The organism is Trinickia dabaoshanensis (assembly GCF_002879885.1).
In the GTDB taxonomy this organism is placed as follows: Bacteria; Pseudomonadota; Gammaproteobacteria; order Burkholderiales; family Burkholderiaceae; genus Trinickia; species Trinickia dabaoshanensis.
Window position 1 is genome coordinate 1 of record NZ_PNYA01000039.1, and the last position, 56,711, is coordinate 56,711.

General features: G+C 65.8%; 51 protein-coding genes, 1 other RNA gene and 1 riboswitch (1 of these 53 running past the window's edge). Of the genes, 26 read left to right on the top strand and 26 right to left on the bottom strand.

Annotation, left to right across the window (positions count from 1 at the left end):
- Both C0Z18_RS29680 and cobA read left to right on the top strand, forming a co-directional pair.
- Positions 1–343, top strand: a 343-nt coding sequence (locus tag C0Z18_RS29680) for an elongation factor 1-alpha C-terminal domain-related protein (protein ID WP_408647160.1), incomplete at its 5' end; no start/stop codon positions are given.
- A gap of 57 nt (positions 344–400) precedes the next feature.
- Positions 401–1,189 (top strand): uroporphyrinogen-III C-methyltransferase, encoded by a 789-nt coding sequence (gene cobA, locus C0Z18_RS29685; protein ID WP_102649080.1) that lies wholly within the window; start codon positions 401–403, stop codon positions 1,187–1,189.
- A 48-nt stretch (positions 1,190–1,237) separates the two neighbouring features.
- Here cobA and C0Z18_RS29690 read toward each other — a convergent pair whose 3' ends face one another.
- Genes C0Z18_RS29690 through lptF form a run of 3 tightly spaced genes read right to left on the bottom strand, consistent with a single transcriptional unit; the run spans position 1,238 to position 3,901 of the window.
- Positions 1,238–1,627 carry a sirohydrochlorin chelatase gene (locus C0Z18_RS29690; RefSeq protein WP_102649025.1) on the bottom strand — a complete coding sequence of 130 codons (390 nt, stop codon included), beginning with the start codon at positions 1,625–1,627 and terminating at the stop codon, positions 1,238–1,240.
- Positions 1,628–1,647: 20 nt separating this feature from the next.
- Entirely contained in the window at positions 1,648–2,799 is a 1,152-nt protein-coding gene (lptG, locus tag C0Z18_RS29695; protein ID WP_102649026.1) for an LPS export ABC transporter permease LptG, read from the bottom strand.
- Between the two features lie 4 nt (positions 2,800–2,803).
- Complete coding sequence (gene lptF / locus C0Z18_RS29700) at positions 2,804–3,901, bottom strand: LPS export ABC transporter permease LptF (protein ID WP_102649027.1); 1,098 nt, start codon at positions 3,899–3,901, stop codon at positions 2,804–2,806.
- Positions 3,902–4,028: 127 nt separating this feature from the next.
- On the opposite strand from lptF, the gene C0Z18_RS29705 reads away from it, so the two are divergent.
- Genes C0Z18_RS29705 through C0Z18_RS29715 form a run of 3 tightly spaced genes read left to right on the top strand, consistent with a single transcriptional unit; the run spans position 4,029 to position 6,484 of the window.
- Positions 4,029–5,540, top strand: coding sequence for a leucyl aminopeptidase (locus C0Z18_RS29705; protein WP_102649028.1), 1,512 nt, complete (start codon positions 4,029–4,031; stop codon positions 5,538–5,540).
- A gap of 34 nt (positions 5,541–5,574) precedes the next feature.
- Positions 5,575–6,003, top strand: a complete 429-nt coding sequence (locus C0Z18_RS29710; protein ID WP_102649029.1) for a DNA polymerase III subunit chi — start codon at positions 5,575–5,577, stop codon at positions 6,001–6,003.
- A 40-nt stretch (positions 6,004–6,043) separates the two neighbouring features.
- Positions 6,044–6,484 (top strand): DUF2486 family protein, encoded by a 441-nt coding sequence (locus C0Z18_RS29715; protein WP_102649030.1) that lies wholly within the window; start codon positions 6,044–6,046, stop codon positions 6,482–6,484.
- A 5-nt stretch (positions 6,485–6,489) separates the two neighbouring features.
- Here C0Z18_RS29715 and ilvD read toward each other — a convergent pair whose 3' ends face one another.
- On the bottom strand, positions 6,490–8,163 hold the full coding sequence (gene ilvD / locus C0Z18_RS29720; protein ID WP_102649031.1) for a dihydroxy-acid dehydratase: 1,674 nt from the start codon (positions 8,161–8,163) through the stop codon (positions 6,490–6,492).
- Positions 8,164–8,355: 192 nt separating this feature from the next.
- Here ilvD and C0Z18_RS29725 point away from each other — a divergent pair, with 192 nt between their 5' ends.
- Positions 8,356–9,321, top strand: coding sequence for a LysR substrate-binding domain-containing protein (locus C0Z18_RS29725; RefSeq protein ID WP_102649032.1), 966 nt, complete (start codon positions 8,356–8,358; stop codon positions 9,319–9,321).
- A 2-nt stretch (positions 9,322–9,323) separates the two neighbouring features.
- A complete protein-coding gene (gene lgt / locus C0Z18_RS29730) occupies positions 9,324–10,226 on the top strand; it encodes a prolipoprotein diacylglyceryl transferase (protein ID WP_102649033.1) in 903 nt (300 codons plus the stop codon).
- 88 nt (positions 10,227–10,314) lie between these two features.
- On the opposite strand, the gene C0Z18_RS29735 is transcribed toward lgt, so the two are convergent.
- The 5 genes from C0Z18_RS29735 to C0Z18_RS29755 form a co-directional block, all read right to left on the bottom strand.
- Positions 10,315–11,034 (bottom strand): SIMPL domain-containing protein, encoded by a 720-nt coding sequence (locus C0Z18_RS29735; protein WP_102649034.1) that lies wholly within the window; start codon positions 11,032–11,034, stop codon positions 10,315–10,317.
- 79 nt (positions 11,035–11,113) lie between these two features.
- Entirely contained in the window at positions 11,114–11,572 is a 459-nt protein-coding gene (locus C0Z18_RS29740) for an EVE domain-containing protein (RefSeq protein ID WP_102649035.1), read from the bottom strand.
- Positions 11,573–11,714: 142 nt separating this feature from the next.
- Positions 11,715–11,896: non-coding RNA, 6S RNA (gene ssrS / locus C0Z18_RS33990), on the bottom strand.
- A gap of 47 nt (positions 11,897–11,943) precedes the next feature.
- Positions 11,944–12,258, bottom strand: a complete 315-nt coding sequence (locus C0Z18_RS29750; protein WP_102649037.1) for a cell division protein ZapA — start codon at positions 12,256–12,258, stop codon at positions 11,944–11,946.
- Positions 12,255–12,617 carry an ATPase gene (locus tag C0Z18_RS29755; protein ID WP_102649038.1) on the bottom strand — a complete coding sequence of 121 codons (363 nt, stop codon included), beginning with the start codon at positions 12,615–12,617 and terminating at the stop codon, positions 12,255–12,257. The genes C0Z18_RS29750 and C0Z18_RS29755 overlap by 4 nt, the downstream gene beginning before the upstream one ends.
- A 187-nt stretch (positions 12,618–12,804) precedes the next feature.
- Positions 12,805–13,045: riboswitch (cobalamin riboswitch) on the top strand.
- 66 nt (positions 13,046–13,111) lie between these two features.
- On the opposite strand from C0Z18_RS29755, the gene C0Z18_RS29760 reads away from it, so the two are divergent.
- From C0Z18_RS29760 to cobC, 6 genes are all read left to right on the top strand, one after another.
- Positions 13,112–15,061, top strand: a complete 1,950-nt coding sequence (locus C0Z18_RS29760) for a TonB-dependent receptor plug domain-containing protein (protein ID WP_102649039.1) — start codon at positions 13,112–13,114, stop codon at positions 15,059–15,061.
- A 42-nt stretch (positions 15,062–15,103) separates the two neighbouring features.
- Entirely contained in the window at positions 15,104–16,147 is a 1,044-nt protein-coding gene (locus tag C0Z18_RS29765; protein WP_233217546.1) for a FecCD family ABC transporter permease, read from the top strand.
- A complete protein-coding gene (locus tag C0Z18_RS29770; protein ID WP_102649040.1) occupies positions 16,144–16,971 on the top strand; it encodes an ABC transporter ATP-binding protein in 828 nt (275 codons plus the stop codon). Before C0Z18_RS29765 ends, C0Z18_RS29770 begins: the two co-directional genes overlap by 4 nt.
- A 169-nt stretch (positions 16,972–17,140) precedes the next feature.
- Positions 17,141–18,196, top strand: a complete 1,056-nt coding sequence (gene cobT / locus C0Z18_RS29775) for a nicotinate-nucleotide--dimethylbenzimidazole phosphoribosyltransferase (RefSeq protein WP_102649041.1) — start codon at positions 17,141–17,143, stop codon at positions 18,194–18,196.
- Positions 18,193–19,023 (top strand): adenosylcobinamide-GDP ribazoletransferase, encoded by an 831-nt coding sequence (locus C0Z18_RS29780; protein ID WP_102649042.1) that lies wholly within the window; start codon positions 18,193–18,195, stop codon positions 19,021–19,023. Before cobT ends, C0Z18_RS29780 begins: the two co-directional genes overlap by 4 nt.
- The gene (gene cobC / locus C0Z18_RS29785) at positions 19,008–19,604 is read left to right on the top strand and encodes an alpha-ribazole phosphatase (RefSeq protein ID WP_102649043.1); all 597 of its coding nucleotides are present in this window, start codon (positions 19,008–19,010) and stop codon (positions 19,602–19,604) included. Before C0Z18_RS29780 ends, cobC begins: the two co-directional genes overlap by 16 nt.
- Before the next feature lie 26 nt (positions 19,605–19,630).
- Here the strand turns inward: cobC and C0Z18_RS29790 are convergent, their stop codons facing one another.
- The 3 genes from C0Z18_RS29790 to C0Z18_RS29800 form a co-directional block, all read right to left on the bottom strand.
- Complete coding sequence (locus C0Z18_RS29790) at positions 19,631–20,584, bottom strand: cobalamin-binding protein (RefSeq protein WP_102649044.1); 954 nt, start codon at positions 20,582–20,584, stop codon at positions 19,631–19,633.
- Positions 20,581–21,153 (bottom strand): bifunctional adenosylcobinamide kinase/adenosylcobinamide-phosphate guanylyltransferase, encoded by a 573-nt coding sequence (cobU, locus tag C0Z18_RS29795; protein WP_102649045.1) that lies wholly within the window; start codon positions 21,151–21,153, stop codon positions 20,581–20,583. The genes C0Z18_RS29790 and cobU overlap by 4 nt, the downstream gene beginning before the upstream one ends.
- A 109-nt stretch (positions 21,154–21,262) precedes the next feature.
- Positions 21,263–21,682, bottom strand: coding sequence for a PaaI family thioesterase (locus C0Z18_RS29800; RefSeq protein WP_102649046.1), 420 nt, complete (start codon positions 21,680–21,682; stop codon positions 21,263–21,265).
- A gap of 157 nt (positions 21,683–21,839) precedes the next feature.
- Between C0Z18_RS29800 and C0Z18_RS29805 the strand changes: the two genes are divergently transcribed.
- Complete coding sequence (locus tag C0Z18_RS29805) at positions 21,840–22,463, top strand: ParA family protein (RefSeq protein ID WP_102649047.1); 624 nt, start codon at positions 21,840–21,842, stop codon at positions 22,461–22,463.
- 18 nt (positions 22,464–22,481) lie between these two features.
- On the opposite strand, the gene panD is transcribed toward C0Z18_RS29805, so the two are convergent.
- The 4 genes from panD to C0Z18_RS29825 all read right to left on the bottom strand — a co-directional run bounded on the left by panD (position 22,482) and on the right by C0Z18_RS29825 (position 24,917).
- On the bottom strand, positions 22,482–22,868 hold the full coding sequence (gene panD, locus C0Z18_RS29810) for an aspartate 1-decarboxylase (protein ID WP_102649082.1): 387 nt from the start codon (positions 22,866–22,868) through the stop codon (positions 22,482–22,484).
- Between the two features lie 28 nt (positions 22,869–22,896).
- Positions 22,897–23,730 carry a pantoate--beta-alanine ligase gene (panC, locus tag C0Z18_RS29815; protein WP_102649048.1) on the bottom strand — a complete coding sequence of 278 codons (834 nt, stop codon included), beginning with the start codon at positions 23,728–23,730 and terminating at the stop codon, positions 22,897–22,899.
- A gap of 126 nt (positions 23,731–23,856) precedes the next feature.
- The gene (locus C0Z18_RS29820; RefSeq protein WP_102649049.1) at positions 23,857–24,726 is read right to left on the bottom strand and encodes a segregation and condensation protein A; all 870 of its coding nucleotides are present in this window, start codon (positions 24,724–24,726) and stop codon (positions 23,857–23,859) included.
- A gap of 2 nt (positions 24,727–24,728) precedes the next feature.
- Positions 24,729–24,917: a DUF3460 family protein gene (locus C0Z18_RS29825; protein ID WP_102649083.1), complete on the bottom strand. Its 189-nt coding sequence runs from the start codon at positions 24,915–24,917 to the stop codon at positions 24,729–24,731.
- Between the two features lie 271 nt (positions 24,918–25,188).
- On the opposite strand from C0Z18_RS29825, the gene C0Z18_RS29830 reads away from it, so the two are divergent.
- From C0Z18_RS29830 to C0Z18_RS29840, 3 genes are all read left to right on the top strand, one after another.
- Positions 25,189–26,994: an autotransporter assembly complex protein TamA gene (locus tag C0Z18_RS29830; RefSeq protein WP_408647162.1), complete on the top strand. Its 1,806-nt coding sequence runs from the start codon at positions 25,189–25,191 to the stop codon at positions 26,992–26,994.
- 36 nt (positions 26,995–27,030) lie between these two features.
- Entirely contained in the window at positions 27,031–31,086 is a 4,056-nt protein-coding gene (locus C0Z18_RS29835) for a translocation/assembly module TamB domain-containing protein (RefSeq protein WP_102649051.1), read from the top strand.
- 92 nt (positions 31,087–31,178) lie between these two features.
- Positions 31,179–31,763 (top strand): hypothetical protein, encoded by a 585-nt coding sequence (locus tag C0Z18_RS29840; RefSeq protein WP_102649052.1) that lies wholly within the window; start codon positions 31,179–31,181, stop codon positions 31,761–31,763.
- Between the two features lie 49 nt (positions 31,764–31,812).
- Here the strand turns inward: C0Z18_RS29840 and metG are convergent, their stop codons facing one another.
- A complete protein-coding gene (metG, locus tag C0Z18_RS29845; RefSeq protein ID WP_102649053.1) occupies positions 31,813–33,957 on the bottom strand; it encodes a methionine--tRNA ligase in 2,145 nt (714 codons plus the stop codon).
- On the opposite strand from metG, the gene C0Z18_RS29850 reads away from it, so the two are divergent.
- Positions 33,956–34,306, top strand: coding sequence for a hypothetical protein (locus C0Z18_RS29850; protein ID WP_146014129.1), 351 nt, complete (start codon positions 33,956–33,958; stop codon positions 34,304–34,306). The genes metG and C0Z18_RS29850 overlap by 2 nt on opposite strands.
- Positions 34,307–34,394: 88 nt before the next feature.
- Here the strand turns inward: C0Z18_RS29850 and C0Z18_RS29855 are convergent, their stop codons facing one another.
- Entirely contained in the window at positions 34,395–35,042 is a 648-nt protein-coding gene (locus C0Z18_RS29855) for an OmpA family protein (RefSeq protein WP_102649055.1), read from the bottom strand.
- Between the two features lie 297 nt (positions 35,043–35,339).
- Between C0Z18_RS29855 and apbC the strand changes: the two genes are divergently transcribed.
- The 5 genes from apbC to C0Z18_RS29880 all read left to right on the top strand — a co-directional run bounded on the left by apbC (position 35,340) and on the right by C0Z18_RS29880 (position 41,003).
- The gene (gene apbC, locus C0Z18_RS29860; protein WP_102649084.1) at positions 35,340–36,428 is read left to right on the top strand and encodes an iron-sulfur cluster carrier protein ApbC; all 1,089 of its coding nucleotides are present in this window, start codon (positions 35,340–35,342) and stop codon (positions 36,426–36,428) included.
- A gap of 168 nt (positions 36,429–36,596) precedes the next feature.
- On the top strand, positions 36,597–37,139 hold the full coding sequence (locus C0Z18_RS29865; protein ID WP_102649056.1) for a superoxide dismutase family protein: 543 nt from the start codon (positions 36,597–36,599) through the stop codon (positions 37,137–37,139).
- A 23-nt stretch (positions 37,140–37,162) separates the two neighbouring features.
- Positions 37,163–37,732 (top strand): dCTP deaminase, encoded by a 570-nt coding sequence (gene dcd / locus C0Z18_RS29870; RefSeq protein WP_102649057.1) that lies wholly within the window; start codon positions 37,163–37,165, stop codon positions 37,730–37,732.
- A 143-nt stretch (positions 37,733–37,875) separates the two neighbouring features.
- On the top strand, positions 37,876–40,155 hold the full coding sequence (locus C0Z18_RS29875; protein ID WP_102649058.1) for an arginine/lysine/ornithine decarboxylase: 2,280 nt from the start codon (positions 37,876–37,878) through the stop codon (positions 40,153–40,155).
- A gap of 2 nt (positions 40,156–40,157) precedes the next feature.
- Positions 40,158–41,003 (top strand): lysozyme inhibitor LprI family protein, encoded by an 846-nt coding sequence (locus tag C0Z18_RS29880; RefSeq protein ID WP_102649059.1) that lies wholly within the window; start codon positions 40,158–40,160, stop codon positions 41,001–41,003.
- 76 nt (positions 41,004–41,079) lie between these two features.
- Here C0Z18_RS29880 and argH read toward each other — a convergent pair whose 3' ends face one another.
- The 4 genes from argH to C0Z18_RS29900 all read right to left on the bottom strand — a co-directional run bounded on the left by argH (position 41,080) and on the right by C0Z18_RS29900 (position 44,929).
- Complete coding sequence (gene argH / locus C0Z18_RS29885) at positions 41,080–42,483, bottom strand: argininosuccinate lyase (protein ID WP_102649060.1); 1,404 nt, start codon at positions 42,481–42,483, stop codon at positions 41,080–41,082.
- A gap of 99 nt (positions 42,484–42,582) precedes the next feature.
- Entirely contained in the window at positions 42,583–43,428 is an 846-nt protein-coding gene (locus C0Z18_RS29890) for an anti-sigma factor (RefSeq protein ID WP_102649061.1), read from the bottom strand.
- 1 nt (position 43,429) lies between these two features.
- Positions 43,430–44,020 carry a sigma-70 family RNA polymerase sigma factor gene (locus C0Z18_RS29895; RefSeq protein ID WP_102649062.1) on the bottom strand — a complete coding sequence of 197 codons (591 nt, stop codon included), beginning with the start codon at positions 44,018–44,020 and terminating at the stop codon, positions 43,430–43,432.
- 72 nt (positions 44,021–44,092) lie between these two features.
- A complete protein-coding gene (locus C0Z18_RS29900) occupies positions 44,093–44,929 on the bottom strand; it encodes a helix-turn-helix transcriptional regulator (protein WP_102649063.1) in 837 nt (278 codons plus the stop codon).
- Between the two features lie 230 nt (positions 44,930–45,159).
- Between C0Z18_RS29900 and C0Z18_RS29905 the strand changes: the two genes are divergently transcribed.
- The gene (locus tag C0Z18_RS29905; RefSeq protein WP_102649064.1) at positions 45,160–45,912 is read left to right on the top strand and encodes a class I SAM-dependent methyltransferase; all 753 of its coding nucleotides are present in this window, start codon (positions 45,160–45,162) and stop codon (positions 45,910–45,912) included.
- 59 nt (positions 45,913–45,971) lie between these two features.
- Here the strand turns inward: C0Z18_RS29905 and C0Z18_RS29910 are convergent, their stop codons facing one another.
- The 4 genes from C0Z18_RS29910 to ppc all read right to left on the bottom strand — a co-directional run bounded on the left by C0Z18_RS29910 (position 45,972) and on the right by ppc (position 55,250).
- On the bottom strand, positions 45,972–47,177 hold the full coding sequence (locus C0Z18_RS29910; protein WP_102649065.1) for an EAL domain-containing response regulator: 1,206 nt from the start codon (positions 47,175–47,177) through the stop codon (positions 45,972–45,974).
- Between the two features lie 49 nt (positions 47,178–47,226).
- Positions 47,227–48,216, bottom strand: a complete 990-nt coding sequence (locus C0Z18_RS29915) for a response regulator (RefSeq protein WP_102649066.1) — start codon at positions 48,214–48,216, stop codon at positions 47,227–47,229.
- A 15-nt stretch (positions 48,217–48,231) separates the two neighbouring features.
- Positions 48,232–51,960: a PAS domain S-box protein gene (locus C0Z18_RS29920; protein ID WP_158244330.1), complete on the bottom strand. Its 3,729-nt coding sequence runs from the start codon at positions 51,958–51,960 to the stop codon at positions 48,232–48,234.
- A 344-nt stretch (positions 51,961–52,304) separates the two neighbouring features.
- Positions 52,305–55,250: a phosphoenolpyruvate carboxylase gene (gene ppc, locus C0Z18_RS29925; RefSeq protein ID WP_102649068.1), complete on the bottom strand. Its 2,946-nt coding sequence runs from the start codon at positions 55,248–55,250 to the stop codon at positions 52,305–52,307.
- A gap of 248 nt (positions 55,251–55,498) precedes the next feature.
- Between ppc and hemC the strand changes: the two genes are divergently transcribed.
- Both hemC and hemDX read left to right on the top strand, forming a co-directional pair.
- The gene (gene hemC / locus C0Z18_RS29930; protein ID WP_102649069.1) at positions 55,499–56,482 is read left to right on the top strand and encodes a hydroxymethylbilane synthase; all 984 of its coding nucleotides are present in this window, start codon (positions 55,499–55,501) and stop codon (positions 56,480–56,482) included.
- A gap of 16 nt (positions 56,483–56,498) precedes the next feature.
- A protein-coding gene (gene hemDX / locus C0Z18_RS29935) for a fused uroporphyrinogen-III synthase HemD/membrane protein HemX (protein WP_102649085.1) crosses the window boundary here: on the top strand, positions 56,499–56,711 show its start. Its footprint extends 1,845 nt past the window's final position; only the first 213 of its 2,058 coding nucleotides appear in the window; it begins with the start codon at positions 56,499–56,501; its stop codon lies off the right edge, out of view.

The window sequence follows — 56,711 nt, forward strand, 5'->3', positions numbered from 1 at the left end:
GCAAGCGGCGCCGCAGCCGTCGAAAAAGCTCGAAGCCGATCTATGCTGGTTCGACGAAGAGCCGCTTTCGACCCAACGCAAATATTTGCTGAAGCAAACCACGAACACGGTATTCGCGCGTATCGGCTCGGTGAAGGAAGTGCTCGACGTTCACACGCTCTCGCATACGAGCGACGTGCGCGACCTGAAGATGAACGATATCGGACGCGTGGCCCTCACGCTGCAAAAGCCGATCGTTTGCGATGCCTATGACGCGCAGCCGGCCACGGGCGCGTTCGTGCTGATCGACGAGGCCACGCATCACACGGTCGCGGCCGGTATGATTCGTGCATATTCCGCGTGAGATAGAACGAGGCGGCGCGTGACGCGCCGCGCAGACACGCGAGAGGACGAAAGCGCAATGGGCAAAGTGTATTTGATCGGTGCAGGACCGGGTGCGGCGGATCTCATTACGGTGCGCGGCGCCCGGTTATTGGGCACGGCCGACGTCGTGCTGCACGATGCACTCGTCGAGCCCGCGATGCTCGAATACGCGCCGCACGCCCGTAAGATCGCCGTCGGCAAACGCTGCGGGCAGCGTTCGACGGCGCAGCAATTCATCAACAAGCAGATCGTCGATGCGGCGCGTTCGCACGACGTGGTCGTGCGCCTGAAGGGCGGCGATCCGATGCTGTTCGGCCGCGCGGACGAGGAAATGCGCGCGCTCGAAGAGGCCGGGATCGACTATGAAGTCGTACCCGGCATCACGGCGGCGCTGGCGGCGGCCGCGTCGGTCAAGCGCTCCCTGACGCTGCGTGGCGTATCGCGCAGCGTTGCGCTGGCGACCAAGAGCCGCGCCCCGGATACCGAAGCGATTCGCGAGGCGGTCAACGCCGATTCGCTCGTCTTTTATATGGGCCGCGACAGCGCGCCCGATATCGCACAGCAGTTGATCGACGCGGGCCGCGCGGGCACGACGCCCGTCGCCATCGTCGAGGCATGCAGCACGCCGCGCGAACGTACGCTCACGCTGACGCTCGATGCGCTCGCCATGGGCGAAGCGCAAACGTGGCTCGATGCGAGCCAGCCGAGCTTGCTGATGATCGGAGAGGCGTTTGCCGAGCGCGGATCGTCCGCGGAAAGCGCGTCCCATGCGCAATCGCGCGACGCGCGGGCCGTCGAGCGCGATCCCTACGCGCACGCCGCTTGACCGGCGCCGCGCATCGAGCCTACTACCCGCTCGGCGCTTAGCGCCCGCTCAACTCAACTGCCGCAAACAATACGCGGCCAGCGCATCGAGCACGGCATCGTCCTCGCCTACGGGCACGGTGCCGCGAATATCCACATGGGGATGCGCCGCGCGGCACGCGTCGATCGCGAGCGGCAGATCGCGCCGCACATGACCGCCTTGCCCGAAAAATACCGGCACGACGGTAATCGAGGTGCAGCCCGCGGCGACCTGCGCCGCGACGGCGCCCGCCAGATCGGGTGTCATCAATTCCAGGTATGCCAGCGACACCTGCGTGCCGGAGCCGCTCAGCGCGCGCAGTTTGGCGGCGAGCCGCTCGAAGGGCTCGGCCCACCGCGCATCGCGCGCACCATGCGCGAAAAGCACGATGCCGCGTGGAGAAAGGGCGTTTGCGTTCATCGGCTCCTACCTCCCCGGCGTTAGTGCCGATCGACCCACTTGAGCCCCGCTAGCCCGAGCGCTAGGTAGATCAGACCCGGCGTGGCCGCCGTCACGGGCGCCGGCCACGTATTGAGCATGCCGACGTGCGAGAACAGCGTGTTGATGAGCTGAAAGCTCATGCCGAGCATGATGCCGCCGAACACCTTCGCGCCGACGACGCCGGCGCGCGTGTGCAGATAACCGAACGGCAGCGCGAGCACGAACATGACGAGCACGGCGAACGGATAGAGCAGCTTCTTCCAGAGTGCGATTTCGTAGCGCTGCGTATCCTGCTGATTCTCGACCAGGTGCTCGATATAGCGGAACAGATTGAAGATCGACATGCGGTCGGGCGAGACCAGCAGAACCGACAATATCTGCGGCGTGAGTTCCGAGCGCAGCGAGTATTCGGGCAGCGTGACTTGCGCCGCGCGATACACGGGATTGAGCGCGTCGGCGGGCGTGGCGGCCGCCGCGGGCGGCAGGCTCTTCAGTTGCGTGTCGGTCACCCCTTTGAGCAACCAGTGGCCGTTGCCTTCATAGCGGCCCGTCTGCGCCGTGCGCAAGTTCGTCAGCCTGAAGCCCGGGTCGAATTCGTAGATGCGCACGTTCGCGATGCTCGCATCGGGCATCAATTCGCCGACGTTCACGAAGCGCGTGACTTGTTGGCCGTCCTCGCGCGCCGTGAGCGTGTCCTTGACCCAGACGCCCGAGGCGAAGTTGCTCGAGACGGCCGAGCCGAGCGCTTCGAGCCTCACACGTTCGGAAAGCTGATCGGAATAGGGGCCGACGACTTCGCCGACGAAGTACGTCATCGCAACGAGCGGAATGCCGATCTTGAGCAGCGAGCGCAGGGCTTGGCCCGTTGACAGGCCCGAGACGCGGAAGATCGTGTACTCGGAGTTCGCCGCCATCTGCGCGAACACGTAGATCGCGGCGATCAGCGCGGCGACGGGAATGATCTCGTAGAAGCGCGACGGCGTTTGCAGCGCCACGCGCAGCACGGCGTAGCCGAACTTGTAGTTGCCGTGGCCGACGGTGTTCAGCTCATTGATCAGATCGAAGAAGAAGAACAGGCCAGAAAACGCGAACAGGATGAAGATGAACGCGAGGTACACCTGGCGCGCGAAGTATCGTTCGTAGAGTCGCATCGTGTCAGGCTCCTCGCGAGAACGCGAACCATGCGCGCGGAATCAACGGACGATTGCGCACCCGTAGCCAGAACACGGTCACGACGACGAGGGCCGCCACGATGTGCAAGCCCACGAGCGCCACGACGAACGACATCCTGCCTTGCTCGAGCCACGACTGCACGACGTTGAGCAGATTCGAATAAGTGAGGAAGATCAGTACGGCCATCACGAGGTTGATCGCGCGCCCGCGCCGCGGGTTCTGATAGGCGAGCGGTATGCCGAGCAGCATCAGGTTGATGGCCATGAGCGGCAGCCCCGTGCGCCAGGCGAACTCCGCGAGATTGTCGCGCGAGGGATGCCGCAGCAAAGCGGGTGTGGACAGACTGGTCGTGCTCGGGGTGGTGACCACCGGCTGATGCGTGATTTTGACGCCGTAGTGCTTGAATTCCATGATGCGGAAATCGGGCTTGCCCGGTTCGCCGTCGTAGCGCCGGCCGTTTTCGAGCACGACGAAGCGCGAGCCGTCCTTCATCGTTTCCGTGTGGCCGTTTTGCGAGACGACGACGCTGACTTTGCCGTTTTCCGTGCTGGTGACGAACACGTTTTGCACATGCGCTTGGTCGGGCGTCATCTTTTCGATGAAAAAGACGCGGTGCGAGGCGGGCGATTCCCGAAATTGGCCGGGCGCGAGCATCGAGACTTCATCGCGCTGCTGGAAGCGCGCGCGAATGAGCTTGCTCTGCGCGTTGGACCAAGGCCAGCCGACATAGGCGAAAAACGCGACGAGCAAGATCATCGGGCCCGCGAATTTCGCGATCGGCTTGATGAATTGCGTGAGGCTCACGCCGGATGCGAGCCAAACGACCATCTCGGAGTCGCGGTACCAGCGCGTCAGCACGAACAAAATCGAGACGAACATCGTGACGACGAGCATCACGGCGATGTAGCCGATGACGGTTAGGCCGATGAGGACGACGACATCCTTGGGGTCGACCTCGCCGGACGCGGCGTAGCCGACGATGCGGATCATCATCGTCGTGAGAAAGATGGTGAGCAGCACCATGAATACGGCACCGGCCGTATACGCTAGCTCGCGCTGCAGGGAGCGTTCGAAGATCATCGTCGATGCGAGAGGGCGGGCGGCGTTCGCGCTTGCCAAGCGCGCAGGTTCCGACGCCGGGGAAAAAATAGCGGATAATTGCGGCTTTCTTACCAAGTTAAGCCGATTTTATCCGAGGACAAGCGCGATGGACTTTAGCATAAAAGCCTGTGACTGGACGAAGGGCACGACGGGCGGTTTTCTGACGGGGAAATCCGATTGCATCGTGATCGGTGTATTTGAGGGGCAATCGCTTTCGGGCGCGGCGCTGGAGATCGACGCTGCCACGAAGGGGCTCCTCACACGCATCGTGAAAGCGGGAGACATGCAAGGCAAGAGCGGCTCGACGCTGTTCTTGCACGAAGTGGAAGGAATCGGCGCCTCGCGCGTGCTGCTGGTCGGGCTCGGCAAGCAAGACGCGTTCGGCCAGAAGGCTTACATGGACGCCGCGCGCGCCGCCTGGCGCGCGATCCTCGGCACGAAGATCGTCCAAGTCACGTTCACGCTCGCGCAGTTGCCCGTCAAGGAGCGCACGGCCGAGTGGAACGCTCGCGCGGCGCTGCTGGCCTTGCGCGGCGAGACCTATCAGTTCGTCAAGCTCAAGAGCAAGCCGGAGCCGGCCAAATATGCGCTCAAGCGCATCGTCGTGACCGTGGACCCGGCCGACGAGAAGCTCGCCAAGCTCGCGCTCAAGCAAGCGCAGGCCGTGGCGAACGGGATGGATTTCGCACGCGATCTGGGCAATCTGCCCGGCAATATTTGCACGCCGACCTACCTCGGCGAGACCGCGAAGCAGTTCGGCAAGGATTTCAAGCTCAAGGTCGAGGTGCTCGGACAGAAGCAGCTCGAAGCGCTGAAGATGGGCTCGCTGCTGTCGGTTTCGGCCGGTTCGGTGCAACCGCCACAGTTCATCGTCATGCAATACCAGGGCGGTCCGGCCAAGGCGGCGCCGATCGTGCTGGTGGGCAAGGGCGTCACGTTCGATAGCGGCGGCATCTCGCTCAAGCCGGGCGAGGCCATGGACGAGATGAAGTACGACATGTGCGGCGCGGCTTCGGTGTTCGGCACGCTGCGCGCCGTCGCCGAGCTGGGCCTGAAGCTGAACGTCGTCGGCATCGTGCCGGCCGTCGAGAACATGCCGAGCGGTGAGGCCACTAAACCCGGCGACATCGTCACGAGCATGTCCGGGCTCACGATCGAAGTGCTCAACACCGATGCCGAAGGGCGCCTCATCTTGTGCGATGCGCTGACCTACGCGGAGCGCTTCAAGCCGGCGGCCGTCGTCGATATCGCGACGCTCACGGGCGCGGTCATCATCGCGCTCGGCCATCACAACGCGGGCCTGTATTCGAAGGACGATGCGCTCGCCGGCGAGTTGCTCGACGCGTCGCGCGAAGCGGTGGACCCGGCCTGGCGTATGCCGCTCGACGAGGAATACCACGAGCAGCTGAAGTCGAACTTCGCCGATTTGGCGAATATCGGCGGCCGTCCGGCGGGCAGCGTGACGGCGGCATGTTTTCTGTCGCGCTTCACGCAAGCCTATCCTTGGGCGCACCTGGACGTCGCGGGCGTGGCGCACAAGGGCGGCGCGGCCAAGGGAGCAACGGGCCGTCCCGTCCCGCTCCTGACGCAGTTCTTGATCGACCGCGCGGGGCAGTGATGGCGCGGGGCAGGCAAGCAGCCGGAGTGTCGCAGTGACGCGTATCGACTTTCATACGAACGTCGGCGATCCGTTGCTGTATGCCTGCCGGCTCGCTCGTAAAGCGTATCAGGCCGGCCAGCCGCTCGTCGTGCTGGCCGACCCGGGGCGCTTGCGCGCGTTCGACGAGCGGCTCTGGACGTTTTCGCCGCTCGATTTCCTGCCGCATTGCATGGCCGACAGCGCGCTCGCCGAGCGCACGCCGATCGTGCTGACCGCGGATCTCGCGCGCGTGCCGCATCACCAGATCTTGCTGAACCTCGCACCCGCGGTGCCGGCGCAGTTCGCGCGCTTCGAGCGCTTGCTGGAAATCGTCGGGACGACCGAGGACGAACTCGGCGCCGGGCGCGAACGGTATCGCTTCTATCGCGATCGCGGCTATGCGCTCAACAATCACAAGCAAGGCGAGAACCAGGGCGCATGAGCGCCGCCGCCCGCGCGTTCATTGATTTAGGGAGAGACGCATGACCGATCCCCATGACCCGAATTCGATTCCGATGCTGACCGACGTGATCGTGCCGGGCCGGCCGCCGCTCGGCCGCCCTGGCGAGACGCACGCTCAGGCCCAGGTCGAAACACCGCACGAACCGTTGCCCGCATCGCAGCCCACCGCTCAGCCAGGCGCGTACACGCCGCCCGCGGCGAGCCTGAGTGGGACGGCCCCGCTCGATGCGCGCGAGATCGAATTCATCGCCGAGCGCTTGCGCGGGCGGTTCGCGAACTACTTGCGGCAGGACGCCCGGGCGGTGATTGAAGCGCGCTGCCGCGATGCCATCGAAGAGCATACGAACTGGCTCGTGCGGCAAGTGAGCCGCGAGGTCATGAGCGCGCTCGAGCAGGAAGTCGCGGGCTGGGTGCGCGATGCCGTGAGCGAGGAACTGGCACGGCATACGTCGCGGCGCTAGCCGCCTCAGCCTGTCACGGCCCCCTTGTCGGCCGGCTGCGCGAGCGCCGCGAATTTCGCCAGCACGCCGCGCGTATAACGCGGTGCCGGCGGGGTCCACGCTGCCCGGCGCCGTTCGAGTTCCGTATCGTCGACGTTCAGTTGCAGCAGCAGCTTATGCGCGTCGATCGTGATCGAATCGCCTTCGTGCACGAGGGCGATCGTGCCGCCCACGAAGGCCTCGGGCGCCACGTGCCCCACCACCATGCCCCAAGTCCCGCCGGAGAACCGGCCGTCGGTGATGAGTCCGACCGATTCGCCGAGCCCCTTGCCGATCAGCGCGGACGTGGGCGCAAGCATTTCTGGCATGCCCGGCCCGCCTTGCGGGCCTAGGTAGCGCAGCACGAGCACGTCGCCCGCGCGGATCTTATCGTCCAGGATCGCCGCGAGCGCGCTTTGTTCGTCGTCGAATACGCGCGCGGGCCCCGTGATGACGGGATTCTTCAGGCCCGTGATTTTCGCCACCGCGCCGCTTTGCGCGAGGTTGCCCTTCAAAATGGCAAGATGGCCTTCGCTGTAGAGCGCTTTCACGATCGGAAAAATCACGTGCTGATCGGCGCGCGGCTCGCTCGGGACGTCTTTCAGTTCCTCGGCGATCGTCTTGCCCGTGATCGTCATGCAGTCTCCGTGCAGCAAGCCCGCATCGAGCAGTATCTTCAGCACCTGCGGAATGCCCCCCGCGCGGTGCAGGTCGGTTGCGACGTACTCGCCGGACGGTTTGAGGTTGCAGATGACGGGCACGCGTTTGCGGATTCGCTCGAAGTCGTCGATCGTCCACGGCACGTCGGCCGCGTGTGCGATCGCGAGATAGTGCAGGACGGCGTTGGTCGAGCCGCCCGTCGCCATGATGAGGGCCACGGCGTTTTCGATCGATTTGCGCGTGATGATGTCGCGCGGCTTCAGATCTTGCTTCACCGCTTGCACGAGCACGCGCGCCGATTCGGCGCTCGAGGCCACCTTTTCCTCGTCGGGGTTGGCCATCGTCGACGAGTAGAGCAGCGACATGCCGAGCGCTTCGAACGACGAGCTCATCGTGTTCGCGGTGTACATGCCGCCGCACGATCCCGTGCTGGGACACGCGTTGCGTTCGATCCCCTCGAAGTCCTCTTGCGACATGCGCCCGGCCGTGAACTCGCCCACGGCTTCGAACGACGAGACGATCGTGAGGTCTTTGCCTTTCCAATGCCCGGGGCGAATCGTGCCGCCGTAGACATAGATGCCGGGCACGTTCATGCGGGCCAACGCGATCATCCCGCCCGGCATGTTCTTGTCGCAGCCGCCGATCACGACCGCGCCGTCCATCCATTGACCTTGGACGCACGTCTCGATGCAATCGGCGATGACCTCGCGAGAAACGAGCGAGTATTTCATTCCCTCGGTGCCCATCGACATGCCGTCCGAAATCGTGGGTGTGCCGAACGTTTGAGCGTTCGCGCCCGACGCCTCGACGGCCGCCACGGCGGCATCGGCGAGCCGTTGCAAGCCCGCGTTGCAGGGCGTGATCGTCGAGTGGCCGTTGGCGATGCCGATCATCGGCTTGTCGAAATCGTCCTTCTCGTAGCCGAGCGCATAGAACATCGAGCGGTTCGGGGCGCGCGCGACGCCTTGCGTGATGTGCTGGGACCGACGGTTGTAAGCCATATCAGGACTCCGGTTCGTGGATCGGAAACGGGGGGGGCGGCGGGCCGTGGTGCAAGGGAGCGCCGCTCGCGCGGCAAGCACCGCGCGTCAGGCTGAAGGCAGCATGCCGCGCTCGGTGGTGCGTGTCCAATATATGATTCATGCCGAACTAGGTCGAATCGGATATCAATGACATTTGCCCGGAGCTTCGCCATGACCCCCGATCTGCGTCAATTGCGCTATTTCGTCGCCGTCGCCGAAGAGCGCCACTTCGGACGCGCGGCGCGCAAGCTGTCGATGACGCAACCGCCGCTCTCGCAGGCGATTCGCGCACTGGAGGAGGCGCTCGGCGTCGAACTGTTCGCGCGCACGAAACGCACGGTCGAACTCACCGCGGTGGGCGCCGACCTGCTGCCCGAGGTGCGCAAATTGCTTGCCGCGGCGGATGCATTGCGCCCGCTCGCGCAGAGCCTGGCGCGCGGCGAGGCCGGCGCGCTTTCGCTCGCGTTCGTCTCGACGGCCGATTACGGCTTGTTGCCTCAGCTATTGCGCGAGTTCGCCGTGCGCCATCCGCGCGTGCGTTTGAATTTGACGGAAGCGACGAGCGACGTGCAGATCGAGGAACTCGTGGCGGGCCGGATCGATGCGGGCTTGATCATTCCCCCGCTGCCGCCTCGCCATGCGGCCACGCTCACCTATCTACCCGTCATGCGCGAGCCGCTCGTGGCGGCGCTGCCCGCGTCGAGCGTGCGTCATCGCGGCCGCGGCGAGCCGCCCGACTGGGCGGACGAGCCCGTCTCGCTCGCCGAACTCGAGCAATTGCCGCTCGTCATCTTTCCGCGTCGTTTGGCACCGGGCTTTTATGACATCATTACGGGCTGCTACGGTGCGGCCGGCCTCACGCCGCGCATCGGCCAAGAAGCCATTCAGATGCAGACGATCGTAAGCTTAGTGTCGGCCGGCATGGGCGTCGCGCTGGTGCCTCGATCGTTACGTAATTTGCGGCGCACCGGCGTCGTGTACCGGCCGCTTGCCGGACGCACGCCGCTGGTCGAGACGGGGCTGGTCTGGCGCACGGCCGATGTGAGCCCCGTGCTGGCTGGTTTCATCGAGATCGTGCGTGCGTTGCATCGGTCGCTCCGTCCAATGCCTCAATTTTCAATGCCGAAGAAAGCCTGACGATGCTGATTCATCCAAATTTCGATCCCATTGCGATTCATCTAGGCCCGCTCGCGGTTCGCTGGTACGGCCTCATGTACCTCGTCGGATTCATGCTGGCGATCGTCGTCGCGCGGCTGCGGTTGCGGATGCCTCACGTGGCCGCGCAGGGCTGGACCGCGAAGGACATCGACGACATCTTGTTTTACGGCGTGATCGGCACGATTCTAGGCGGCCGGCTCGGTTACGTTTTGTTTTACAAGGCCGATTATTACTTCACACACCCGCTCGATATCTTCAAGGTTTGGCAAGGGGGCATGTCGTTTCACGGCGGCTTTCTCGGCGTCACGCTGGCGATGGTGCTGTTCGCCTATCAACGCAAGCGCACGTGGCTGCAAGTGACGGACTTCGTCGCGCCGATGGTGCCCACAGGGCTCGCCGCGGGCCGCTTGGGCAATTTCATCAACGGCGAACTGTGGGGTCGCGTGACGAGTCCCGATGCGCCGTGGGCCATGCTGTTTCAAAGCGCCTCGCCCGACGATGCGATCTGGCTGGCGAAGCATCCGCAACTCGCCGCGCAGTGGCATTTGGCCGATGTGTTCGCGAAGTACCACATGTTGCCGCGCCACCCGTCCGAACTCTACGAGATCGCGCTCGAAGGCGTGACGCTGTTTCTCGTGCTGTGGTTCTTCACGCGCAAGCCTCGTCCGGTCGGCGCGGCCTCGGCCGTGTTCCTGATCGGCTACGGGCTGGCCCGCTTCATCGTGGAATTCGCGCGCGAACCCGACGATTTTCTGGGACTGCTCGCGCTGGGATTTTCGATGGGGCAGTGGCTTTCGCTGCCGATGATCGTCGCGGGTATCGCGCTGCTCGTCTGGTCGTATCGGCGCCGGGGCACGGCGCCGGCCGGCGCCGTATCGAATTGACCTGTGCCCGAGCGCGCGGCTTTTCGGCCATGCGCTCGGCGCGCCCTTCCCGCGATCTTTGATGCGAGTCGAGCCGCGCCGGCGTCGATTACCGCGTCATCTGCACGGAGCCCGAGACGTTGACGGTCACCGTCGACGTGCCGCCTTCCACGGGCACCGGCGCGGCCGCTTTGGCTTCGGCTGCCATGGCGCGCATGGCGAACATCGGGCGCGGCTGCGAGCCGCTATTGCTGTTCACGTCCACCTCGCGAATCGTGAAGGCCGCGTAACCGAACGCCTTCGCGGCCGTCTGCGCTTGGTCCCGGAAGTTTTGAATCGCTTGACCGGCTAGGCTTTGCGCCACCGTGCGCTGCGCCTCGGGCGAGAGCGAGAACGCGACGCTGCCCACTTGCATGACGGAGGTGAGCTCGCCCGCGAGCCGCGACGCCGCGCCGAAATCGTGCGACTTCAGAACGATCTCCGTGCGGCCGCGCCATGCCGAGATTTTTCCATCGCGGTCGGTCATCGGATAGATCGAGAACGTGCCCGTGCGCGCTTGCACCTCGCTTACGCGCTTGGCTTGCGCGAGCGCCGTCTCGGCATGCTTATTGAGTGTGCTCGTGAGAGAAGAGGGATCGGACGCCTCCTGCTCGTAAAACAGCGTGATTTCGACGGTGTCTTGCGCGACTTCCCGGCTCGCTTGCGCCGACAGCGACAGCACGCCCGACGGCACCGGCTGCGTCAGCACCGTATCGGCACTCGCGGGCTGCGCGGCCAGTGCGAGCGGCAAGGCGGCCGCGAAAGAAAGCGCTGCGATTGTTTTTCTCATTCGATTGAACTCCGCTTCATAACATGGCGTTGGGACCGGGACCATGCAAAACCCGGGCAAGGGCGCCCTCGTCGCCGCGCTACGCCAACTGCTCCGTGATGAAGCGCCACTCGTCGTCGGTCACGGGCGTGATCGACAACCGGTTGCCCTTGGCCAGGACGCGCATGCCGGCAAGTTCCGGATAGGCGCGTAATTCGGTCAGCGGCACGAGCGGCGTTTTTTTCACGAAGCGTACGTCGACGAGCACCCAGCGCGGCGCTTCGCGCGTCGATTTCGCATCGTAGTACGCGCTCTTGGGGTCGAATTGCGTCGGATCGGGATAGGCGCCCGACACGACTTCGGCAATGCCCGCGATGCCAGGTTCCGCACAGCTCGAATGATAAAAGAGCACGCCGTCGCCAATTCCCATCATGTCGCGCATGAAGTTGCGCGCTTGATAGTTGCGCACGCCCGTCCAAGGCAGGGTTTGCTCCGGGGCCGCGTAAAGGTGATCGATGCTTGCTTCGTCCGGTTCGGACTTCATGAGCCAGTAGCGCATAGTCGAATCGAGTCAGTGGGGCGAGAATCGAGCGGGCGGCGCCGCGGCCACGCGCCGGATATACGCGGCGGGTCGGGCCGGGACTCGCGCGGCGCGCGCGCCCCAAATGAAAACGGCATCGGGAGCACCGATGCCGTCGAATAAAGTCCCCGCCTTAGCCGCTAGGCCGGCATCCTGAACCGGAGGTTCAGAATTGGTCGCAGTTAGCAGCACTTCGGGTACATCAGACAGAGTGACGCGCACACCCGTGCTACAAATTTCCGCAACCGTGCACATGGCATTGGTTCAAGGAATCTATGACCTTGGCGAACCAGGCAGGGAAGCCGTAAAACCTGTTGTTGAAACTTGATGAAGCTCGAAACCGCCGCTCGTTACAGCGCCTCGTGTTGATCGAGTACCGCACCGAGCTTTTGGTTCATTTGGTGCATTGTACGCCGGATTTCTTCCGCGGGAAACGCTTCTCCGTGGCGCACGCTCTGTTGCAACTTCAGCAACTCCGAGGCCAGCGAAAGCGCGGCCATCACGGCGATGCGATCGGTGCCGCGCACGTTGCTGGCGTTGCGGATCTTCGTCATTTCCGCGTCGACGCGCGCGACGGCCTCGAGCAATGCCGCTTCCGTTTCCGGCGAGCAGGCGAGGCGGTAGCTTTGTCCGAGGATCGTCGCTTCGATTTGTTTCGTCGTCATGCGTCTTCTCCGTGCTGCACGGCGCCGCCCAAGGCGTTGCGTTCGATTTGCTCTTGCTGCGTGGCGAGCAGATCGAGTTGGCTGTCGGATTCGTACGGGCCCTTGCCGCGCGGCAGCTTTTCGAGAATGGCGTTCAGGCGCACCTGCGCATCGTCGATTTTCGCGACGAGCGCATCGCGTTCCGCCTGCAACGCATTACGCGCTTCACGCAACTGTGCGAGTTCGGCCTGGGCCGTTTCGTTTTCTTGACGCAATTGCGCGAGCTGTTCCTCGAGCGCATGGCGTGCCTGCTGCTGGCGCTCGTTGATCGCGATCAGCCGGCCAATATTCTGTGAGAGGGATTCGAGTTCGTTGAGCATCTGCTGCGTCCTCTAAAGACCCCGCATTTTAGCGCTAAATAGCCGCAGTTCCGATCGTTCTCTCGTATCCAGACGTAACCGTTGTACGTTTTTCTTCGCTTTGGTGGTTTCGCGCGGCATTTGCAGGGGTATTTTTCGATCGATTGCACAGGGTCGATCGATTCTTGACGCTCTCATGACCCGCTCCTACACTGGCGGCACTTTGGTGCTCGCGCGCCTGGCTGACCTCGCGCGCGGTTAAACGGGAAACAGGGAGCGAAGTCCGCCCGGACGAGCCAACCTGTGCTGCCCCCCGCCAACGGTAAGCGACCTGCGCGGCCCGGCGAATAGCCGCCGCGCGCCCGCGCCATCGCCACTGCGTGATCGACGCGGGAAGGCGGATGCGGTGCGTCGCCAGCCCGGATACCGGCCAAAGGGGGAGTGCGATACAAGCGCTCGATGAAGCGCGGTCTGCGGGGAGCAGCTGCGTGCCGGTCCCACAGGAAAACCACACGATGTCCACGCCTACCGTGCGCGCGGCGCTTGTTGCGCTCGCGTATTCGCCGTTGGTCGCGCTCGCGCAAAACGCCCCCGCCCAGTGCGATGCCTCGCCCAACCCTTCCAGCCCTTGTGCAGCGACACCGCGCGCCAAGCCGAGTTCCGCCGATGCCGCTCTCGGCGGCCCGCCGGCCGCGAGCGGCGGCGAACTCGAGCCGATCGTCGTGACCGCGCAGCGTGGGCCGCAGCCTATCTCGGAATCGATCGCGCAGACGACGCGCTTTTCGCCTCAAGACATCGCCGATACGACGGCGACCGATCTGCCCGGCTTGCTCGCGCAGGCGCCGGGTGTGCAGGTCATCCGCAACGGGCCGCCGGGCTCGAATGTCACGATGTTTCTGCGCGGCGGTTCGGGCCCGCAGTCGCTCGTGCTGATCGACGGCATGCGAGTCGATTCGGTGAGTCTCGGCCAGAGCCAGCTTGGACAGATTCCCTTATCGCAAGTCGATCATGTCGAAGTGGTGGGCGGCGACGTCTCGGCGCTTTATGGCTCGGCTGCGATGGGGGGCGTCGTGCAAGTGTTCACGAAGCAAGGCGGCGATCATCCGCCGCGTTTCGACTTCTCGCTCGGCTACGGCAGCTATCGCACGCAGACGCAGCAAGCGGGCGTGAACGGCGCGTTCGACAAGGACGGCAAGACGACGTTCAGCTTGCACGTCGCGCGCTCGAAGGACGACGGTTTTTCGGCGATCGACCCGGCGCTTGCGCCGAATGCGAATCCGGGCGCAGACGGGTATTTGAACGAGAGCGTTTCCGCATCGGTGCGTCACACGTTCGACAGTGGCTGGGACGCGGGCGTACGGTACTTTCAATCGAACGGCAAAGCCTCGTTCGACAACGCCTACGGCGTGCCGACCGACGTCAACTTCCTCACGAGCGTGGTGCGCATGGCCTCGGTGTTCGCGAACGGCAAACTCAGCGATTGGTGGACCACGCATCTGAGCGCGGGTCTCGGCGACGATCGCGCCGTGGACACGACGAACGGCGTTTATAACAACCGTTTCGATACCGGCAATCGTCAATTCACATGGCAAAACGACTTCAAGCTGGCCGCGCAACAAAAGTTGCAACTCGGTTACGAGCGGCTCGATCAAAGCCTCGAGTCGGACATGGTCTTCGCGCCCGATCGCCATGTGGATTCCGTATTCGCCGGGTACACGGCGCGCTTCGGCGCGAACCAAATCCAAGCGAACGTGCGGCGCGATCGATATTCGGATTTCGGCGGCGCCAATACGTACTATCTCGGCTACGGGTTCGACTTCACCGATCACTGGAAGGCGAGTGCGAGCTACTCGAGCGCGTTTCGCGCCCCGAGCTTCGACGATCTTTATTTCCCCGGCAGCGGCAATCTGTCGATTCGCCCGGAGCGCAGTCACTCGGTGGAGGTGGCGCTGCAATATGCGTCGGATACGCTGGGCGTCGCGCGGCTTACCGCGTTTCAAACGCACTACATCGATTTGATCAACTATGTGCCCACTCAAGGCGGCTTGTTCTATCTCGCGGAAAACGTCGGCCGGGCCAAGGTCCAAGGGCTCGAAGGTTCGTGGCGCGGGCGTGTGGGCAAAACCGACGTGCGCGCGGCCCTGACGGTGCAAAATCCCGTCGACGAGGTGGCCGGCACGGATCTGAATCGCCGGGCCCGGCATTTCGCCTCGTTCTCGGCCAACCGCTCGTTCGGTGCGTGGCGGGCCGGAGGGGAGTGGATCGTGAGCGGGCCGCGCAGCGATAGCGGCACGCCGCTCGGCGGCTTCGGCCTCGTGAATCTGTCGGCGCGCTACGACATCACCAAAGCCTGGTATGTGAGTGCCCATATCGACAACCTGTTCGACAAGAACTATGAACTCGCTTATACCTACAACACCCCGCGCCGCAGCGCCTTCGTCACGATCGGCTGGCGGGAGCGGTGACGCGCCGGTCCACCGCTGCGCATCGTTGCGCACGCCGCCGAAATGAACCGATCCGCTACGCACGCGCATGCGCCGATGAACGCCAAGCGCGCGGCCCTCGTATGGATCCTGCTCGCGCTGGCCGCGCTCGCCGTATTCACGGCCGCCTTGATGCTCGGCAGCGTGAGCGTGGCCCCCGCTCGCGCCTTGCTCGCCTTGGCGCATTGGCGCGGGCACGAGGCCGCGGCCCCCGACCTCGCCGGCGAGATTGTGCGCACGCTGCGCCTGCCGCGCGCCCTGGCGGGGTTCGCGTGCGGGGCGTTGCTCGCGCTTGCCGGGGCATTGCTGCAAGTGCTGCTGCGTAATCCGCTCGCCGAGCCGTACGTGCTCGGCGTCTCGGGCGGCGCGGCCGCGTTCGCCGTGGCGGCGCTCTTTGCCGGGTGCGCCTGGTGGCTCGTCGATATTGCCTCGTTCGGCGGCGCGTTGCTATCGGTCGCGCTCGTGCTGGGCCTCGCACGCCGCGAGCTTTGGCGCGGCGAGCCGCAAGAGGCGTCACCGCGGTTGTTGCTGACGGGTGTCGTCGTCGCCACGGGGTGGGGCGCGATCGTGACGCTGCTCATCGCGCTCGCGCCCGACGATCGATTGCGCGGCATCGTGTTTTGGCTGACGGGCGACCTGAACGGCGCCGCCAAGCCGTGGATGGCGCTGGCCGCGCTCGCCGTCGCGCTCGGGGCAAGTTTGCCCGTCGCGCCGCAACTGAACGTGCTGTTGCGCGGCGATGCGCTCGCCGCGTCGCTCGGCGTGCCCGCCGCCCGGCTGCGGTTGCGCATTTACCTCGTTGCGTCGCTGGCCGCCGCGGCGAGCGTGACGACGGCCGGTACCATCGGCTTCGTCGGGCTCGTCGTGCCTCACGCCTTGCGGCTCGTGCTCGGCAACGACCAGCGCATGCTCGTACCGGCCAGCGCGCTCGCGGGCGGCGTGGCGGTCATGGGCGCCGATCTTCTCGCGCGCACGGCGATCGCGCCGGCGCAATTGCCCGTCGGGGTCGTGACCGCGCTCGTGGGCGTTCCCATGTTCTTGTGGATGCTGGGCTCCGTGCGCAAATGAAATCGCTCACTCGAATCGACTCCGGCCGCCGCCCCCAGTCCCTCAGCGCCCAGCATCTGACGTTGCGCGCGGGCTCGCGCACGCTGCTCGAGGATTTCACGCACACGTTTTATTCCGGCGAGATATGGTGTGTCGCCGGGCCGAACGGCGCGGGCAAGACGACCCTGATCACGACGCTCGCCGGCCTCGCGCGGCCGGCCGGCGGCTGCGTGCAAGTGGACGGAGCGGATATCGATACGTGGTCCGGCGCGATGCTTGCGCGCCGGCGCGCGTTGATGCCGCAGACCTCGCACGACGCGTTCGGCGCGAGCGTGCTCGATATCGTGCTGCTCAATCGCTTTCCGCATTTGACCGGATGGGGTTGGGAGGGGGCGGCCGATCGCGCGGCCGCGCTGGCGGCGCTCGCGCTCGTCGGGCTCGAATCGTTCGCCTCGCGCAACGTGCTGTCTCTCTCGGGCGGTGAGCGTCAGCGTGTGGCGCTGGCCGCGGCGCTATGCCAAGAGGCGCCGCTGCTGCTGCTCGACGAACCGCTCGCATTTCTCGATTGGCATCACCAGATCGAGTGCATGAACGCACTCGTGCGATGGACGAAGGCCATACCGCGCACGGTTGTGTTCTCGTGCCATGACCTGAATCTCGCGCGCCGTTTCGCGACGCATGCCTTGTTGCTGGAAGGCAACGGCGTCGCGCACACCGGGGCCGCGCGCGACGTGTTGACGCCGGCGTTGGCGAGCCGGGCGTTCGGGTATCCCCTGGTGCTCATCGAGCAGGGCGGCTATGAGGCATTGGTGCCGGCGTTATCGAGCGTTCCATGCTCCGAGTGAAACGAAGCGCCGCACGGCATGCCACATAGTGACATGCTCATTGCCCCGCGGGGCCTTGGCGGTTTTACCGAATTGAAGCGAACCCGCGCATGCGGGTATGGTGACACCTTTGCTGCTTGCGTTTGCCTCACCGGCCCGCGCATCGTCAGCCTTGAAATTTGAACCGAGTATGAACGCATCGCTCCCTTTGCCCATCGTCGAACCGCTCGATCGCTCGTTGCGCGGCACGCTCTCGCACATGATCGATAACAAGACGAAGCCGCTCGGCAGTCTCGGCATGCTCGAGACGCTCGCGCGCCAAATGGGCATGATCCAACAGAGCACGCGCCCCACCGTGGCGCGCCCGGCGATGATCGTATTCGCCGCCGACCACGGCATCGTGCAAGAGGGCGTCAGTCCCTACCCGCAAGAAGTCACGGCCCAGATGGTGGCGAACTTCCTGACCGGCGGCGCGGCCATCAACGCGATCAGCCGCGTGTCGGGGCTCACGCTCGAGGTCGTCAATGCCGGCGTGGCGACGTCGATCGCGCCGCTGCCGGGTCTCGTCGATATCGCGATTCGCCCCGGGACCCGCAACTTCGCCCACGGGCCCGCGATGACGCGCGACGAAGCGCTTGCGGCGATCCGCGCGGGCGCCGCGCGCGTCCGTCATCATGCGGCGCTCGGCACGAACGTGATCGGCTTCGGCGAGATGGGCATCGGCAATACGTCGTCCGCCGGCTGTCTGATGAGCCGCTTGTGCGGCGTGCCGATCGACGACTGCGTGGGTCGCGGCACCGGCCTCGACAATGCGGGCCTCGCGCGCAAGCGCAACGTGCTCGCGAACGCGCTGGCCACGCATGAGGGCGTCACCGAGCCGATCGATGTGCTGGCAACGTTCGGCGGCTTCGAAATCGCGATGATGGCCGGTGCATACTTGGCCGCCGCGGAAGCGAAGATGACGATACTCGTCGACGGATTCATCGCCACCTCCGCGCTCGTCGTCGCCGATGCTATTGCGCCGGCCGTGCGCGATTACTGCGTGTTCGCGCATCTGTCGAACGAAGCAGGCCACCGGCGCATGCTCGATTATTTCGGCGCGAAGCCGCTGCTCGCGCTCGATATGCGGCTCGGCGAAGGTACGGGCGCCGCGCTGGCGGTGCCGGTGTTGCGCGCGGCCGTGGCGATGCTCAGCGACATGGCGAGCTTCGAATCGGCCGGGGTGGCGGGCCCAGAGGCTCGATGAAAGACGAGCGCTCGGTCAGCGATCTAGCCGTTACATCCAACGCCGGCGCCGGCTCGCTCGCGCGCCGCGCATGGTGGCGCGTGCAACTGCGGTACGTCGTCGCGGCGCTCGGCTACTTCACGCGCATCCCGATTCCTCGCTCGGTCGCCCTCGATGCGGACGATCTCGCCGGGGCGGCGCGTTATTTCCCGCTCGTCGGGGCGCTCGTCGGCGGTTTCGGGGCGTTGATCTATCTCAGCGCACTCGCCGTATTTCCGGCGTCCGTCGCGGTGTTGCTGTCGATGATCGGCACGCTGCTCGCCACCGGTGCGTTGCACGAGGACGGTCTCGCCGATTGTTGCGACGGCTTCGGCGGCGCGGCGGGCCGCGAGGACGCGCTGCGTATCATGCGCGACCCGCGTCTCGGCGCGTTCGGCGCGATCGGGCTCATGATGGCGCTCGCGCTCAAGTGGCAGACGCTCGCCGCATTGCCTGCGTCCACCGCGGCGTGGACGATGGTGGGTGCTCACGCGGCGAGCCGCGCGCTGGCCGTGAGCTTTCTGGCCACGCACGAATACGCGCGCGAGCAGGGCAAGGCCAAGCCGGTCGCACAACGCATGTCCGCGCGTGCGCTCGCGTTTGCGCTGGCGCTCGGTCTCATCTGGCTCCTCCTACCGGATTGGCGAGCCGGCGCGCTCGGGCTCGCGGCGGCATCGGCGCTGCGCTTGTTGATGGGCCGGTATTTCACGCGCCGGCTCGGCGGGTACACCGGCGATTGCCTCGGTTTCGCCCAGCAAGGATTCGAACTCACGTTTTACTTGGCCGCACTCGCGTGGACCTCGTTCTGATCCGCCATCCCGCGCCGGCTATCGATGCCGGTGTCTGCTACGGCAGGACCGATGTGCCGTTGGCCGGCGACGCGGCCGAGTCGGCGCTTGCGCTCGCGGCGCGTCTCGCCGCGCTCGCCGTGCCGATGCCGGCATGCCTCTCGACCAGTCCGTTGCGCCGTTGCGCCGACGTTGCCGAGCGGCTCGCCGTGCTGCTCGGCAGCGCGTGCGACACCGACGCGCGGTTGCGGGAGATCGACTTCGGCGAATGGGAAGGGCAGCGCTGGGACGCGATCGATCGCGATGCGCTCGATGCGTGGGCCGCCGATCTACGCCATGCGCGCGCGCACGGCGGCGAAAGCGTGGCCCAATTCGAGGCGCGCGTCGATGCGTGGCTCGAGATGTGCCGCGGTGCCTCGTCCGCATCTGCCGCGAGCGTGCTTGCCGTCACGCACGCGGGCGTCATGCGGATGATCGCCGCTCGATTGCTCGGCGAGACGATCGAGACGACGTTGAAATGGCCGCTCGAGATGGCGGCTGTCGTTTGGCTGCGGCGCGACGAACCCGCGGGCGATTGGCGCCTCGTGCATTGGAACGTCTGAACGAGCCGTATCGATGAGGGACGTGCTCAGCGCGAGCGGTCGGGGGCGGTACCGGCGCTCGGCCGACGCGTGCGCGCCAGATCCAAATCGCGGCATAGCGCGTTGGCGCCTTGCGCGAGCCGCGGTCCGGGCCGCGTGATGAGGTCGCCGTCGATCGCGAACAAATTGCCGCGCGCAACCGCCGTCATACCGGGCCAAGCACGCCATGCCGCAAGGCTCGGCAGCGGCGCATCGGTCTTCGTCGCTCCGCTGCTCGAAGTCACGATCGCTTCCGGATCGGCTGCGACGACGGCTTCCGTCGAGACCGTCGGCACGAGCGGCGCTAGGTTCGCGAAGACATTGCGGCCGCCGCACAGCGCGATGACGTCGCTGATGATTTGCGCGCCGCTCAGTGTCATCAACGGATCGGCCCAGACTTCGTAAAACACGCTGACCGGCGGTTGTTGCGCGTAGCGCGCGCGCAGCGCGGCGATCTGGCCGCGATACTGGGCCGCGGCCGCTTGCGCCGCATCGCCGGTGCCCATCAGCGTTCCCAGGGCGATCAGGTCGGTCGCGACGTCATCGAGTTTGTGCGGCTCGCTGCGATACAGAGGGATGCCCAGCGCGCGCAGTCGATCGAGTTGGCGTTGGCTATTGCCGTGGCGCCAGACGATCACGAGGTCGGGCTTCAATGCGACGATGCGCTCTAGATCGAGGGTCGTGTTCGTACCCACGCGCGGCAGCGCTTTCGCGGCGCTCGGATAGTCGCTGTACGACACGGCACCGACGAGCTTGGCGCCGCCGCCGGCCGCATAGACGAGCTCGACCGCGTGCGGCGCGAGCGCCACGATGCGCTCGGCCGGCGCGGCGAGCGTGACGCGCTCGCCCGCGTCGTCGGTGACCGAGACCGAGGCCGCGGCAGGCCGGGCGCCTAGCAGCGCGAGCGCGCACGCGCAGCCAAGGGCGGCGGCGCGCCGCACGATTCGCGCACCCGCGCTCATCGCGCCCGCTCGCTTTTGACGGTCATCGGCAAGCCCGCCACCATCAGCGTAACCTCTTGGGCGATCGCCGCGACGCGCTGATTGAGCCGCCCCAGTTCGTCGACGTAATGACGCGTCATCGCGCCCATCGGCACGACGCCCATGCCGATCTCGTTGCTGACGACGATGACGGGGCCGCGCGCGCGCGAGAGTGCCGATTCGAGCGCGTCCGCCCGCGCCGCGTAGTCAACGCTCGGGGCGCCGCTCGGCGCTCCATCGGCCGGGCAAATGACGTTGGCGAGCCATAGCGTCAGACAGTCGAGCAGGATGCAGGTGCGGCCGTCGTCCGCTTCGACGACAGCTTGAGCCAGATCGACCCCCGCCTCGACCACGCGCCAATGCGCGGGCCGCCGGGCCCGATGCTGAGCGATGCGTGCCGCAAATTCGGCGTCGCCCGCCTCGCGTGCCGTGGCGATGTAAGTGACGGACAGGGCGCGTTCGGCGGCGCGCGCCTGCGCGAGCTGCTCGGCGTGGCGGCTCTTGCCGGAGCGGGCGCCGCCGAGCACGAAGGTAAGGTCGGGTGAAGTCATCGCGCGATTGTAGCCAGGCCGCGCGCCTCGCGCGACAGTAGCCGGCTACGAGAGCGCGAGAGGGCCGTGGTGAGCGCCGGTGTTCGACGCGCCGCACTTTACGTTCGCGCTAGGCCAGAATCATCTGCGTGCAACGAAACAGGGCGATCGTGTGTCCATCGGGATCGAATACGCTGGCGTCCCAGACGTGGGTGCTGCGGCCGAGGTGAACGGCGCTCGCGACGGCGCGCACCGTCCCCGCGCGGCACGTACCGAGAAAATTGCTTTTCAGCTCGACCGTCGTGAACCCGCGCGCATGTTCGGGCAAATGCGCCATGCAGGCATAGCCGCAGCAGGTATCGGCCAGGCCGATCACGGTGGCCGCGTGCAAATAGCCGTTCGGCGCCAGCAACTGCGGCCGGACGGCCAGCTTGCCCGTGAGCGTGCCTTGCCCCAGTGCGACGATGCGCACCCCTAGCAAATCGGGCAACGTGCCCTGCTGGTGCTCGTGGATGGTCTCGATCGTGTAATCGGGGCGTAGCGTCGACATCGAGAGAACCTCCTTGCGGCCGAATTTGCCGATATTATCGGGAGTCGCGATGCTTTTTGATAGCGTGACGGGCCGATACTCAAGCGTAACCGCAATCGGTCCGGCGGCGTGACCGGCTAACCGGCCGTATCGAGCGGCCTTCTACTCGGGAGTGTTCATGACGGTGATCGTGGTAGCGAACCCTAAGGGCGGCGTGGGTAAGAGCACGTTGTCGACGAACTTGGCGGGCGCCTTCGCGGCGAACGGCGAATGGGTGGCGCTGGCCGACCTCGATCGGCAGCAATCGTCGCACGGATGGCTGGCCCTGCGCCCGGAAGCCTTGCCGCCCATCGAAACCTGGCACGTCGATCCGGAAGCGCCGGCCAAGCCACCCAAGGGTTTGGAGCGCGCCGTCATCGATACGCCCGCGGGCTTGCACGGCGCGCGGCTTGCCGCCGCGCTCGAGTTGGCCGACAAGGTGATCGTCCCGTTGCAGCCGTCGATGTTCGACATCCTGGCCACGCAGCACTTTCTAGAGCGGCTGGCCAAGGAGAAGGCCGTGCGTAAAGGGATGATCGAGGTGGGGGTGGTCGGCATGCGCGTCGATGCGCGCACGCGTTCGGCGGAGCAATTGCATCGCTTCGTCGAAAGCCTCGAGCTGCCCGTGTTGAGCTTTTTGCGCGATACGCAGAACTACGTGCAACTCGCGGCGCACGGCTTGACGCTGTGGGACGTCCCGAAAAGCCGCGTGGAAAAAGACCTCGAACAGTGGGACCCGATCACGGCCTGGGTCACGAAGTGAGCCGCGGCCGGCAGGCGCTCAGCTCCAGCTTTGCACGGGCACGTGGCCGCGGCTGCCCTTGACCTTGTTTTGCTCGTCGACGAACACGAGCTTGGGCTCCCAGCCCGCCTTCAACTCGGCGTCCTCCACCATCGCGAACGCCGCGATGATGACGAGATCGCCGAGCTGAGCGCGCCGCGCCGCCGAGCCGTTCAGCGAGATCATGCCGCTGCCGCGCTCGCCGCGGATCGCGTACGTCGAGAAGCGTTCGCCGTTGTTGACGTTCCAGATATCGATGCGCTCGTTCTCCACGATGCCCGAGGCGTCGAGCAGATCTTCGTCGATGGCGCACGATCCTTCGTAATGAAGTTCGCAATGCGTCACGACGGCGCGGTGTATCTTCGATTTCAACATGTGTCGCTGCATGGTCGTTCCTTCGGACACCGAGGCGGCGTCAAATTTCAAGGTTATCGATGAGGCGCGTGGCGCCGAGCTTGGCCGCCGCCAGCACGACGAGCGGGGCATCGAGTTCGTGCGCGCCGGGCGCAACGAGATTCGAGCGCTTGCGCACGGCAATGTAATCGGGGGCCCAGCCGCGTGCCGCGAGGCTTTCGACCGCCTCGCGCTCGATCGCCGCGAAGTCGCGCCGGCCCGAGAGCACGGCGTCGCGCACGCGCGCGAGCGTCACGGCCAGCATCGGCGCCTCGGCGCGTTCGGTATCGGTCAAATAGCGGTTACGCGAACTGAGCGCGAGCCCGTCCGCGTCGCGCACCGTTTCCGCCGCCACGATGTCGGTCGGCAGCGCGAACTGCTGGCACATCTGCCGCACGATCATGAGCTGCTGGTAATCCTTCTTGCCGAAGACGGCCACGCGCGGCTGCACGCACGACATCAGCTTCATGACCACCGTGCACACGCCCGTGAAAAAGCCGGGGCGGAATTCGCCCTCGAGAATGTCGCCGAGGTCATGCGGCGGATGGACGCGGTACTCCTGCGGCTGCGGATACATGTCGCGCTCGGTCGGCGCGAACAGCACGTAGACGTTTTCCTTCTGCAGCTTTTCGATGTCGGCTTCGAGCGTGCGCGGGTATTTGTCGAAATCCTCGTTCGGGCCAAACTGCAGACGATTGACGAAGATGCTCGCGACGACGGGATCGCCGTGCTGGCGCGCGAGGCGCATCAGCGACAAATGTCCCTCGTGCAGGTTGCCCATCGTCGGGACGAATGCCGTACGGTTCTGGCCGCGCAATTGGTCGCGCAATTCCTGGATCGAGCTGATGACTTTCATGATCGTGCTTGACGGGCGCGCCGCCCCGCGAGTTGAAGGCGCGCCGATTGTAGTGGATTTGACGGCCACTGACATCGAAAAAAGACGGTCGTTCGATGAGCGGGGCGAGTGTGCGCGGCGCTCGCGCTAGGCGGGCAGATACGCGAGACGGACGTAAATCGGGGCGAACGGCTCGGGCTGCGTGATTTCGATCAACGATTCGCGCGCCAATTCGAGCATCGCGATGAAGTTCACGACGACGACCGGCACGCCGCGCGTGACGTCGAACAGTTCGGAGAATTCGACGAAGCGCGCGTTTTGCAGACGGCGCAAGATCATGCTCATGTGCTCGCGCACCGATAGCTCCTCGCGCGAGATCTTGTGATGCTGCACGAGCTTGGCGCGTTTGAGCACGTCGGACCAAGCCGCGCGCAGATCGTCCATCGCCACGTCGGGAAACCGCGGCGCCATGCTTTGCTCGATGTAGACTTCGGCGCGCAAAAAATCGCGCCCGAGCTGCGGCAGTTGGTCGAGCCGCTGTGCGGCGAGCTTCATGCGCTCGTATTCGAGCAAGCGCCGCACGAGTTCCGCCCGCGGATCCTCGGGCTCTTCGCCCGTATCGGCCTTCTTGACCGGCAGCAGCATGCGCGACTTGATCTCGATCAGCATCGCGGCCATCAGCAGGTACTCGGATGCCAATTCGAGGTTCGTCTTGCGCAACTGCTCCACGTAGCCGAGGTACTGCGCCGTCACGTCCGCCATCGGGATGTCGAGCACGTTGAAGTTCTGCTTGCGGATCAGGTAAAGCAACAGATCGAGCGGACCTTCGAACGTTTCGAGGAAGACCTCGAGCGCGTCGGGCGGGATGTACAGATCCTGCGGCAGCTTGAACAGCGGTTCGCCGTACAGGCGCGCGAACGCGATGCCGTCGACGGTGTCGGGCGTGGTGTCGGTTGCGGGTGCGGTCAGCGCCGCATCGGGCGCCCCCGTGCGCTGCCCTTCGTCGGCGGCGGCCACGTTTAGAAGTTCTGGTAGTACACGTACGGGGTTTGCTTCACGCGCGAGAGCTGCTGGGCCGAACGCTCGTCGAGGTCGATCGGCTGCTTGTCCCAAAGCAGCGCACGGCCGCGGCGCTGTTCGTCTTCCAACGTCGGTTTTTGATCCTTGAGCTGATTGATGAACTGCGTGATATCCGATTGATACAACATGATTCGGTCATCCTGAAAATAGGGACAGGGCGACAGACGTGCCGCCTCGAACAAACCGCGATTTTACCGCATGCCGCCGGGGCGGAACACCGCGGCGTCTTTCGGCGTCGAAGGCGGGCACGCGAATCGCTTCGTGCGGCGCGCGCCGTGCCGGCGATTGGGCGCAATACCGTTCGCTCCATGGCTCGATGCTCGGCGGTTATGGTCAAATGGTCGCTTTCGTCGGTGGTTTGCCCGAGGCCGGGCGTCGTTCAATCTGAGGAGGTCTTGTTTGCGGGGAGCCGTGATCGCTTCGTCTTGCGCCGCGCGGGGTTCGCGCCGCCGAACCGCGCAGCGCGCTCGGGCGCGGTGGCCGTCTCTCGTGTGCGGGTTCGCCATCGCATTGGCGTCGATGCCGGCGGCGGCCAAATACGACATCTCCATCGATGCCCCGCGCTCGATGCGCAAGCTCCTGGAAAAGCATCTCGATCTCGCTCGCTTCGCCGCGCGCAGCGACGTGACCGACGACCAGTTCGAATTCCTCGTGACGGCCGCGCCGCAGCAGGTGCGCGACCTGGCGGCGACCGACGGCTATTTTTCGCCGATCGTGCGCACCGACGTGCGCGCGGCCGGCGCGGGCAAACGAGCCGTGATCGTGCACGTCGATCCGGGGCCGCGCACGATGGTCTCCTCGGTCGAGCTGAGCTTCGACGGCCCCGTCCGAACCGAGGAGCCGACGCGCGAGAATGCCGCGCGCTTCGCGTTTTCGCTGCATACGGGCGACCCCTTCACGCAGGCGGGCTGGAGCGACGCGAAGGACGCCGCGCTCAAGGCCCTGCAGGCGCGCCGCTATCTCGGCGCCAAGATCGCTCACTCGCAAGCGCTGATCGATCCGCATACGCGGCAGGCCGCGCTCACGGTGGCGTTCGCGAGCGGACCGACCTTTACGCTCGGGCCGCTCGATGTATCGGGCGTGCGGCGCTACCCGGGGCGCATCGTCACGAACGTCAACCCGCTGGCGGTGGGCGAGGTCTACGACGCCGAGCGGATCGCCGAGCTGCAACGCCAGCTACAGAACACGCCGTATTACGCGAGCGTGGCGATCGACGTGGGCAGCGATGTCGCGCACCCCAACGACACGCCCATCCATGTGAAGGTGAGCGAGTATCCGTACAACAGCGTGCGCGGCGGCGTCGGCTATGCGACCGATACGGGCGCTCACGTGCAAGGCTCCTACACGTATCTCGATACCTTCGGTGCCGCCTGGCCGCTGTCCGTGCAGGGCCGGCTCGATCAGATTCAGCAGTATGGCCAGATCCAACTGTCGATGCCGCCGGGCCAGCGCGGCTGGGTCAACAGCGCGCTGGCTTCCTACACGAACACGCAGGTGTCCGGCACGCGCATCTATAGCGCGCGCGCCGGCTTGCAGCGGACGCGCACGGCGCAGTTCATCGACTACAACTATTCACTTCAGTACTACGCCGACCGGCTCGACCAAAACGCGGCAGGACCGACGACGAGCCACGCGCTCGTGCCGCAGTGGTCATGGACGCGCCGCAACGTCGACGATCCGCTGTTTCCGCGCAAGGGCAATCTTCTCCATGTCGAGACGGGCTTTGCGGTCAAAGGCATCGCGACGGATCAAACCTTCGTGCGCGGCTACGCCCGCGGCGAGCAGTACGTGCCGCTCTTCAAACGCGATCTGTTCCTGGTGCGGGCCGAGTTGGGCGGCGTGTTCACGAGCGGCAGCTCGAGCGGGATTCCGGCCTCGCTGCTGTTCCGCGCGGGCGGCTCGAACTCGGTGCGCGGCTACGGGTTTCAGAGCATCGGCAATTCCGTCGACGGTTCGGTGCTGCCGACGAAGTACCTCGTCACGGCCACGGCAGAGTTCCAGCATTGGTTCACGCACGATTGGGGCGCGGCCGCCTTCTACGACATCGGCACGGCAACGGATACCTGGGGCGAGCGCGTCTTCTATCCGGGCCTGGGCGTGGGCGTGCGCTGGCGCAGCCCGGTCGGCCCGATCAACGTCGATTTGGCGTACGGCACGCGCAATCACAGCGTACGGCCGTATCTGACGCTAGGCATCGCGTTCTGAGCCTAGGGGACTGGATAAACGTATGGACCACGACGCATGACGCACGAATCGCCGCCTACCACCGACGAGCCAGCCGACGGCGTTGCCGCAGCCGGGGCTGGCGGCGCGGGCGCGCCGGCGGGGCCGGGGCCGCGCGAGCCCGATGCGCCGCCGCCCGCACGGCGGGTGCTGCGCGCACTGATATGGACAGCGCTCGCGTTCCTATTGCTGGTCGCCGGCATCGCCGCCGCACTGTACGGCGCGATCGCCACCGAGCCCGGTACGCGGCTCGTTTGGCGGGCGGCCGTCGCGGCGACGGGCTCGCGGCTCGCGGGGACGTTCGAAGGCGGGACGCTCGCGCGCGGCGTGCGCTTGGCGAACGTGCGCTGGCACGAGCAGGCGGGGGCGGCCGGCGCACCGCCGACCGATATCCGCATCGATCGCTTGGCGGGACGCTGGGCGCTCACGCGCGCGCCGTGGCGCTTCACGGTGGACGAGCTGCGGGCGGGGACGATCGACGCCCGGCTCGGGCCCTCGAAAAGCACGGCGCCGCTGCGGCTGCCGGCGCAGTTGCGCTTGCCGATCGAATTGGACCTGCGCGCGCTGGCAGTCGACAAGCTGCTCGTGCGCAACGGCGCGGCGACGACCGAGATCGATCGGTTACGCGCGCACGGACGCAGCGACGGCCTGCACCACACGCTGTCGATCGACGGGCTCGACACGGCCTACGGGGCGCTGGCGGCGCAGCTTTCGCTCGGCGGGGCGCGCCCGTTCCCGCTCGCGGGCACGCTGAGCGCATCGGGTGCGCCGGGCGGCACGCCGGTCGAACTGCAAGCGCGCCTATCCGGTACGCTCGAAGCGCTGGCTGCCGATGTGACGGCCAGCGGGATGAAGCTCGCCGGACGCGCCCATGTCGAAGCCATGCCGTTCGCGGCCGTGCCGCTAAAGCGAGCGACGATCGCGTTCGATCACGTCGACCCGCGCGTACTCAGCGCGGGCGCGCCGCAGGCCGATCTCTCGCTGAAGGCGACGCTCGCGCCGGTGCCCGGCGCCGGGCCGCTCGTGGTCGCGGGGCCCATCGCGATCGTCAACGCCAAGCCCGGGTTGCTCGACGAGCAGCGCTTGCCGCTCGTCCAAGCAAGCGCCGACGTGCATCTAGACGCGCGCGAGCAGCGGCTCGACCATTTGGCGGTGCAACTCGTACGCGGCGCGACGCTCACGGGAAGCGGGACCTTCGCGGGCGGGCGCGGACAGCTGAATCTGAGCGTTCGCGCGCTCGACTTGGCGACGATCACGCCGTACGCGCGATCGACGTCGCTGTCCGGGCCCATCGCGGTCACCCTCGACGGGCCGGCGCAGTCGCTGTCGCTCGACCTGGCCGATGCGGGCGCGCGTCTTCGCGCACGGGCGCATGTGGCGTTCGAACGCGGCCGCATCGCGCTGCACGAGGTGCGCATCGATGCGGGCGACGGCCGTCTCGAACTGAAAGGCGCATTGGCGCACGACGCATCGTCGAGCTACGACCTCGGCGCGGTGCTGACGAACTTCGATCCGCGGCGGGTGCTCGCGGCCGAGTTGCCGGCGGTGCATTCTGCGGGGGCCGCTTCCGCGAAAGCGGCGCGCGCGCCGTCGAAGTTGCCCGAAGCGCGTGTAACGGGGCGTTTGAGCGCCGTAGGCACGCTCGCCCAGCCGCTCTCGACGAAACTGCGCTTCGAACTCGGCGACAGCGTCTACGACGGCTTTCCGCTGACGGGCCAAGGCACGGTCCAACTCGTGGGGGCGCGCTTGCTGCCGAGCGACGCCACGCTATCGATCGCGGGCAACGACGTCGCACTGCATGGCAGCTTCGGCGGCCCGGGCGACCGGCTGCGTTTTCACGTGGATGCGCAGCGGCTCGACCGGCTCGGCTTCGGGGTGGCGGGCACGGTGCTCGCGGACGGTGACTTGACCGGCTCGTTGGCCCATCCCGATGTGACGCTGCGCTACGATGCCCGCGGGGTGTCGATCGGCGCGAACCGTATCGGCACGGCAACCGGTAGCGCGCGGGTTCGCGACGGCGCGACCGGGGCACTCGAATTCACGACGGACGCGCGCGACGTCCATGCGGGCCCCGTCGATTTGACGACGCTGGCCGCTCATGTGACGGGCACGCGCGGGAAGCACGCGTTCGACGCGCAGGCGAAGGGATCGGTGCGCGGCCGGCCCATCGACATGGCGCTTGCCGGCACGGGGGCATTGACCGACACGCGCACCGGCCCGCGCTGGGACGGCGTGCTCGCGCGCTTGACCAACCGCGGCTTGCCCGGCCTCGAATTGCAGGCGCCGGTGGCCGTGTCGGCCGCTAGCGAGCACGTGACGCTGGGGCCGACGCGGCTGACCGTCGAGGGGGCGACACTCGATATCAAGTCGCTCGCCTACGACCATGGGGCGATCCGTTCGGCCGGCAGCGCGTCGAATCTGTCGATCGCGCGGCTCATCGCGGTCCGCCAAATGCTGACGGGTCAGCCCTCGCGCGTATCGAGCGATCTCGTGCTCGCGGCCGATTGGGACTTTACGCTCGGCCGCACGGCGAGCGGGTATGCGCGGATCGAACGCCGTAGCGGCGATGCGACGCTTTCGACGGGCTACGGCACCGCTTCGTTCGGCGTCACGGCCCTCGCGGCGCGCGTCGAACTGAACGGCGCACGCGCGGTGGCGTCGGTGCATGCGGCGGCCAATCGCGTCGGCACGCTCGATGCGAACGTCGGCGTGGGGCTCACCCCCGATCCGGCGCGAGGCGGCTTGCTCGGCCTCGCCGACGATGCGCCCTTGACCGGCAAGCTCGCGCTGGACGTTCCGGCGTTGAAGGCGACGGGCGGGCTGTTCGGCCCGAGCTACGTTCTGGACGGCCACCTCGCGCTCAACCTCGTCGCGGGCGGGACCAAAGCGAAGCCGGCGATCTCGGGCGCCCTCGTCGGCGACGATCTCTCGGCGACGCTCGTCGACCAAGGGATTCAGTTGAAAGACGGTATCGTGCGCGTCGCGCTGACCGAGAATCTCGTGGATTTGCAACGCGTCGAATTCCACGGCGGCGAGGGGACGATCCGCGCCACCGGGCGAATCCGGCTCGATAGCGCCGAGCCCGATCTGACGGCGAGCATCGTGGCCGACAAGCTCGAACTGTTCGCGGCGCCCGATCGCCAGCTCTCGCTGTCCGGTAGCGCGACGGTCGCGAACGGCGGCGCGGCCGGCGGACTCGACATCAACGGCAAATTCACCGTCGATCATGCGCTGTTCGATTTGCCGGAGCAGAGCGCGCCGCGCCTGTCGGACGACGTCGTGATCGTGCGGGACCACGGTTTCGTCCGGGGCTCGCCGCAGCCGGCCGAGCCGACCAACAAGCCCGTCGGCCGTTTCGCTCCGCGTGCGAGCGTGGACATCGATTTGGGGCGCGACTTCCGTTTCCGCGGCCAAGGCGCCGATCTCGGGTTGCGCGGCACGGTGACTGTGCTCTCCGCGCCGAATCAACCGCTGCGCGCGATCGGCAACGTGCGGGTGACCGAAGGCTCGACCTATACCTCCTTCGGCCGCAAGCTTGCGATCGAAAACGGCTATTTCACGTTCAACGGTCCGGTAGCGAATCCCGGCGTCAACATTCTCGCGATGCGCCGCAATCAGGAGGTGGAAGCCGGTGTGCAAGTGACGGGCACGGTGCGTACACACATCGTGAAGCTGGTCTCCGAACCGAACGTCGCCGACAACGAAAAGCTCTCGTGGCTGTTGTTCGGCCATGGCACGGACCAGGGCAACAACCTCAGTCAGCAAAGCTCGATGACGACCGCGCTCGCGTTGCTCGGCAGCGCGACGGGCAAACGCGTGGCGCAAACGTTCGGGCTCGACGAGTTCTCGGTCGGGCGCAGCGACGTCGGGCTAACGGATTCGCAAGTCGTCATGCTTTCGAAGGCGATCAACGATCGGCTCGTGCTCGGCTACGAGCAGGGGCTTCAATCGGCCAGCAATGCGTTCAAGGCGACGGTGAACCTCTCGCGCTTCTGGTCGGTGCTCGTTTATACCGGCACCTTCCAAGGCGTGGATGTCAACTACACCCGCCGCTTCGACCGATGGCGGCGGTAAGGGCCGTTTGGAACAATTGCGAAAAATGCCCATGCGCGAGGGATGCGTAACGTGGTCTGATTTGCGCTCGATTCACTCGAAGGAGTTGTGCAATGACGACCGTATCCATGTGGCGCTGGCCGGTATCGGAGGTGAAGCTCGGCAAGGGCGGTTCGCTGGTGGAGGATCGGGGCGTACTGCGAAAGGCGATCAAGAACAGCCGGGGCTGGTTTCAGCTCTCCGAGACCGGCGAGGGCCGCAAGCCGCTCGTCGTCATCGGTAGCCGTTCGCAAGTGCTCGCTTTTTTCCGGACTCACGCCGCGAGCGGCATCGAGAACACGGTGGCCGAACTACCGCATATCTACATGGGGATCTCACGTTACGCGCCGGCGGAGCGGTATCGCAAGGTCACGCCCTACAACGACACGGCACTGACCGTTGCGAGTACGGCGACGTGGACGGCTGCCGGGCCGTCCATGCAAAACGCGGGCAATTTCGCGTCGGTTATCGGGACATTGCAGGAGTACGTACGCAAGGTATTGCGGCCGGGGATCAAGGAGTCGTCCTCGGAGTCGGAGGCGATTTGCGTGAGGTTCAGTTGCTTGCCCGGGCCCGGTATGCGCCCGGTGGGCCGCCGCACGCTGGCGTTCGGCGCCTACGGGGACGGCGCGGGAGTGGAAGCGCTCTTCGCCCAATGATGCGGGCAAACTGGCGAGCGCGCCAAGCGCGCCCGCCGGCCCGCGTCGCTTAGCGTACGCGCATGCCGGGCTTCGCGCCGCTATGCGGCTCGAGGATGTAGAGGCCCGGCTCGGCCTTCTCGTTCGCGCTCGACGCCGCGAGCACCATCCCCTCGGACATGCCGAACTTCATTTTGCGCGGTGCGAGATTGGCGACCATCACGGTCAGCTTGCCCACGAGATCCTCGGGGCGATAGGCCGACTTGATGCCCGAGAAGACGTTGCGCGTTTTTTCCTCGCCCACCTCGAGCGTCAGTTGCAAGAGCTTGTCCGAGCCTTCGACGGCCTTGCAATCGACGATCAGCGCGACGCGCAAATCGATCTTGGCGAAATCGTCGATCGAGATCGTTTCGCTTTGCGCTTCGGCCGCGGGGGCGGCCGCCTTCTGCTTCGTCTTGCTCGCGGCGTCGGCGGCGGCAGCGGCGGCACCCGTTTCGGCCGCTTGCAACGAGCCGCGATTGGCGGCGACGAGCGCTTCGATCTGCTTGGCGTCGATGCGGGTCATCAAATGCTGATACGCGTTGATCGGCTGGGCCGACGAGAGCGGCGTACCGGCATCGGCCCAGGTAAGCGGGGCGACGCCGAGGAACGCTTCCACCTTGGCGGCGAGCGCCGGCAACACGGGCTTGAGCGCGATCGAGAGCAAGCGGAACGCTTCGAGGCTCACGCTGACCGTTTCGTGCAGCAAAGCGGCATTGGCCGGATCCTTCGCTTGATCCCACGGCTTGGCCGCATCGACATAGGCGTTCACGGCGTCGGCCGACTCCATCGTCTGCCGGACGGCTCGGCTGTATTCGCGCGCTTCGAAGTGCGCCGCGATTTGCGGGATCGCCGCGCGCAGCGTCGCGAGCAGCGGATGGTGCATCGCGCTGTCTTGCACGCGGCCGTCGAAGCGCTTGATCAAAAAGCCCGCCGCGCGGCTCGCGATATTCACGTACTTGCCCACCACGTCGCTGTTTACGCGGGCGAGGAAGTCGTCGAGATTCAGATCGAGATCTTCCATCGTCGCGTTCAGCTTCGCGGCGAAGTAGTAGCGCAGCCACTCGGGATTCAGGCCGGTTTCGATATAGCTGTTCGCCGTGATGAACGTGCCGCGCGATTTCGACATCTTCGCGCCGTCCACGGTCAGGAAGCCGTGTGCGAACACGTTCGTCGGCGTACGGTAGCCGGCGAATTCGAGCATGGCCGGCCAGAACAGCGTATGGAAATACAGAATGTCCTTACCGATGAAATGGTATTGCTCCGTACCGGTGCCGGGCTTGATCCATTCTTCGAAATCGAGGCCGCGCTTGGCCGCGAGATTCTTGAAACTCGCGTAGTACCCCACCGGCGCGTCGAGCCAGACGTAGAAGTACTTGCCGGGCGCGCCGGGAATCTCGAAGCCGAAGTAGGGGGCGTCGCGCGAGATGTCCCAATCGCCGAGCTTCGCTTCGCCGGCTTCGCCGAGCCATTCGCGCATCTTGTTCGTGGCCTCGGGCTGTGCCAGTTTGCTCACCCATTCGCGCAGGAAGTTCTCGCAGCGCGTATCGGACAGCCGGAAGAAGTAGTGCGTGGACTTGCGGCGCACGGGCGTCGCGCCCGAAATCGCCGAATACGGGTTGACGAGATCGGTCGGCTGGTAGGTCGAGCCGCATACCTCGCAGCTATCGCCGTATTGGTCCTTCGCGCCGCACTTCGGGCATTCGCCCTTGATGAAGCGGTCCGGCAGGAACATTTCCTTGACGGGGTCGTACGCCTGCTCGATCTCGCGCGCGTCGATGAAGCCCGCTTGCTCAAGCTTGCCGTAGATCGTCTCGCACAGCGTCTTGTTTTCTTCCGAATCGGTCGTGTAGTAGTTGTCGAACGAAATCAGGAAGTTGCCGAGGTCGCGCGTGTGCTCGCGCCAGACGCGCTCGATCAGTTGCTTGGGCGTAATGCCTTCCTTCTCGGCGCTCAGCATGATCGGCGTGCCGTGCGTATCGTCGGCGCCGACGTAGTAGACCTCATGCCCGTGCATTCGCATTGCGCGCACCCAGACGTCCGTCTGGATGAACTCGACCAGGTGGCCGAGGTGGATCTGTCCGTTCGCGTAGGGCAAAGCGGACGTCACGAGAATGCGGCGGCGGGCGGCGCCCGTGCCGGCTTGCGCGGCTAAATGAGGGGCGGATACGGTCATGTGCGTATGGGAAGGTGTGCTGCTTGAGGGAAAGCGACGATTTTACCAGGCACGGATGCCGGCGCTCATCGAGGCGAACCGGCCCTGCGCGTCGGAAACGCCGCGGGAACCCGAGGATGTGCGCCGAATTTCCGCCGGCATGGGCCGCGACGCGCCACGAGTTAAGAAATTTCCGGCGCCGCCGGGCGGCGGTAGGCAAAAAAAACCGGGGCGTTCGGCCCCGGAGCAACAACGACAAGAGGAGAATGGTGACGCAGCGGCGTTGGCCAGCCACGTACCGAATATACAGACAAGCGAATTGCCGGCGAGTTCGAAAAATTTTTTCGGAACGTTTACCGCCGGCTTCTAGGCCGCTTCCGTCACGGTTTTCGCTTCACCCGGGCGTGCGTTGCCGCACCGGCCCGGGCGGGCAGTCCCTTCTTTCGTTCGGCCGCTGCTCAGCCCGGCTGCGCCATGGCGCGCAGGTAGATCTCGACCCGGCGGTTTTGCTCCCGGCCGGCCGCTGTGTTGTTGTCCCCGATCGGATTGCTCGAGCCGAAACCCTGCGCCTCCAAACGGTTCGGCTGCACGCCGTGCTGCGTCAGATACGTCGCCACGCTTTGGGCCCGGTTGACCGACAGCGTCTGGTTATGCCCGGCGCTGCCCGTGCTGTCCGTGTACCCGCGGATTTGCGCGACCACCTGCGGGTTTTGATTCATCTGCGTGGCCAGCTCGTTCAGCGTCGCGTACAACTGCGGGTTGATCTGGTAGCTGTCGGTGGCGAACGTCACGTTGCTCGGAATGTTCAGCTTGAGCGAGCCGTCCGGCTGCTCGGTGATTTGGGTGCCGGTACCCTTGGAGGCGCCCGAGAGCTTGTTGTGAATGGTCTGCCAGTTGTAGCCCGTTACGCCCCCGGCCAAGGCGCCGACGCCGGCGCCGATCGCGGCACCCTTGCCGCCGCCGGCCAGCGCGCCGATCCCGGCGCCGAGCGCGGCCCCGATCCCGGTACCGGTGGCCGTATTGGTTTGCTGCTGCGTGGCGCAGCCGGCGAGTATCGAGCCGGCAATGGCCAAAACGGTGAGACGGGTGACGATTTTTGCGTTCATGTTGGTGTCCTCTCTCGAAAACGGTCGCGCGCGCGATGCGGCGACGAAACCGGCAAGCGGGCCCCCACCTTTACCGAGGCGAGGCGCGCGCCCCCGCTAACCACTACAATAGTGCCTACGAGTGCTGATCGGCACTGCGTTTGCTTGCCGCTGGGCGAAATTGCCCGTTGGCTTGCGCTTTGGCAATGGTGCGCAACACTTTCTTTCACTTTTCCGCGGTTTGGCCACGTGTTCCAAGCGCATCGCGCTTGCGTGCGCGCGTGGCGCCGCGTGCATCCTCCCCTTGGAGTCGAATCGATGAGCATTGATCGGGCCTTGGTCGACGCCGCACTTGCGGCCGTCACCGATCCGAACACGGGCAAGCCCGTGACAAGCGGCAAGGGCGTCAAAAGCGTCGCGATCGACGGCGCCGCCGTGAGCGTCGAGATCGTGCTCGGCTATCCCGCGAAGAGCCAATTCGACACGTTGCGCTCGCTCGTCGAAGCGGCCCTTTCGAAGGTGCCGGGCGTCGAGCGCGCCCAGGTCACGGTGTCGCAGTCGATCGTCGCGCATACGGTACAGCCGGGCGTCAAACTCCTGCCGAACGTGAAGAACATCGTGGCGGTGGCCTCGGGCAAGGGCGGCGTCGGCAAGAGTACGACGGCCGTGAACCTGGCGCTTGCGCTCGCGAGCGAAGGCGCGGCCGTCGGCATCTTGGATGCCGACATCTACGGTCCGTCGCTGCCGATGATGCTCGGTATCGAAGGCCGGCCCGAGTCGCCCGACGGGCAATCGATGAACCCGATGAAAGGCCATGGCGTGGAGGCCAATTCGATCGGCTTTCTCGTCGATCAAGACAATCCGATGGTCTGGCGCGGCCCGATGGCCACGTCGGCGCTCGAGCAGTTGCTGCGTCAAACGCGCTGGGGCGAGCTCGATTACCTGATCGTCGATATGCCGCCCGGCACCGGCGACATCCAGCTCACGCTCGCGCAGCGCGTGCCCCTCACGGGCGCGGTCATCGTCACGACGCCGCAGGACATCGCGCTGATCGACGCCAAGAAGGGGCTCAAGATGTTCGAGAAGGTCGGCGTGCCGATTCTCGGGTTGGTCGAGAACATGAGCATCCACATCTGCTCGAACTGCGGGCACGCCGAACATATCTTCGGCGAGGGCGGCGGCGAGCGGATGGCCAAGGAATACGGGGCCGAGTTGCTGGGCAGCCTGCCGCTCGATATCGGCATTCGCGAGCAGGCGGACGGCGGTCATCCGAGCGTCGTGGCCGATCCGCTGAGCCCCATCGCCGAAAGCTACCGTGCGATTGCCCGCAAGGTCGCGATCCGCATCGCCGAGCGCGCCCGTGACATGAGCGCGAAGTTCCCGACCATCGTCGTTCAGGACACGTGAAAGCGCGTTCCCGCCCAACCGGCACGCCGCGTGCGCGGCCGCTCGGCCCGATTGCCGCGGTTCACGGCCTCAATCGTGCTTGCGCGGCGCGCGTCGCGGTATCATGTCGCCTTCGCTTGAGTCCGGCTCGGCGGCGCCAGTGGCGCCGGGCGCCGGCATGAGGATCGCATGAGAGAAACATCCGGCTGGCGGCGCGCCCGCCGTCCGAGCGTGGTGATCGCCTCCCTGGTGCTGGCGAGTACGGCGCTCGGCGGCTGCGCCGCCTTCTTCGGCCCCCACGAAAAACGCGCGGACGCGCAGGTGTTGCCCACGGTCGGCAATGCGGCGCGGGGCACCGTCACGTTCATCGAACGCGCGGACGGTGTGCAAGTGACGTACAACCTGGTCGGTCTGCCGCCCAATAGCGATCACGCGCTGCAAGTGCACGAGCGCGGCGATTGCAATGCGGCCGACGGCTCGAGTGCGGGCGCCGTGTTCGCGCCGGCCGCCGATCGGCTCAAGACCGGGGTGCGGCGCGCCGGGGATCTCGGCAACATTCATGCGGACGCGACAGGCGTCGCCGCGGGTTTCGTCGTGGCGACGGAAGTGTCGCTCGACGGGGTGCGCTCCGTTATCGGCCGTTCGGTGCTCGTCGCGCGCGAACCCAGCGATCCGGCATTCCCCGATCGCGGCGTCGGCACGGCGCTCGCGTGCGGCGCGATCCGGCAGTAACTCCGCTTATTCAGCGTCTTTTTATGACCATAAAATCCGACAAGTGGATTCGGCGCATGGCCGAACAGCACAACATGATCGAGCCGTTCGCGCCGGGTCAGGTACGCCTGGGCGACGACGGCCGTAAGCTCGTGAGCTACGGCACGTCCAGTTACGGCTACGACATCCGTTGCGCCGACGAATTCAAGATTTTCACGAATATCAATTCGACGATCGTCGATCCGAAGAACTTCGACGAAAAGTCGTTCGTCGACTTCAAAGGCGACGTTTGCATCATTCCGCCGAATTCGTTCGCGCTCGCGCGCACGGTCGAATACTTCCGCATTCCTCGCAACGTGCTGACGGTTTGTTTGGGCAAATCCACGTATGCGCGCTGCGGGATCATCGTCAACGTGACCCCGTTCGAGCCCGAATGGGAGGGCTACGTGACGCTCGAGTTCTCGAATACGACGCCGCTGCCGGCCAAGATCTACGCGAACGAAGGCGTGGCGCAGGTCCTGTTCTTCGAGAGCGACGAGGTGTGCGAGGTGTCGTACGCGGATCGCGGCGGGAAATACCAAGGGCAGCACGGCGTCACGCTGCCCAAGACGTAGCGTTCGCCGCCGTCATACAACGGACGCGTAACGCGTAGAGACTCTAGGGTTTGTTTGATTAGCGCCTAGGCACCGAGAGCGGCCGCTGGCACGTGGGATGCGATGACCCCGTGCCCGCGGTCCTTGTTTTTGGAGATTCGTCCATGAAGTTTCGTTTCCCCGTCGTCATCATCGACGAAGATTTTCGCTCCGAGAACATCTCGGGCTCGGGCATCCGCGCGCTCGCGGAGGCGATCGAAGGTGAGGGCGTGGAAGTGCTCGGCCTGACGAGCTACGGCGATTTGACCTCGTTCGCGCAGCAGTCGAGCCGCGCGTCGTGCTTCATTTTGTCGCTGGACGACGACGAGTTGATGCTCGGAGAAACGGGACCGGATGGCGAGCTGCCCGAGCTCGCCACGGCCATTCTCGAGTTGCGCGCGTTCGTCACCGAGGTGCGCCGCCGCAACGCCGACATCCCGATCTTCCTGTACGGCGAGACGCGCACCTCGCGCCATCTGCCGAACGATATTCTGCGCGAGCTGCACGGTTTCATTCACATGTTCGAGGACACGCCCGAGTTCGTCGCGCGCCATATCGTGCGCGAGGCGAAGGTCTACCTCGATTCGCTCTCGCCGCCGTTCTTCAAGGAACTCGTCAAATACGCCGACGAAGGTTCGTACTCGTGGCACTGCCCGGGGCACTCGGGCGGCGTGGCGTTCTTGAAGAGCCCGCTCGGCCAGATGTTCCACCAGTTCTTCGGTGAGAACATGCTGCGAGCCGACGTGTGCAACGCCGTGGACGAGCTCGGCCAACTGCTCGATCACATCGGTCCGGTGGCCGCCTCGGAGCGCAATGCCGCGCGCATCTTCAGCGCCGACCACCTGTTCTTCGTGACGAACGGCACCTCGACGTCGAACAAGATCGTTTGGCATGCGACGGTTGCGCCTGGCGATATCGTCGTCGTCGATCGCAATTGCCATAAATCGATCCTGCACGCCATCACGATGACGGGCGCCATTCCGGTGTTCCTTACGCCCACGCGCAACAACTTCGGCATCATCGGCCCGATTCCGCGCGACGAGTTCAAGCCCGAGAACATTCGCAAGAAGATCTTGGCGAACCCGTTCGCTCGCGAGGCGCTCGAAAACAATCCGAATCTGAAGCCGCGCATCCTGACGATCACGCAGAGCACCTATGACGGCGTCGTCTACAACGTCGAGATGATCAAGGATCTGCTGGGCGACTTTCTCGATACGCTGCACTTCGACGAAGCGTGGCTGCCGCACGCCGAATTTCACCCGTTCTATCAAGACATGCATGCGATCGGCGCGGGACGGCCGCGCACGGGCGCGCTCGTGTTCGCGACGCACTCGACGCACAAGCTGCTCGCCGGTATTTCGCAGGCCTCGCAGATCGTCGTGCAAGACTCCGAGCACGGCGTATTCGACCGGCATCGCTTCAACGAAGCGTATTTGATGCATACGTCCACGAGCCCGCAGTACGCCATCATCGCCTCGTGCGATGTGGCGGCGGCCATGATGGAGCCGCCCGGCGGCACCGCGCTCGTCGAGGAATCGATCGCCGAGGCGCTCGATTTCCGCCGCGCGATGCGTAAGGTCGACGCCGAGTATGGCGAGGACTGGTTCTTCCAAGTGTGGGGCCCCGAAGCGCTGGCCGACGAAGGTATCGGCTCGCGCGATGACTGGATCTTGCACGCCGACGACCAGTGGCACGGGTTCGGCCCGCTGGCCGACGGTTTCAACATGCTCGATCCGATCAAGGCGACGATCGTCACGCCGGGACTCGACATGGCCGGCGATTTCGGCGAGACGGGCATCCCGGCCGCGATCGTCACGAAATATCTGGCCGAGCACGGCATCATCGTCGAAAAGACGGGGCTCTACTCGTTCTTCATCATGTTCACGATCGGCATCACGAAGGGCCGGTGGAACTCGATGGTGACCGAGCTGCAGCAGTTCAAGGACGATTACGACTCGAATCAGCCGCTGTGGCGCGTATTGCCCGAGTTCGTCGCTCAGCATCCGGCCTACGAGCGCATGGGCTTGCGCGATCTGTGCCAGGCGATCCATAGCGTCTATCGCGCGAACGATATCGCGCGACTGACGACGGAGATGTATCTGTCGAATATGGAGCCCGCGATGAAGCCGTCCGAGGCGTTCGCCAAGCTCGCGCACCGCGAGATCGATCGCGTGCCCATCGACGAACTCGAGGGTCGAGTGACGAGCATCTTGCTGACGCCGTATCCCCCGGGCATTCCGCTGTTGATTCCGGGCGAGCGCTTCAACAAGACGATCGTCAACTACCTGCGGTTCGCGCGCGAGTTCAACGAGCGCTTTCCGGGTTTCTCGACCGATATTCACGGCCTCGTGGCGGAAACGTCGGGCGGGCGTACCGAATATTTCGTCGACTGCGTACGCATTTGACAATGTCCAAGCCGAACCTTTTCATCGGCGCGTTCGGGGCTCGAGCCTTGCGATGCGCGCTGCTCGCAGTGCTTTCGATCGTACCGCTCGCGGCGCGAGCCGAGGCGGCGCGCGCCGATCCGATCGACACGGCGATGCAGAACTGTTCGGCGCGCGCGGATCGTTCGTCCACGCCGGGCCAGGTCCAGTGCATCGAGGCCGCGCGCGACGCGTGGCAGCAAGCGATCGATAGCGCGATGCGCTCGATCGCCGCGAATGCGCCCGAGGATCAAAAGCGCGGCTGGGCACAGAGCCAAGCGCGCTGGCTCGCGTGGCGCACGGAGGAGCAGGCGCTACTGCGCGCGGTATTCGCGACGACGCGCGGCAGTTCGTACACGATTACGCAAGCAAACGTTTTGCTGCAGTCGGTGCGCGATCGCGCGCTCGCCGTGCGTCATGCCGCGGCGCGTTTCGCGCCGCCGGCGCCTGCCGTGGTGGCGGCGTCCGGGGCTTCGTCGGCTTCGGTTGCGGCCTTCGGAGGCAGCTCCGTCCCCGACGCGCCGGCCGCGTCGAGCCCGGTCGCGCCGCGCTCACAGAGCGAGGATGCGCGCGCGCACGAGGAGCGCATGCGTCCGTGCAACAGCGATGGCGCTTGCGAGCACGCTCAGTTCGACTTGCGCCGCTACGAGCGCGCTTTGCGCGACAAACTGCCGGCGCGCGCGCGGCCCACGCTCATGCGCGCGCAGCGGGCATGGTGGTTGTATTTCGATGCGACCTCGCCGCTCGGCACCGAGGCCGAACGCGCGGACTTGATCGGCGAACGCGTGGCGACGATCAAGCGATTGTCGGAGACTGTGGGAAGCGATTGACGAGAGAGGGAGCGGGGCGGCGCCGGCTGGCTGGGCGCGACGGCTTCGGTTCTCGATCCACCGCCGCGCCGGGTGCTCAAAGCGTCTTGCGCACCGCTTGAACCGCCGCGCGCACTTGCTCCGGCGCCGTGCCGCCAGGATGATTGCGGCTTGCCACCGAACCTTCCAGCGTCAGATAAGCGAACACGTCCTCGCCGATGAGGTGTGCGACGTTCGGCAACTCGGCGCGCATTTCTTCCAGCGTCAAATCGGCTAGATCGCAGCCGCGATCGACGCAGATGCGCACCGCATGGGCCACCGCTTCATGCGCGTCGCGGAACGGCAGGCCGCGCTTGACGAGATAGTCGGCCAAATCGGTCGCCGTCGAAAAACCTTGCAGCGCCGCCGCGCGCATCGCTTCGGGCTTGACGGTGATGCCGGCCACCAATTCGGCGAAGATCCGCAGCGTGTCGGCCACGGTATCGACCGTATCGAACAGCGGCTCTTTGTCTTCCTGATTGTCTTTGTTGTAGGCCAGCGGCTGGCCCTTCATCAACGTGAGCAGGCCCATCAAATGGCCGTTCACGCGGCCCGTTTTGCCGCGCGCCAGTTCGGGCACGTCGGGGTTCTTCTTCTGCGGCATGATCGACGAGCCCGTGCAGAAGCGATCGGCCAGATCGATGAACCCAACGCGCGGGCTCATCCACAGCACGAGTTCTTCCGACAAACGCGAGACGTGCGTCATGACGAGCGCGGCCGCCGCCGTGAATTCGATCGCGAAGTCGCGGTCGGACACGGCATCGAGCGAATTGGCGCAGATCCCGTCGAAGCCGAGCGTCTGCGCGACCGCGTGCCGGTCGATCGGGTAGCTCGTGCCCGCGAGCGCCGCCGCGCCGAGCGGCAAGCGGTTCACGCGCGTGCGGCAATCGCGCATGCGCTCGCCGTCGCGCCCGAACATCTCGACGTAAGCCAGCAGGTGATGGCCGAACGTTACCGGCTGCGCCACTTGCAAATGCGTGAAGCCGGGCATGATCGTTTCGGCGTGTTGCTCGGCCAAGTCGACGAGCGCCGTGCGCAAATCCTTGATCAGCCCGCCGATGCGGTCGATCTCGCCGCGCAGCCACAAGCGGATGTCCGTGGCGACCTGGTCGTTGCGCGAGCGGCCCGTGTGCAGACGCTTGCCTGCGTCGCCGATCAGCGCGGTCAGACGGGCCTCGATGTTCAGGTGGACGTCTTCGAGGTCGAGTTGCCAGACGAATTCGCCGCGCTCGATTTCACCCTTGATTTGCGCCATGCCGCGCTCGATCGCCGCGAGGTCGTCGGCACCGATGATTTTTTGCGCGGCCAACATCTTCGCGTGCGCGAGCGAGCCTTCGATGTCCACGAGCGCCATGCGCTTGTCGAAGAAAACCGACGACGTGTAGCGCTTGACGAGCTCGGACATCGGCTCCGAGAAGCGAGCCGACCAGGCTTCGCCTTTTTTGTGCAGTTGAGACGTCATGATGATGGGCGGTGAGGAAATGAGCGGATTGGCGGTAAGCCGAAACGGCGATAAGCGTTCGATTTTATCACCGCCGCCCGGGCCACCCGCCCACCGGCTTCAAGCCGTCGCCATCAATGCGCCCTCGCAGACGACTGGGCCGGTCGGACCGTCGGTGCGGCGCGAGCCGCCCATCGGTTCGACGGAAACGGCCAGCTTCACGTACGCGTTCATGCCGTGCACCTTCATCGCAACGACCTCGCCGGCCGGCAGCATGCCGAGCGAGACCATCCGGCCGTCGCGCATGACGCCCCACAGTTGCTCGCTCTTGCCGGGCGGCGGCGCGTTGCCGCCGGTCATCCGGTGCACGCTCGCCATCGCGTTCTTGTCGTCCCACATCACGAAGGCCATCGTCGCGCTCTTCGGTTGATCGGGCGGCACGAGCGCCGCGACGTACGCCACGCGTTCGATCTTCGCGGCGCTTCGTCCGGTCGTTGGCGCGGTTTGTGTCGTTTGTTCCGTTTGTGCCGTTTGTTCGGCCGGTGCGCCTTGCGGTGCGAACGGTCGCAGCGTTACCGCAAGCGCGACCGCGGAGGCGAGCGCCAGACCCGTCGCGCCGATCGACCAGCCGCGCCAGAACGCGAGCGATTCGAACCAGCGCGATCGGGCGCGGCCGCGGGCGGTTTGCGCGCCGGCTGCCCACGCGGCCGCGGGCGCGGCAACACCGGCCGCGCTCAGTCCGAGCCTGCGCTCGACGCCTTCCCACGCGCTCGCCGGCGGCGCCACGCTGGGCGCCAGCTCCGTCATCGCCGCGATGCGCGCTTGCCAGCTCTCGGCCGCCGCCCCGATGCGGCGATCTTCACGCGCAAGCGCCTCGAAGCGTTTGCGCGCGCCGCCGCGCAGCACGCCGAGCGCATATTCGGCGGCGAGGCGGTCGATCAATTCAGGATGCCGGTGCAAGTCCATCTCACTTGCCCCCCATGCAAATCTTCAGTTTTTCAAGCCCGCGGCGCACCCACGACTTGACCGTGCCGAGCGGCACCGATAGCTGCTCGGCGATCTCGCTGTGGCTTTGATCGCGCAGGTACGCGAGTGCGACCGCTTGGCGCTGGCTCGCATCGAGCCGCGCGAGGCAAATGGCCAACTGCTTCGCTTGTTCGGACAAAAGCGCCGTATCGGCCGGATCGCGCTCGTCGCCCGCGATGACTTCGTCGAACGAGTCGCTCCATTCGGTGAGCAGCGCCGAGCCGTCGGCTGCGACGGCTTTTTGCCGGCGCAGGCAGTCCAGCGAGCGATTGCGGACGATCGCGGCCATCCACGTGAGCGGGGCCGCAAGCGTCTCGCGATAATCGCCCGCATGGCGCCAGATGTTGACGAACGACTCTTGCAATGCTTCCTCCGCCCACTCGCGCTTCACCAATATACGCAGCGCGACGCCAAACAGTTTCGCGCTGGTGAGCTCATAGAGCGTGCGCAGCGCGCGGGCGTCGCGTGCCGCGACGCGCTCGAGCAGAGCCGCAAGGGCGGGCGGCGTGGGTTCGTTGGGCAATGTGGTCATAAGGCGGCTTTCGCGCCGTCGTGGGTTTAGGGCGCTATCTTACTGCCTGCGTAATGGCGGCCGCGCCCCGGGTTACGCGCGCACAAGGACCACGAGCAGCAGGTCTTCGCGATGCGCGGGACGCAGCGTGATCTGATCGTAGACGACGCGGCCGTATCGCGGATGGTCGAACGCACGGCTGCCGCCTTCGCGTTCGCCGACATCTTGGGACGCCCAGAATTGCACGAATTCGTCGCTCGCGGCGGAGAGCGCGTCGATCAGCGCCCGGGTAGGGCCGTCGCTCAAATGGCGGATCGAATCGGCGCGAAACTCGGCCACGAGGCGGCGCGCACGGGTTTCCCAATCGACGATCAGTTGGCGCGCCGCCGGCTCGCAGAAGGTGAAGCGCAGCAAGTTGCGTTCGCGCGCGGCATCGGGCGGGCCATCGAGCCAGCCGACGAAGAGTTCGGCCGCTTGGGCGTTCCACGCGAGCGCGTTCCATTGGCGATCGAGCACATAGGCGGGCGCATCGAGCAGCCCCACGGTCGCGATCAGCGCGGCGGGCGCGTCGTTCGACGCCGGCGTGGGTTCGGCCGGGTCGCGTTCCCCGGCCAACTCGAATAGATACGCGCGTTCGGCGCGCGACAAGCGCAGCGCCACGGCGATGCGGGCGAGCGCATCGGCGGAGGCCGAGACGGGACGGCCTTGCTCGATCCATGTGTACCAGGTCGGACTCACGCCGCACATTTGGGCGACTTCCTCCCGGCGCAGCCCCGGCGTGCGCCGCCGCGGGCCCGGCGGCAGGCCGACCGCCTGCGGGGTGAGCCGCTCGCGATGGGCGCGAATGAACTCGCCGAGGGCGCGCGCCGGCGAGGCTTCCAGTGCCGTTGCCGGTGTCGCCGCGGCAGCGGGCTGAGCGGTGGTCGTCATGGTTGGCGAAATGGTCGAGTGGGGTAAATCGGACGAATCGAGTCGAGCGGCGCGGCGGCCGAAGCCGGGTAGATCCGATACCGGGATATTCGCTTAGCTTGTACCGGTACCCGCGCGGTCATATTGTAGCGGGACGCGTCGTCGACATGGCCGTTTTTGGCGGCCATCGGGCGACGCCCACGCCGGTCTGCCGGCTTTTCCCCCTCATTCGCCGCCCAAGGAGTGCACCGATGAAACACCACGACCAGGTCGCAGAAGCATTCGGCTCGACCGCCGCCGCCTATCTGACGAGCCCGACTCACGCGAGCGGCGCCGACCTGGAGACCCTGGCGCAAGCGGTCGCATCGACGCCGGGCGCCGATGTGCTCGATCTCGGATGCGGGGCGGGGCATGCGAGCTTTGCCGTCGCGCCCCACGCACGCTCCGTCGTGGCCTATGACATCGCGGAACCGATGCTCGCGACGGTTGCCGCGGCGGCCCGCGACAAAGGGCTCGCCAATATCCGCACGCAACAAGGCCCGGCAGAGCGGTTGCCGTTTGCCGATGCGTCGTTCGATTGGGTCGTGAGCCGCTTCAGCGCACATCATTGGCGTGACTTGCCGCGCGCCTTGGCCGAGCTGCGCCGCGTGCTCAAGCCGGGCGGCCGAGTGCTCTTCGTCGACGTGGCCGGCGCCGACGATCCGCTGTTCGACACGCATTTGCAGGCCGTGGAAGTGCTGCGCGACGGCTCGCACGTGCACAACTATCGCGCCGGCGAATGGCTCGCGCTGTTTGCCGCCGCCGGCTGCTCGGCAAGCGTGCGCGGCCGTTGGCGCGTGCCGATCGAGTTCGCTTCGTGGGTGGCGCGCATGCGTACGCCGGCCGAGCGCGTCGAGGCGATCCGCTCGCTCTGGCGAAGCGCGCCCGACGAAGTGCGCGAGTACTACGGCGTGCAGCCCGACGGCTCGTTCATGCTCGACGTCGTGATGATCGAGGCGCGTTGAGCCGGGGACTCATGACGGCGCGCCGGCGGCGGCAGCGGCACACCGCCGGCCGCCCGCCCTCAAGGAGCGATGGCCGCGTAGCGTGCCGCCCAAGCGCGGGCCCACTCGGCGAGCGCGTCGCCGGCCATCGGCGGGCCGACGAAGTCGCCTTGGGCCACGTCGCATGACAAATCGCGCAACACCGTCCAGTCGTCGAAATCGTCGATGCCGTGCGCGATCGTGCGCATGTTCAACTGGCGCGCGAGCACGAGGCTCGCTTTGACGATGGCGCCGAGCGAGTCGTCGCGGCTCGCGCCGTGGACGAAACCGCCGTGCAACTTCAACTCGTCGAACGGCACGTCGCGCAGGTGGGCGAGCGACGCTTGGCCGGTGCCGAAATCGTCGAGCAACAGACTGACGCGCTTCAAGCGCAATCGCGTCAACACATCGAGCGATACGAGCCCGTCGCGCGTGATGTGGGCCGTGTTGATTTCGAGGACGATGCGAGACAGCGGGAAACCGGCCCCCTTCGCCGCATCGACGATGAAGTCGGGAAAATCGAGCGCCGCCAGATCGTCCATCGACAAATTGACGGCGACGCGAAAATCGTCGCCCAAGCCTTCCCATCGCGCCGCTTGCTCAAGCGTCTGGGGCAGCATCGTGCGCGTCAAATCGTTCAGGACGCCTAAGTGATGGGCGTCGAGCAAGCGTTCGGCCGAGATCAAGCCCTCGCGAGGATGTTGCCATGCGACGATCGCTTCGACGCCGGTCACGTCCCCCGTGGCGAACGCCACTTGCGGCTGATAGCGGGTCACGATTTGCCCGGCGGCGATCGCCGCGCGTAGCTCCTCGGCCGAATAAGCGCCGCGTGGTTCGCCGATAGGCGCGGGCGGCTTCACGCAGTGCAGCCGCTGCTGCAACTGCTCGCGTGTGGCCGGTTTCGCGAGCGAGCCGAGCACGTGCAGGCCGCGCGAATAGGCGAGCTTTTCGGCGCTCTTGAGCACGCGCGCGTCCTCGCCGCTCACGAGCACCACTTGGCCGTCGTAGCCGCGCTGGACGAGTTGCCGAAGAAACTCGACGCCGTCCATGCCGGGCATCTGCAGATCGGTGAAGACGACATCGACCTGATGATCTTGCGTTTCGAGCACGCGCAGCGCGTCGTGCGCATGCTCGTACGAAAGGATGTCTTCGTAGCCGAGGGCGGTCAGCTGCCGCACGAGGACTTTCAAAACGAACGGCTCGTCGTCCACGACGAGAATCTTGCGGGGACGTGTGCTGTGCTCCATGTGCTGGGCCTAAATCGTTACCTGTTGCATCGCTTGGCGGGTGTTTCGTTCATGACGCCAAGGCGGGCAGGAACTGCCGAAGCTTTTCGTGCAGCGTGTTTTTGTCGAACGGTTTGACGAGAAAATCGGCGGCGCCGGCCTTCAGACTGTCCACCACCACGTTGCGCTCGCTATGGCCCGTCACCATGAGGATCGGCACGTGTCCGAACTGGCCGATCGATTTGATCTTGCGCGTGGCGTCGACGCCGCTCGTGTCGGGCAGGCCCACGTCCATGAGGACGAGGTCGGGCTTGTGCTCCCACATTTGTTCGATCGCTTGCGCGCCGGTGCCGGCGAAGAGCACGTCGATATCGAGTCCGTTCATCAAGCGGCCGATCAGCTTTTGCTGAAACTCATCGTCCTCGACGACGAGCACCGCCAGCCGTTGCGGCTCGACGCCCGCTGCCTTCGGCAGCGGCGTGTGGGCCGGCGCGCTGGAGTGCGTCGATTGCGCGGAGGCGGTGGGCACGCCGAGCACCACCGTATCCGTGTCGGCTTCGACCGGTTTGGCCTGTTGCTGCCGTGGCGCGGCGACCCCGGTCGGCGCCGCGCGCGGCGCGACGTCGCCGGCTTGCGCCTTGGCCGTCATGATGCGCAGCGCTTGATGCACCGACATGCGCAGGCGGGGCGCGTCGTTCGTCGCCGGCCAGAACAACACGTAGTCGTCGAAGTGGCCCGTGCTGCATAGGTCGTAGACGGTCCACACGTCGTGCTTGTTGCACAGCACGATCACGCGATGACGGGTTTCATGCACGACACTACTCATTCGATACAGCCCGATGTAGTAGCGTTGCGCCGCATCGAGCGTATCGAACGCGAGCACGAGCACGCTGGGACGATGCGTTTCGAAGTCGTCCACGGCGAATTCGGCTTTCGTCGATAGCTTGACGTTATGAAATTCGTCTTGCAGCAGCTTGCCGACGAGCTCGGCATCGGCCACCGATTGGCTGGCGACGAGGACCGCCGCGTGCTTGGGCGTCAGATCGTTGAGTTCCGTCATGATTAACCGTCCTGGTTATCGTGATTCCACGGCGAGCAGTTGATCGAGCGATTGTTCGACGGCGGCCAAGGCTGCATCGAACTGCTTGGCCCAATTGGCCAGCAAAGCGAGATCGCCGGCTTTCCCCGCGTTTTCGAGTTCCGCGCACAAATCGCCCAACGCCAGCGCACCCACCGAACGCGAGGACGATTTGAGCTTATGCGCGATCGCGCCGGCTTCCCGGCCGCGGCCTGCTTCGCAATGCGCGCGCAGTTCCGCGGCCAGACGCCCGACCGACTGCTGATAGTCGGAAAGCAATTCCCGCACCGTTTCGGGATCGTCACCGACGATGCCTTTCAGTACGTCGATATCGACGGCGCGCGCAAGGGCTGGCGCGGGCTCGGGCACAGGCGGCGGCTGCGTCGCACTCGGGCCGTCTTGCGCGGGGAAATGCGAATCGAGCACGGCTTGGAGCCGAGCGAGTTGCAGCGGCTTGGTCAGGTAGCCGTCCATCCCGACTGCCTTCGCGCGCGCCGCTTCGCCTTGCACGGCGTTGGCCGTCAGCGCGATGATCGGCAAGCGGGTGGCGCCGCCTTCTTCGCGGCGAATCGTCTCGACGAGCTCGTACCCGTCCATCTCGGGCATGTGCAGATCGGTCAGCAACAAGGCATAGCGGTTGGCGCGCCACAGCGCGAGCGCCTCGCGCCCGTCGCCCGCGATCTCGGCGGCATGGCCGAGCAGCGCGAGCTGCCGCAAAATCACCTTCTGATTGATCGCATCGTCCTCGGCGACGAGAATCAGTTGTCCGAGTTCGCGCGCCTGCGCGATCGACGGCGCGGGGCGGTTCGCGCCCAAGCCGCCGCCGCGCTCGGCCGTCTTCGTGTTCGAGAGCGCGCGATGAACGTCCGGCGCCGCTTCGCCGATATCGAACGGCAGGCTCACGGTGAAGGTGGAGCCCACCCCCTGTTCGCTCACCGCCGAGACCTCGCCCCCCATCAACTCGCACAGCCGGCGGCAGATCGCGAGGCCTAGACCGGTGCCGCCGAAGCGGCGCGTCGTCGATGCCTCGGCTTGGGTGAACGGCTTGAACAGCTTGGGCAGCGTATCGGCGGACATGCCGATACCGTTGTCGCCGATGTGGAAGCGAATCTGGACGCGGCCCGCGTCCGACGGATGCGGCTCGGCCTCGACGGTCACGCTGACCGCGCCGGGTTTGTCGGGACGGCCGCCCGAGAATTTGATGGCATTGCCGACGAGGTTGTAGAGCACCTGCCGCAGCCGCGTGTCGTCCGATAGCACGACCTTGGGCAACGCGGGCGAGATCGACTTCGAGAGCTTCACGCCGGCGCGCTCCGCCACGGGCGTCAGCGATTGACACAAGCCGTCGACGAGGTGAGCGATCGAAAGCGGGACGCGTTCGATATGGAGCCGGCCCGCTTCGATCTTGGAGAAGTCGAGAATGTCGTCGATGAGGGTGAGCAAGGCGTTGGCCGATTCGCGGATCGTCGTGACCATGTCGCCCTGATCGGTCGAGAGCGGCGATTGCGAGAGCACCTCGATCATGCCGATGACGCCGTTCATCGGCGTGCGGATCTCGTGGCTCATGGTGGCGAGGAACGCGCTTTTCGCGCGCGATGCGGATTCCGCATCGACGCGGGCCTGTTCGAGTTGACGCGTGGCGCGACGGCTTTCGGTCACATCTCGCGCTGTCGCGTAAATCAGCCCTTCGAGTTGGATCGCCTTCCACGAGAGCCAGCGCGAGCTGCCGTCCTTGCACATATAGCGGTTCTCGAACTGATCGATCGGCTCGCCGGGCCGGCGGCTTTCGATCTCGTGCATCGTGCGCGTCCGGTCCTCGGGATGGACGAATTCGATGAACGGCCGCGAGAGCAATTCGTCGGCGGACCATCCGAGCACCTTCGTAAATGCCGGATTCACGCGCTTGAAGCGGCCCGCCGGATCGGCGAGGCAGGTCAAGTCGAGCGACAAGTCGAACAGCCTGTCGCGCTGGGTTTCGGCTTCCTTGCGCCCCGTGATGTCTTGCAGCATGACGAGGGCGCCGCGCACGCCGTCGAGCTCGTAGGGCACGGCCGTCATTTCGCCGATGAACGCGCTGCCGTCGAGCCGCAGCCACTTTTCCTCGCGCGCCGGTGCGGCGGTATATCGGCGCAGGAGCCGGCCGATCCGCTCCTCGATGACTTCCCGATGCTCGGCGTGCACGAATTCGACGATCGACAAGCCGCGAATCTGCGCGGCGGAATAGGCCCCGAGCATTTCGAGCGCTTTGGGATTGGCGAAGGCGATCTTGAAATCCTGAATCAGAAAGACCGCGTAAGGCGACAATTCGATCAGTTGCCGGTAGCGCGATTCGCTTTGCATCAGCGCTTGTTCGTTCAGGTGTTCGCGGCTCACGTCGCGAATGAGCGCAACCACGCCGCTCGAATCCGCGCCGCGTCGCTCCACGCGCATTTCGTAGACGCTGGGCAAGGGCGTGTCGAGATGAAAGACCTCGTTGGCCGAATGCGCGAGCATCGTGCCGTCGAGCATCTGTTCGAACCGTTTGGTTTTGCCGTCTTGCGTCGCGCTCGGGTCGTCGCGGAAAAATGCCTGGGCGATTTGGGCCGGGGTGGCCGCGGCGATTTCATCGGCGCTCCAACCGAGCAATTCGAGCAGGCGAGGGTTGTAGCCGTCGATGTGACCGTCGGCGGACAAGCCCAGCGCGCCATCGGGAATGGCCTTGAACAGCGCATCGGCGCGCTTCGCTTCGACAGTCGTGCGTTCGAGCGCTTCACGTTCGCGGCCGGAGGCGGCCTGTAGGCGCCGAAACAGCCGGCCCTGCTTCGCCTCGGCCACGAGGATCAACACGGTCAGCACGACGCCCGCGATCACGAGCGCAAGCATGCGCATACGGAACGCGGCCAAAAACTCCGCGTTCGAGAAACCGACCAACACGACGAGCGGGTAATCGGGCAGCGTTCTATAGCTCACGCTGCGCCGGACGTGGTCGATCGGGCTCACCGCATTGAAATGCCCCCGGGGCGAGGCCGACAGCGCGCGGCGCAGCGGCGAGTTTTCGGGCAGCCGCAGCCAATCGAGGTTACTCCGGTCGCCGCTGCGACGGGCACGAATGTCGAAGTCATAGGTGCCGACAACCGAGACGAGGCCGTCGTGCCCGAGGCGCAGCGTGTCGTAAAGCTCGGTGAGATAAGAGGGCGGCATCGACACGACGATGACGCCCAGGAAGCGCCCTTGCGAGTCGTTCACGCGCTCGGACAGTTGGATCGATGTTTTGCCGCTGATGCGCCCGATCACGGGGCGGCCGATGAAAAGCCGAGTACTCGGATCGTCGAGGTGAACGCGGAAGTGTTCGCGGTCGGAAAGATCGATCGGGCTGAAATCGGGAAGCGTCGAGGCGCGCAAAATGCCGTGTTTGTCGATCACCGCGACTTGGACGAAGACGTCGAGGTCGATCAGGCCCGAATGGACGTATTCGTCGAGCGGCAAGCTTACCCCGTCCCGGCGGACGAGCCACGCGACGACGGATGCGGCCTGATTCGCCTCGCGTATCACGCGCGACGTGTGCGCGGCGAGCGCATCGGCAAGTGCATCGGCTTGCAGGCGCTCGTTCGTCAATTCGGTTCTGACATCCCAGACCGAAAAGGCCCCTAGGGCTAGCCATAAAGCGAGGATCAAACCGAGCGCCGTCGCGTGATTGACACGCAACGTGTGCGGGAATCGGGCCAGCGATCGAAGAAGGGACGACACGTTGATCATAATTCGACAAGCATTATTTACCGGCTTCGCTTGCTCGAAGCGGTGCGCACGGCGTCGCTCGCCCTCGGCGGGCGTGCCGGCGTTTTTGCTTCGCCGACTGCGTCCGTCCACGGGCGCAGGCCAAACATTGACATAGTAGGAACGGCAAAACCGGCTATTGCTTTTTTTAACGACCGGAAGTCCACAAAACTTGAGCGGATCGCAATGGGATAAACGCTTAAGGGTTATCGACCCCAATATGTGCGGCGCAATAAAAAAGGCCGCCCGCTTTCGCAAACAGCCTTTTTAAACGCACACCGCATAAGCCGCCGGTTAGGCGCTAAATCATATTGCGCTTAACCCGTATTACGCAGCCCCGCGGCAATACCGTTGATGGTCAAATGAATGCCGCGGCGCACACGCGCGTTCGAATCGCCCGCGCGGTGCCGCTTGAGCAGCTCGACCTGCAAGTGATTAAGGGGATCGAGGTACGGGAAGCGGTTCTTGATCGAACGCGCGAGCAGCGGGTTGTCGGCGAGCCGCTCGGCCTTGCCCGTGATTTCGGCGAGCGCATGCGAGGTCCGCTCCCATTCCGCGACGATGCGTTCGAACACATGTTTGCGCAGTTTCTTGTCTTCGACGAGCTGCGCGTAGCGCGAAGCCACCGCGAGATCGGTTTTCGAGAGCACCATGTCCATGTTCGAGAGCAGCGTCGAGAAGAAGGGCCAGCTCTTGTACATCTTGCGCAGCATGGTGAGCCGGCGCGTACGGTCGGCCTCGCTCGCCGCGCCTTCGAGATGCGCGGCGACGGCGCTGCCGAAGCCGTACCAGCCCGTGAGCAGCAGACGGCATTGTCCCCACGAGAAACCCCAGGGAATCGCGCGCAGGTCTTCGATGCGGCGGTTCTTCGCGTCTTGCAGCTTGCGCGAAGCCGGCCGGCTGCCGATGTTCAACTCCGCGATTTCGGAGATCGGCGTGGACGAGAAGAAGTAGTCCTTGAAGCCGGGTGTCTCGTACACGAGCGCGCGGTACGCGGACATCGCCGCGTTCGAGAGCGACTGCATCGTCTCTTCGAAGGCGGCGAGGTTCGCCGGTGCGTTGCCTTGCGGCACGAGCGAGGCTTCGAGCGTGGCGGCGACGACCGTCTCGAGGTTACGCCGCCCGATCTCCGCATTGCTGAACTTACTGGCGATGACTTCGCCTTGCTCGGTCAACCGGATCTGGCCGTTCACCGTGCCGGGCGGCTGCGACAAGATCGCCTGATAGGTCGGACCGCCGCCGCGGCCCACCGTGCCGCCGCGGCCGTGGAACAGGCGCAGCGTGATGCCGCGCTCGCGGAACAGCGCGACGAGCGCGAGTTCGGCGCGATACAGCTCCCAGTTCGACGTGAGAAAGCCGCCGTCTTTGTTGCTGTCCGAGTAGCCGAGCATGACTTCTTGTTCGCCGCCTTGGTGGGCGAGCAGCGCATCGACGCCCGGCAGCGCGAAGTACTCGCGCATGATGACGGGCGCGTTGCGCAAGTCGGCGATCGTTTCGAACAGCGGAATGACCATGAGCCCGTTCTTCGCCGCGGCGCCGCGGCCGCCGAGTGTGCCTTCCAGCAGTCCCGTTTCCTTTTGCAGCAGCAACACTTCCACCAAATCGCTGACGGTCTCCGTGTGCGAAATGATGTAGTTGCGCACCGCGCGGGCACCGAAGCGCTGGCGCGTGACGCGCGCCGTTTCCAATACGGCCAACTCGCTTTGCACGAGCGCCGAGTACTCGATGTAAGGCGAGCGCAGAAGCCGCGGCTGTTCGAGCTCGGCGAGCAGCACGCGCAGTTTGTCGGCCTCGGAGAGCGACGCGTAGTCGCGCTCCACGCCGGCGCGCGCGAGCAATTCCGCGATCACGGCTTCGTGCACGTCGGAGCTTTGGCGCAGATCGATCGACGCGAGGTGAAAGCCGAACACCTGCGCGGCGCGCGCGAGCGGCGCCAGCCGCGGCGTGGCGAGCGAGCTGCCGTGATGCGCCGCGAGCGAATCGACGAGCACATTCAAATCGCGCGCGAACGCCTGCGCATCGGCGTAGGGCTCGCACTCGCGGTGCACGCCGCTGCGCGTATGAACCGTGCCTTCGCCGAGCAGCGCGCGCGCCGTCGCGGCGAGCCGCGCGTAGACGCCGATCAGCGCGCGGCGATACGGCTCGTCGACGCGATGCGGCGATTGGTCGGGCGAGGCGGCGGTCAGTGCCTTGAGCGCATCGCTCGAGCCGGCTAGCAGATTGGACACCGAAAGCTCGGCGCCGAGCGCGTGGACCTCTTCGAGATAGTGTTCGAAGATGACCGTGGCTTGGCGCGTGATCGCGTGTTCGAGCGTCGCGGCGGTGACATTGGGATTGCCGTCGCGATCGCCGCCGATCCAACTGCCCATTTGGAGGAACTCCGGTACATGGGCGGGCGCGCCGGTATGCTCGGCCAGCGCGGTTTCGATATCGTCGTACAGCGCCGGAATTTCGTTCAGGAACGTGGCGCGGTAGTACGACAGCGCGTTCTCGATTTCGTCGGCCACGGTCAAGCGCGAATCGCGCAGCATCCGCGTTTGCCACAGCGTCGTCACGCGCGCGCGCAGCATCGCTTCGTTATGGGCGCGTTCGCGCTCGGTCAGCTGTTGATCGCGTTCGGCCAGCAAGCGCGCGATGTCGTGCTGCGCGTCGAGAATGCTCTTGCGCTGCACTTCGGTGGGGTGGGCCGTCAGCACGGGCACGATCAGTGCGTCGTCGAAAAAGCGCTTGAGCGTGTCGGTGTCGAGGTTGCCCGCCAGCGCGAGCCGGCTGAGCGCATACGCGATCGTGCCGGCCTGAGGGGCCGAGCCCGCCAGCGCGTGAATGCGGCGGCGCCGATTGTGATGGCGATCCTCGGCGATATTGGCCAGGTGCGAGAAAAAGCTGAATGCGCGTACGACGCTGACGGTTTGCTCGGGCGTGAGCGTGCGCAGTTGTTTCTCGAGCGCTTGCGCCGCGCTCGTGTCGTCCTCGCGCCGGAATTTGACGGCGTTCTGGCGAATCGTTTCGACGACGTCGAAGACGGCATCGCCTTCCTGCTCGCGCACGACGTCGCCGAGCAGGCGGCCGAGATAGCGAATGTCCTGGAACAGCGGCTGGTCTTTGTCCTCGCGGCCGCGAGCCGCCGCTTTAGGCGGCGTGGCGCCGTCGGCGCGCGAGGTAGCGGCGGGGGCCGCGGCGGCTAGCGCGGCGGATTTCTTTTTGGACGAGCGAGGCGATGCATCGTTGCGGCGGGCGGTGCGCGCCGATCCGGAAGACGTCACGGTGGGTTCCTCAGTGAAGCCAGGTGAAAAAGGGGGGCTGACTACCGACAACTACTCAAAACTGACCAAACGACTGCAAAACGTGCTGGCTTGCGCTCATGTTTCCGTGGGCGAAACGCTCGTGGCGGTCCGCGCCGGGCGCCGAGGATGTGCTTTGCGCAGGCATCGCCGGCTAGCGCGAAAAATGGGGCAAGGCGTGCGTGCTACCATTTCCCGATGTTCGATCCCGTCATTCGAAGTGTTGACTCATGAATTCCGAGAAGCTTTCAGCCGCACCGCCTACCGAACTCGTCATAGCGTCGCGAGAGAGTCGTCTCGCGATGTGGCAGGCTGAGTTCGTGCGCGATGCGCTGCGGAAATTATATCCATCTTGCGACGTCCGAATTCTCGGAATGACGACACGCGGCGATCAAATTCTCGATCGGACGCTGTCCAAGGTCGGCGGCAAGGGCCTTTTCGTCAAAGAACTCGAGAGCGCGCTGGCCGAAGGCAGGGCCGATTTGGCCGTGCACTCGCTCAAGGACGTCCCGATGTCGCTGCCCGAAGGGTTCGAACTCGCGGCCGTCATGGAGCGCGAGGACGCGCGCGACGCGTTGGTCTCGAATACGTACGATTCACTTGCCGCGCTGCCCGCGGGCGCCGTCGTGGGCACCTCCAGCCTGCGGCGCGAGGCGATTTTGCGCGCGCGGTACCCGCATTTGGCCGTGCAGCCTTTGCGCGGCAATCTCGACACGCGGCTCGGCAAGCTCGATCGCGGCGACTACGCGGCGATCATTTTGGCCGCCGCCGGATTGAAGCGACTCGGGCTGGCCGCGCGCATTCGCGCGTTGCTCGACGTCGAAGATAGCCTGCCCGCCGCGGGGCAAGGGGCCCTCGGTATCGAAATCAGCGCGGGGAGGCCCGAACTGCAAGCGTGGCTCGCGCCGCTGGAACATGCGCCGACGAGGCTCGCGGTGGAAGCCGAGCGGGCCGTCTCGCGCGCGCTGGGCGGAAGCTGCGACGTGCCGCTCGCCGCGCATGCGTCTTGGCAAGACGGCCAAATGCACCTCGCGAGCCGCGTCTCGATGCCCGACGGCAGCCGCCAGGCGTTCGCCGAGGCATCGGCGGCGGTGGCGAGCGCAGCCGATGCGCGCGCGCTCGGCGATGCCGTGGCGGGTTCGCTCGTGGCGCAAGGGGCGCGAGAGGTCGTCGCCGAACTCGCGGCCGCGCGCGGCGCCGAGCCCGCGGCCTGAACGCCCGCCCTTATCGATGGCGAGCGTCGAGCCCGGCCACCCCTTTTCGGACGAACGCGCCGGCGGCGCGCGCTTTACGGCGGTGCTCACGCGCCCGGCCGGGCAGACGGCCGCGCTTGCCGCTGCGCTCGAGCGGCAGGGCATCGACGTTTTAGACTTTCCTCTGATCGAAATCGCGGCCGCGCAGGACGACGCGCCGCTTCGCGCCGCATTGGCATCGATCGAACGC

Bases quoted from the DNA above. Each gene is read 5' to 3' on its own strand.
- C0Z18_RS29890 (WP_102649061.1), bottom strand. From the start codon at position 43,428: ATGGACTTGCACCGGCATCCTGAATTGATCGACCGCCTCGCCGCCGAA.
- C0Z18_RS29740 (WP_102649035.1), bottom strand. From the start codon at position 11,572: ATGCGCTACTGGCTCATGAAGTCCGAACCGGACGAAGCAAGCATCGAT.
- C0Z18_RS29705 (WP_102649028.1), top strand. From the start codon at position 4,029: ATGGACTTTAGCATAAAAGCCTGTGACTGGACGAAGGGCACGACGGGC.
- C0Z18_RS29755 (WP_102649038.1), bottom strand. From the start codon at position 12,617: ATGCTCAACGAACTCGAATCCCTCTCACAGAATATTGGCCGGCTGATC.
- C0Z18_RS29895 (WP_102649062.1), bottom strand. From the start codon at position 44,020: ATGACCACATTGCCCAACGAACCCACGCCGCCCGCCCTTGCGGCTCTG.
- lptF (WP_102649027.1), bottom strand. From the start codon at position 3,901: ATGATCTTCGAACGCTCCCTGCAGCGCGAGCTAGCGTATACGGCCGGT.
- C0Z18_RS29735 (WP_102649034.1), bottom strand. From the start codon at position 11,034: ATGAGAAAAACAATCGCAGCGCTTTCTTTCGCGGCCGCCTTGCCGCTC.
- C0Z18_RS29900 (WP_102649063.1), bottom strand. From the start codon at position 44,929: ATGACGACCACCGCTCAGCCCGCTGCCGCGGCGACACCGGCAACGGCA.
- C0Z18_RS29825 (WP_102649083.1), bottom strand. From the start codon at position 24,917: ATGTTGTATCAATCGGATATCACGCAGTTCATCAATCAGCTCAAGGAT.
- C0Z18_RS29915 (WP_102649066.1), bottom strand. From the start codon at position 48,216: ATGACGGAACTCAACGATCTGACGCCCAAGCACGCGGCGGTCCTCGTC.
- metG (WP_102649053.1), bottom strand. From the start codon at position 33,957: ATGACCGTATCCGCCCCTCATTTAGCCGCGCAAGCCGGCACGGGCGCC.
- lptG (WP_102649026.1), bottom strand. From the start codon at position 2,799: ATGCGACTCTACGAACGATACTTCGCGCGCCAGGTGTACCTCGCGTTC.
- C0Z18_RS29765 (WP_233217546.1), top strand. From the start codon at position 15,104: ATGAACCGATCCGCTACGCACGCGCATGCGCCGATGAACGCCAAGCGC.
- apbC (WP_102649084.1), top strand. From the start codon at position 35,340: ATGAGCATTGATCGGGCCTTGGTCGACGCCGCACTTGCGGCCGTCACC.
- C0Z18_RS29880 (WP_102649059.1), top strand. From the start codon at position 40,158: ATGTCCAAGCCGAACCTTTTCATCGGCGCGTTCGGGGCTCGAGCCTTG.
- argH (WP_102649060.1), bottom strand. From the start codon at position 42,483: ATGACGTCTCAACTGCACAAAAAAGGCGAAGCCTGGTCGGCTCGCTTC.
- panC (WP_102649048.1), bottom strand. From the start codon at position 23,730: ATGAAAGTCATCAGCTCGATCCAGGAATTGCGCGACCAATTGCGCGGC.
- C0Z18_RS29805 (WP_102649047.1), top strand. From the start codon at position 21,840: ATGACGGTGATCGTGGTAGCGAACCCTAAGGGCGGCGTGGGTAAGAGC.
- C0Z18_RS29850 (WP_146014129.1), top strand. From the start codon at position 33,956: ATGTGCGTATGGGAAGGTGTGCTGCTTGAGGGAAAGCGACGATTTTAC.
- C0Z18_RS29790 (WP_102649044.1), bottom strand. From the start codon at position 20,584: ATGAGCGCGGGTGCGCGAATCGTGCGGCGCGCCGCCGCCCTTGGCTGC.
- C0Z18_RS29760 (WP_102649039.1), top strand. From the start codon at position 13,112: ATGTCCACGCCTACCGTGCGCGCGGCGCTTGTTGCGCTCGCGTATTCG.
- C0Z18_RS29835 (WP_102649051.1), top strand. From the start codon at position 27,031: ATGACGCACGAATCGCCGCCTACCACCGACGAGCCAGCCGACGGCGTT.
- cobT (WP_102649041.1), top strand. From the start codon at position 17,141: ATGAACGCATCGCTCCCTTTGCCCATCGTCGAACCGCTCGATCGCTCG.
- C0Z18_RS29875 (WP_102649058.1), top strand. From the start codon at position 37,876: ATGAAGTTTCGTTTCCCCGTCGTCATCATCGACGAAGATTTTCGCTCC.
- C0Z18_RS29855 (WP_102649055.1), bottom strand. From the start codon at position 35,042: ATGAACGCAAAAATCGTCACCCGTCTCACCGTTTTGGCCATTGCCGGC.
- panD (WP_102649082.1), bottom strand. From the start codon at position 22,868: ATGCAGCGACACATGTTGAAATCGAAGATACACCGCGCCGTCGTGACG.
- hemC (WP_102649069.1), top strand. From the start codon at position 55,499: ATGAATTCCGAGAAGCTTTCAGCCGCACCGCCTACCGAACTCGTCATA.
- lgt (WP_102649033.1), top strand. From the start codon at position 9,324: ATGCTGATTCATCCAAATTTCGATCCCATTGCGATTCATCTAGGCCCG.
- C0Z18_RS29800 (WP_102649046.1), bottom strand. From the start codon at position 21,682: ATGTCGACGCTACGCCCCGATTACACGATCGAGACCATCCACGAGCAC.
- C0Z18_RS29770 (WP_102649040.1), top strand. From the start codon at position 16,144: ATGAAATCGCTCACTCGAATCGACTCCGGCCGCCGCCCCCAGTCCCTC.
- dcd (WP_102649057.1), top strand. From the start codon at position 37,163: ATGACCATAAAATCCGACAAGTGGATTCGGCGCATGGCCGAACAGCAC.
- C0Z18_RS29750 (WP_102649037.1), bottom strand. From the start codon at position 12,258: ATGACGACGAAACAAATCGAAGCGACGATCCTCGGACAAAGCTACCGC.
- C0Z18_RS29905 (WP_102649064.1), top strand. From the start codon at position 45,160: ATGAAACACCACGACCAGGTCGCAGAAGCATTCGGCTCGACCGCCGCC.
- cobA (WP_102649080.1), top strand. From the start codon at position 401: ATGGGCAAAGTGTATTTGATCGGTGCAGGACCGGGTGCGGCGGATCTC.
- C0Z18_RS29690 (WP_102649025.1), bottom strand. From the start codon at position 1,627: ATGAACGCAAACGCCCTTTCTCCACGCGGCATCGTGCTTTTCGCGCAT.
- C0Z18_RS29780 (WP_102649042.1), top strand. From the start codon at position 18,193: ATGAAAGACGAGCGCTCGGTCAGCGATCTAGCCGTTACATCCAACGCC.
- C0Z18_RS29725 (WP_102649032.1), top strand. From the start codon at position 8,356: ATGACCCCCGATCTGCGTCAATTGCGCTATTTCGTCGCCGTCGCCGAA.
- cobU (WP_102649045.1), bottom strand. From the start codon at position 21,153: ATGACTTCACCCGACCTTACCTTCGTGCTCGGCGGCGCCCGCTCCGGC.
- C0Z18_RS29715 (WP_102649030.1), top strand. From the start codon at position 6,044: ATGACCGATCCCCATGACCCGAATTCGATTCCGATGCTGACCGACGTG.
- C0Z18_RS29865 (WP_102649056.1), top strand. From the start codon at position 36,597: ATGAGAGAAACATCCGGCTGGCGGCGCGCCCGCCGTCCGAGCGTGGTG.
- ilvD (WP_102649031.1), bottom strand. From the start codon at position 8,163: ATGGCTTACAACCGTCGGTCCCAGCACATCACGCAAGGCGTCGCGCGC.
- C0Z18_RS29910 (WP_102649065.1), bottom strand. From the start codon at position 47,177: ATGGAGCACAGCACACGTCCCCGCAAGATTCTCGTCGTGGACGACGAG.
- C0Z18_RS29840 (WP_102649052.1), top strand. From the start codon at position 31,179: ATGACGACCGTATCCATGTGGCGCTGGCCGGTATCGGAGGTGAAGCTC.